Here is a 55,307-nt window from a genome sequence, read left to right as displayed (position 1 = left end):
CAGGTCGGCGCCCGCCGAGAGCACGGTCGTCGCCAGTCCGGCGACGATGGCCGCGACCAGCACCAGGTACATCACCTTGTCGTTGACCGTCGTGGCGCTGAACACCGGCCCGTTCGTCCGGCGCCGGTAGATCAGCAGCGCGATCCCCACGAGCGTGCAGACCCCGGCCACGATCCCCAGGGACAGCGCCATGACGTGGTACATGGTGTCGGACACCCCGACGGCCTCGGTCCAGGACTTCGGGACGGCGAGCCCCACGACGTGCCCGATGATCACCACGAGCAGCCCGAAGTGGAACAGCGGGCTCGCGATCCGCAGGATGCTCTTCTCGTACAGCTCCGAGGAGCGCGTGGTCCACCCGAACTTGTCGAACCGGTACCGCCACACGGTCCCGCCGATGAGCACGAGCAGCACCAGGTAGGGGAGCACCCCCCACAGGGCTTGGTCCAGCCAGGTCATCAGGGCGCTCCGGGGATGTGGGCCGCTGTCGCGGGCGGCGGGCCGGGCGCGGGCATGCCGAGGTCGTGCGGCCCGGGGGCGGGGACGGGTTCGAGGCCGACGTCCTCGGCCGGCGGGCCGACCCGAGCCAGGCGCTCGGCGGCCGCGCGCTCCCCCGCGCCCGCCGCCGGGAGGGTCGCGCACACCGCGTCGACGACCCCGGCGTACTCCGTCCCGTGCTCGTGCAGCGCCGCGCGCAGCAGCTCCAGGCCGGGCCGGAACGCCGCGAGCAGCGTCTGCCCCCACTCCGCGTCGCCGCGCGCGGTGAACTCCAGTACCACGGCGAGGTGGTCGGGCAGCTCCTCGGGGCCGATGGTCCAGCCGCACCCGCGGTAGACCTCCTTCACCCGGGCCAGTTCGTGCCCGCGGCGGCGGGTGTCGCCCGCGGTGTAGAAGGTCATGTGCAGGGCGCGGCGGCGCTTGGTGTCGAAGGTGCGCACGTAGTGCGCGCACAGGTCGAACCGCTCCCGGTCGGCGGCGTGCGCGGCGAACGCGAGCAGGCCGCGCCGCGCCGCGCCGTCGGGCAGCTCCGCGAGGGCGCCGCGGACCAGGGGGAGGCGGTCGTGGAACGCGTCGTCGGGGTAACCGAGCAGGATCGACGCGGCCTGCCGCAGCACGGCGTCCTCGCGCGCCCTGGCGCGCGCACCGGGGGTCCGGAGCCTCATCGCGCACCGCCCTCCGGCGCGCCGGCCCCGTCCGGCGGCCGGTCCGCCGCCGCGCCCCCGCCCCCGCTGCCGGACGGCGGGAACAGGCCGTCCGGTGTGCCGTTGCCGTCCCAGTTGAGCAGGTTGACCCGGCCCGCCAGGTGCCCGCCGCCGTCGCTGGTCTGGCGCTCGCGCAGCGCGTGGAACGTCTCGACGCTCGCCGGCGGCGGCTGCCCGGACGCCTCGCCGAACGGGATCGGCCCGCCCATGCCGCCCATCCCGGGGCCGCCGTCGGTGTCGAGACTGCACCCGACCTCCTCGATCACGCCGCGGTCGGCGTCGTCGACCCCGTACGCGGTGGGGATGACGTAGCGGTCCTCGTACTTGGCGAGCGCCAGGAGCCGATACATGTCCTCGATGTCGCGGCCGCGCATGCCGACCGCCGCCGCGATCGTCTCGTCGCGCTCCTCCCCCAGGTTGATCCGGCGCATGTAGGACCGCATCGCGGCGAGCCGCCGCAGCGAGGCGTTGACGGGGGCGACGTCGCCCGCGGTGAACAGCTCCGCGAGGTACTCGGCGGGGATCCGCAGCGACTCGATGGCGCCGAACAGGTTCCCGGCGTCCTCACCGTCGTGGCCGGTTCCGGTGAGCGCGTCGACCACCGGGGACAGCGGCGGGATGTACCAGACCATGGGCATCGTGCGGTACTCCGGGTGCAGCGGCAGGGCCACCTTGTGCCGCTTCGCCAGCGCGTACACCGGGGAGCGCCGCGCCGACTCCAGCCAGCGGTCCGGGATGCCGTCGCGGCGCGCGGCCGCGCGGACGTCGGGGTCCTCCGGGTCGAGGAAGACGCCGAGCTGCGCCTCGTACAGGTCGTGCTCGTCGGCGACCGCGGCGGCCTCGCTCACCCGGTCGACGTCGTAGAGGATGACGCCGAGGTAGCGCAGCCGCCCCACGCAGGTCTCCGAGCACACCGTCGGCATGCCGACCTCGACCCGGGGGTAGCACAGCGTGCACTTCTCGGCCTTGCCGGTCTTGTGGTTGAAGTACACCTTCTTGTACGGGCAGCCGGTGACGCACATCCGCCACCCCCGGCACTTCTCCTGGTCGACCAGCACGATGCCATCCTCGGCCCGCTTGTACATGGCCCCGCTCGGGCACGACGCGACGCACGACGGGTTGAGGCAGTGCTCGCAGATGCGCGGCAGGTAGAACATGAAGGTCTCCTCGAAGGAGAACCGCACCTTCTCGCCGAGCTTGCGCGCGATCGGGTCGCCCGACGCGATCTCCGGGCCGCCCGCGAGGTTGTCGTCCCAGTTGGCGCTCCACTCGACCTTCATCGGCTCGCCGGAGATGAGCGAGTAGGGCCGCGCCACCGGCATGTCGTCGCCCAACGGGGCGGTGATCAGGGACTCGTAGTCGTAGGTCCACGGCTCGTAGTAGTCGCGGATCGAGGGCATGACGGGGTTGGCGAAGATCGTGGCGAGCTTCTTCAGCCGGCCGCCGGCCCGCAGCTTCAGCTTGCCGCCCGCTGTGCGCCGCCACCCGCCCCGCCACTTGTCCTGGTCCTCGTACTGGCGCGGGTAGCCCTGCCCCGGCCGGGTCTCCACGTTGTTGAACCAGACGTACTCGACCCCGCTGCGGTTGGTCCACGCCTGCTTGCAGGTGACCGAGCAGGTGTGGCAGCCGATGCACTTGTCCAGGTTCATCACCATGGCGACCTGCGCCATGACCCTGCCGATGGGGCGGGCGCCGGGCGCCTGCGCCGCCTGCCCCGCTGCTGTCGCCATCTAGTAGGCCACCTCCTGCGACCGCCTGCGGACCACCGTGACCTCGTCGCGCTGGTTGCCGGTCGGCCCGATGTAGTTGAACGCGTAGGCGAACTGGGCGTAGCCGCCGATGAGGTGCGTGGGCTTGACCAGCAGCCGGGTCAGGGAGTTGTGGATGCCGCCGCGCCGCCCGGTCGCCTCGCTCTTGGGCACGTCGATGACCCGCTCCTGGGCGTGGTAGACGTACACCGTCCCGGCGGGCATCCGGTGCGACACGATCAGCCGTGCGACCACGACCCCGTTGCGGTTGACCGCCTCGACCCAGTCGTTGTCGCGCGCGCCGATGGCATCGGCGTCCGACGGGCTCATCCACACCGTCGGCCCGCCGCGCGAGAGCGTGAGCATCAGCAGGTTGTCCTGGTACTCGGAGTGGATGGACCACTTCGAGTGCGGGGTGAGATAGCGGACGGTCACCTCGCGCCGCCCGGTGGAGCCCAGCCGCGGCTCCCCGAACAGCCGGTGGATGTCCAGGGGCGGGCGGTACACCGGCAGGGACTCGCCGAACTCGTGCATCCAGTCGTGGTCGACGAAGAAGTGCTGGCGGCCCGTGAGGGTGTGCCAGGGCTTGTCGTGCTCCAGGTTGATGGTGAACGGGGAGTACCGGCGGTCCGGTGCCTCCTTGCCGGACCATTCCGGGCTGGGGCCGACGCTGGTGGGGCGGTCCTGCGTGTCGCGGAACACCACCCGCCGTTCGCGGCCGCCCTGGATCAGCTCGTCGAAGTCGGTGCCGGTGCGCGCGGCCAGGCGCTCGAAGCCCTGCGACGCCAGCCGCCCGTTGCTGGTGCCCGACAGCGCGAGGATCAGCTCGCACGCCTTGACGTCGGTGTCGATCTTGGGACGGCCGTCGGCCGGGCCGCCCTCGACCGTGCCGTTGCGCCGGCCCAGCCAGTCGACCTCCTTGTCGGGGGTGAACGACACCCCCTTGACCGGCAGCCCCAGCGACTCGGTGAGCGGCCCGAGCGCCGCCATCTTCGCCGCGACCGCCGTGTAGTCGCGCTCGACCACGACCAGGTTCGGCATCGTCGCGCCGGGGACCGGCACCTCCCCGGTCGCCTTCCAGTCCGGCGCCGTGCCCTTGGGCTGCGCCATCTCACCGGGGGTGTCGTGCTGGTGCGGGGCCGCGACCAGGTCGGCGACCGTCCCCAGGTGCTCGGCGGCGAGCTCGCTGAAGCGCGCCGCGATGGCGTGGAACGCGTCGAAGTCGGTGCGGGCCTGCCACGGCGGGTCGATGGCGGGGGTGAACGCGTGCACGAACGGGTGCATGTCCGTAGTCGACAGGTCGTGCTTCTCGTACCAGGTCGCCGCGGGCAGCACGATGTCGGACAGCAGCGTGGTGCTGGTCATCCGGAAGTCCATCGACAGCAGCAGGTCGAGCTTGCCCTCGGGCGCCTCCGCGCGCCACCGCACATCGGCCGGCCGGTGCTCCGGGCCGGCCTCGTCGCCGCGCACGTTGGAGTCCGTGCCGAGCAGGTGCCGCAGGAAGTACTCGTTGCCCTTCGCGGAGGAGCCGAACAGGTTCGCCCGCCACACGGTCAGCGCGCGCGGCCAGTTCTCCGGCGCGTCGGGGTCCTCCGCCGCGAACCGCAGGTCACCGGATGCCAACTGGTCGGCGACGTACTCGCCCGGCTCCCGCCCGGCCGCCCGCGCCTGCCGGACCAGATCGATCGGGTTCCGGTCGAAGGTGGGGTAGGACGGCAGCCAGCCCATGCGCGCCGAGGCCGCCACCATGTCGGCGGTGTGGCGCCCCGCGAGCGCGCCCGGCCCCACCGGGGACGACAGCGCGTCGGCGTCGTAGGTGTCGTAGCGCCACTGGTCGGTGTGCAGGTACCAGTAGGCGGTCCCCGCCATGAACCGCGGGGGGCGCGTCCAGTCCATGCCCGAGGCGTAGGCGGCCCACCCGGTCTGCGTCCGGCACTTCTCCTGGCCGACGTAGTGCGCCCAGCCGCCGCCGTTGACACCCTGGCAGCCGGTGAGGAGCAGCAGCGTGAAGAAGGCGCGGTACATGGTGTCGCCGTGGAACCACTGGTTCGTGCCCGCACCGAGGATGATCATCGCCCGGCCGCCCGTGGTGTCGGCGGTCGCCGCGAACTCCCGCGCGATGCGCACAGCGGTGGCGGCGGGCACCGAGGTGACGGCCTCCTGCCACGCGGGCGTGTACGGCTCGGCCGCGTCGTCGTAGCCCGACGGCCAGGCGCCCGGCAGGTCCGGCCGCGCCACCCCGTACTGCGCGAGGAGCAGGTCGTAGACGGTCGTGACGAGGCGCCCGCCCACCCGGCGCACCGGCACGCCGCGCCGCAGGGTGCGGCCGGCGCCGTTGTCAAGGTCGAAGCGGGGCAGCGCCACCTCCACCGCCTCCCCGCCGTCCTCGTACAGGCTCAGGCGCGGGCGGTGGCCTTCGAGGTCGAGGTTCCACCGGCCCTCGCCGTCGTCGCCCCAGCGCTGCCCCAGCGTCCCGTTGGGCGTGACGGCGGCGCCGGTCGCCTCGTCGAGGAAGACCGGCTTCCACTGGGCGTTGGCGGTCCCGGCGCCGGACGCGCCCACCGGCGACTCGTCCATCTGCTCGACCGTGAGGAACTTGTCCGGGACGTGGCGGCCGTTGCGCTCGGCCAGGGTGACGAGGAACGGCAGGTCGGTGTACTTGCGAACGTAGTCGTCGAAGCCCGGCGTGCGGTCGGCGACGAAGTGCTCCGTGAGGATCACGTGGCCCATGGCCATGGCGAGGGCGGCGTCCGTCCCCGGGTGCGGCGCCATCCACTCGTCGGCGAACTTGGTGGCGTCGTTGTAGTCCGGCGCGACGACGACCACCTTCTGGCCCCGGTAGCGGGCCTCGGTCATCCAGTGCGCGTCGGGGGTGCGGGTGACCGGGACGTTGGAGCCCCAGAGCATCAGGTAGGCGGCGTCCCACCAGTCGCCGGACTCGGGGACGTCGGTCTGGTCGCCGAACACGTGCGGGGACGCGATGGGCAGGTCGGCGTACCAGTCGTAGAACGACAGCATGGAGCCGCCGAGCAGGTTCACGAAGCGGGCGCCCACCCCGTGGGACACCTGCGACATCGCGGGGATCGGGGAGAACCCGGCGATGCGGTCGGGGCCGTACTCCTTGATGGTGTTGACGTGCGCCGCCGCGGCGATCTCGACCGCCTCGTCCCAGGTGATGCGGACCAGGCCGCCCTTGCCGCGCGCCCGCTGGTAGCGGCGCCGCTTGACCGGGTCGGTGGTGATCTCGCGCCACGCGGCGACCGGGTCGCCGAGCCGCCTCTTGGCGTCGCGGTACATCTCGATGAGCAGCCCGCGGCCGTACGGGTAGCGCACCCGGGTCGGGGAGTAGGTGTACCAGGAGAACGCGGCGCCGCGCGGGCAGCCGCGCGGCTCGTACTCGGGGCGGTCGGGGCCGACGGAGGGGTAGTCGGTCGCCTGGGTCTCCCAGGTGATGATTCCGTCTTTGACATAGACATTCCACGAGCACGAACCGGTGCAATTGACTCCGTGCGTGGATCGGACGACTTTATCGTGGCTCCACCGGTCGCGATAGAATACGTCTCCTTTGCGGCCGCCTTTCTTGAAGACGGCGCGGAGGTCGTCGGTCGCCTCGGAGCGGGTCAGATAAACGCCGGTGCGCAGCAGGATGTCCCCGGCTCCACCACTCTTACCAGCGGGTTCGACTTGACCGCCCATTGGTGCAACCGCCTCTTTCGCCACCATCGGAGACACGTCGGACAACCACGAGCCGCACATGGAAATCCCGATGCTAGTGGAACAGGGAAAGGCGGGTAATGCGCGGCGCCACGCCGTTGTCCGGCACGGAAGAATTGGCACCCCTGGTTTATCGTGAAACGCGTGACGGCAGCCGAGGGGGAGCACCGGGGATGAGCGGAAGCAGCGCCGTGGACACGCCGCGGGCCACCAGGAGCGGGTCCGCCGGGGCGAACCTCGCACTGGCGACCGCAGCGTTCGCGCTCACCTTCTGGGCGTGGAACCTGATCGGCCCGCTGTCGAAGACCTACAGCGAGGCGCTGCACCTGTCGCCAACGCAGACGTCGCTGATCGTCGCGTTCCCCGTGCTGGTCGGATCGCTGGGCCGGATCCCCGTCGGCGTCCTGACCGACCGGTACGGCGGCCGGACCATGTTCACGGTGGTCTGCTTCATCAGCATCGTGCCGACCCTGCTGGTCGGCCTCTCCGGCGGCTCGTTCGGGATGCTCCTGCTGTGGGGGTTCTTCCTGGGCGTGGCCGGCACCTCGTTCGCGATCGGCATCCCGTTCGTCAACTCCTGGCACGCGCGGGAACGGCGCGGCTTCGCCACCGGCGTGTTCGGCGCCGGAATGGGCGGCACCGCGCTGTCGGCGATCTGCACGCCGCGGCTGGTCGAACAACTCGGGCTCTTCGGCACCCACCTCGCCATGGGCGCGGCGCTGGCGGTGATGGGCGTCGTGATGTGGCTGTTCGCCCGCGACTCGCCGGACCGGCGGCCGAGCACCGAACCCGCGCTGCCGCGCATACGCGACGCGCTCCGGCTCGCGACCACATGGCAGATGTCGCTGCTGTACGCCATCGCGTTCGGCGGGTTCGTGGCGTTCTCCACCTACCTGCCGACGCTCCTGACCACCGCGTACGCGTTCGCGCAGAGCGAGGCCGGGCTGCGCACGGCCGGGTTCTCCCTCGCGGCGGTGGTCGCCCGCCCCGTCGGCGGGGCGCTCTCCGACCGCATCGGCCCGGTCAAGGTCTGCATGATCTCGTTCGTCGGCACCGCGCTGCTCGCGGCGGTACTCGCCTTCAAGCCGCCCGTGGAGGTCCCGGCCGGGATCTCGTTCGTGCTGATCGCCGTCGCGCTCGGACTGGGCACCGGCGGCGTGTTCGCGCTGGTCGCGAAGTTGGTCGAGCCGTCACGGGTCGGCACGGTGACCGGCCTGGTCGGCGCGGCCGGCGGGCTCGGCGGGTACTTCCCGCCCCTCGTCATGGGCGTGGTGTTCCAGGCCACCGGCGCGTACACCATCGGTTTCGTGCTGCTGGCGCTCACGGCGGCCGCCGTCGCGGTCTACACGGCCCGCGCGTTCGGCGGCGCCGCCGCACCGCGCTGACCTCCGCGGACGGGCCGTCCCGGCGGGCGGGAAAACCGGTTGCGCGCGTCCCCTGCGGCCGGTTTCAATGGCCGGGACCGCGCCATCGGCGCGGCTCCAGCCATCCGCTGCCGAAGGTTCCGCTGACGACAGTTCCGTTAACGAAAGTGGTGAGTTTGTGACCCGGCCGCCCTACGGGCCTCCCGCGACCTCCGGAGTACCCGGACACTGATCCGGCGGCGCCGCGCGCCGCCCCATCGGCGTCCGGTGTGTCCTCCTCCTGGGAGCGGTCGAGGCCCGTTGGCACGCGCAACCGGCCAGGACTTCCACTAGGAGCACCACTGTGTCTCGCCGACACCGACCCCGCCAGCGACGGCAGCACGAATCGTTCCGCTGCGTCCACTGCCACCTCGACGTCCCCGAACGGGCGCCCGGCACCGCGCACCGCAACCACTGCCCGAACTGCCTGTACAGCAAGCACGTCGACGCCGACGTGCCCGGCGACCGCGCCGCCGAGTGCCACGCCCGCATGGAGCCGATCTCCATCGCCGTGCGCGGCGCCGGCGAGTGGGTCATCATCCACCGGTGCACGCGCTGCGACGAGCTGAGCGCCAACCGGACAGCGGGCGACGACAACCCGCTGCCCCTGGTCCGCATGGCGGCACGGCCGCTGGCGCAACCGCCGTTCCCCCTGGAGCGGCTGGCTGCCCTCTGAGAAAAGCGGCGGCCCCGGACCCGAGGGTCCGGGGCCGCCGCTCGCGGTGGGGCGGTCAGCGGGCCTGCGCCGCGATCAGCTCGGCGATCTGGACGGTGTTCAGCGCCGCGCCCTTGCGCAGGTTGTCGCCGGAGCAGAACAGCGCGATGCCGTTCTCGACGGTCTCGTCGGCGCGGATGCGCCCGACGAAGGTGGGGTCCTGACCCGCGGCCTGGAGCGGGGTGGGGACGTCGGCCAGCTCCACACCCGGCGCGCCGGCCAGCAGCTCCCGCGCCCGCTCAGGGCTGAGCGGGTTCGCGAACCTGGCGTTGACCTGGAGCGAGTGCCCGGTGAACACCGGAACGCGCACGCAGGTGCCCGACACCTTGAGGTCGGGGATGCCGAGGATCTTGCGGCTCTCGTTGCGGAGCTTCTGCTCCTCGTCGGTCTCCTCGCTGCCGTCGCCGACGATCGAGCCCGCCATGGGCAGCACGTTGAACGCGATCGGCCGCACGTACTTCTCCGGCGCGGGGAACTCCACGGCGGAACCGTCGTGGGTCAGGGCGGTCGCGGTGTCGACGACCTTCTTCACCTGCCCGTCGAGTTCCTCGACACCGGCCAGCCCGCTGCCGGACACGGCTTGGTAGGTCGCGACGACCAGGGCGGTCAGCCCGGCCTCGGCGTGCAGGGGGCGCAGGACCGGCATGGCCGCCATGGTCGTGCAGTTGGGGTTGGCGATGATGCCCTTCGGGCGGACCCCGGCCGCCTCGGGGTTGACCTCCGACACCACCAGGGGGACATCGGGGTCGCCGCGCCAGGCCGACGAGTTGTCGATGACGACGGCGCCCGCGGCCGCGACCTTGGGGGCGAGCGCCTTGGAGGTGGCGCCGCCCGCGGAGAACAACACGATGTCGAGCCCGCTGTAGTCGGCCGTCTCGGCGTCCTCGACGGTGACCTCGGTGCCCTGCCACGGCAGCGTGCGTCCCGCCGAACGGGCCGACGCGAACAGCCGGAGGCGCTCCACCGGGAAGCCGCGCTCAGCGAGGATGTTCCGCATGACGGCACCGACCTGGCCCGTAGCTCCTACGATGCCGATCCTCATGTGACTCCAATTCCACTCAGCAGGGGGGCGGTGCCCGGGCCCCGCTGACTCTCCGCGCCTTTCGGCATGACCCCTCCAAAACTACCCGCACGGCCGAAGCCCGCCCGGCATCGGGCCCGTCAGTGCAGGTCGGCGGCTCGCACGAGCACCGCGGCCCGGTTCCCGACCCGGACCCGCCCCAGGGCCGGCACCCCGTCGGGGACCGCGACCCGGCGGGCCCGCGCCGCCACCGCGAGCACCGCGTGGCCGGGCAGCACCCCCGCGACCCCGGTGAGCAGGACCGCAACCGGGTCGCCGGCGGGGACCGCGCCGGCCCAGTGCGTGAGCGCGCCGTAGGGGACGTCGGTGAGCACGACGTCCACCGGCACCGCGGGCGCAACGGGCGCGAACACGTCGCCGGTCCGGGCCTCGTGCGCGAGGTCGCCGCCCGCCGCGGCGAGGCGGCCGGCCAGGCGCGCAGCGGAGTCGGCGGTCGCCGCGTAGGACGGCTTGCCGAACTCGGCCGCGCGGGCGCGCAGTTCCGCCTCGCGCGCCGCCAGCCCCGCGCCGGTCAGCAGCGCCAGGTTGCGTCCCGCCAGCGCCGCGGCGCCGGGGTCGACGTCCGTGGCCAGCACATGGGCGACGCGGTCGCGGTGCAGGAGGCCGACGACGGCCGCCAGGTACCCGCTGCCGCAGCACGGGTCCCACAACGCGGCGGGGCCGGTGCCGGGCAGCAGCGCCGCCGCACGCTGGAACAGCTCGCTCGCCAACCGGACCGGGAACCCGGGATGCCCCGGGGCCGAGTGCAGGACCTGGCCGCTCGCAAGGTCGCTGTGATCGATCCGTTCGATCGCGTGGCGGTAACTCATCTCGTCCCCTATTCTCACACCGCGCCCACTGCGACCGGCCGCGCGCCGCCGCCACCCCCGCGGGCGCGCCCGCCACACGAGGAGGCCCTGATGAAGGCGAACGGCACCGGCCCCGGGAGCATCTCCGACGACGGCAGCCCGGTCGAGTTCTACCTCGCGATGCCGGCCGAGAACGAGCCCGGGATCATCCACGGCGCGCTCGGCGGCAGCGGGTCCATCCTGGAGCTCGGCTCGGGGGCCGGCCGGGTCACCCACCCGCTCCTCGCGCTCGGGCACACCGTGACCGCCGTCGACGCCTCGCCCGACATGCTCGCGCACATCTCCGGCGCCGAGACCGTGTGCGCCCCGATCGGCGGGCTCGACCTGGGGCGCACCTTCGACGCCGTCGTCCTCGCGTCCCACCTGGTCAACGTGCCCGACCCCGAAGAGCGCCGCGGCCTGCTCGACACCTGCCGCCGCCACATCGGCGACGGCGGCCAGGTCCTGATCGAGCACAACCCCGCCTCGTTCTTCACCGCGCCGACCGAGACCGTCAGCCGGCGGGGGCCGCTCACCATCGCCCTGCGCGACATCTCCCGGCCGGACCACGACACCGTGAGCGCCACCATGCACTACACGATCGGCGACCGGCACTGGACCCAGTCGTTCACCACCCGCCGCTTCGACCCCGCCGAACTCGCCGACGCGGGACTGCGCCACGACCGGACCCTCACCGACGACGGCCGGTGGATCACGGCCCGCCCCGCCTGACCGGCCGACCCGACCGGCCGACCTGGCCGGCCGACCCGACCGGCACGACCGGTTCCGCCCAGGAGAACACCCATGGCAGCACCGACCACCGTCCGCACACAGCCCGCCTCCGTGCGCTCCGCGGGATCGGGGCTGCTCCTGCTCGCCGCCGTCGTGTGGCTGCTGCACCTCGCGGCCCCCGCCGACTGGACCCTGGTCGCGTTCCCGACCCTCGCCCTGGTCGGCACGGGCCTGCGGGTGGAGGCCGCGATCCGCGACGGCAACGACGCCCGGTCCCGACCGGCACCGGGCCAGGACCGGCCGTCCTGAACCCACCTGATCCCGGCCGGACGCTACGGGGCAGCGCACCGCCGCCCCGGCGGATGCGCGGCGGCCGCACGGGCACGCGGCCTTGCGCCCGCGGACCCCGGCGCGGTCACCGCACCCGGTCGACCCGGCCTTCGTCCCAGACCGGGTCGGGCGACTCGTAGACCGCGCCGTCGGCGCCGAACACCAGGTAGCGGTCGAAGGAGCGCGCGAACCAGCGGTCGTGCGTCACGGCGAGGACGGTCCCCTCGAACGACTCCAACGCGGTCTCCAGCGCCTCGGCCGACTCGACGTCCAGGTTGTCGGTGGGCTCGTCGAGCAGCAGCATGGTCGCCCCCGACAGCTCCAGCAGCAGGACCTGGAAGCGCGCCTGCTGCCCGCCCGAAAGCGACGCGAACCGCTGCTCGCGCTGGTGGACCAGCTCGTAGCGCTGCAACATCGGCGCCGACTTCTCCAGCGGGGTCGCGTGGTCCTCGGCGAGGATGCCGGTGAGGGTGCGCCCGTTCCACTCCGGGTGGTGGTGGGTCTGCGCGAAGTGCCCGGGCCGCACGCGCGCGCCGAGCTTCGCCACCCCGGTGTGCGCGACGGACGCCGGGTCGGCGAGCAGCCGCAGGAAATGCGACTTGCCCGACCCGTTCGAGCCCAGCACCGCGACCCGCTCGCCGTAGAACACCTCGGCCGAGAACGGCTTCATCAAGCCGGTGAGCTCAAGGTCCTTGCAGGTCAACGCCCGCAACCCGGTACGGCCGCCGTGCAGGCGCATGCTGATGCGCTGCTCCTTCGGCGGCTCGGGCGGCGGCCCGGCGTCCTCGAACTTGCGCAGCCGGGTGACGGCCGCCCGGTACCGACTGGCCATCTCGTCGCTGTTCGCGGCCTGCTGGCGCAGCGTCAGCATGAGCTTGCGCAGCTGCGCGTGCCGCTCGTCCCAGCGCCGCCGCTGCTCGGCGAACCGGGCGTGCCGGTCGCGGCGCACCTGGTGGTAGCTCTCGAAGCCGCCGCCGTGCACCCACGCGGAGTTGCCGGCCGCCATGCCGCCCTCGACCGTGACGAGGTGGCTGGCGGTGCGCGCCAGCAGCTCCCGGTCGTGGCTGATGAACAGCACGGTCTTCGCGGTCTCGCGCAGCCGCTCCTCCAGCCAGCGCTTGCCGGGGACGTCGAGGTAGTTGTCGGGCTCGTCGAGCAGCAGCACCTCATCGGGGCCGCGCAGCAGCGCTTCGAGCACGAGCCGCTTCTGCTCGCCGCCGGACAGCGTGCCCAACTCCCGGTACTGGCAGCGGGCGAACGGCACCCCGAGAGCGGCCGTGGTGCACACGTCCCACAGCACCTCGGCGTCGTAGCCCCCGGCGTCGCCCCAGTCGGCGAGGGCCTGGGCGTAGCGGAGCTGGACGCGCTCGTCGTCGCGCTCCATCATCTCCAGCTCGGCGGCGTCCAGCCCGAGCGCGGCCGAACGCAGGGCCGGCGGCGACACCGACACCAGCAGGTCCCGCACCGTCGACGCCGACGCCAGCGGGGCGCTCACCCCGTCGGCGTCGGCTTCGGCGCTCGCCTGGGAACCGATGAACTGCCGCATGACGCCGATACCGCCGCTGCGGGTCACCGCGCCTGCCGTCGCCGGGGCGTCGCCCGCGACGATCCGCAGCAGGGTGGTCTTCCCGCTGCCGTTCGCACCGATCAGCGCGGCCTTCATCCCCTCGCCGACGCGAAAGGACACGTCGTCGAGCAGCGTGCGGCCGTCGGGCAGCACGTAGCCCACCCCGGCGAGATCGATATGGCCCATGGGGACCCATGATCGCGGCTCCCCACCCGCGCGGTCCAGGAGTTTTCCGTCACCGCTGTCGAACCGGTGCGCGGCGCCGCATGCACAATGGTCGGCCATGGACGCACATCCGGAGATCCGCACGGCGCGCCCCGACGACTTCGCGCGCATCGCCGCCGTCATCGACGACTGGTGGGGCCGGCCCATGCAATCGGCGGTGCCCCGCCTGTTCCTCGACCACTTCCACCCGACCAGCCTCGCCGCCGACATCGCCGACACCGGCAACCGCGGGGACGGCGGGGGCGGCGGGGACGGCGGGGACGGCGGGGACGGCGGGGGCGGCGGGGGCGGCGGGGACGGTAGGGACGGCCTCGCCGGGTTCCTCATCGGCTTCCCCTCCCCCGCTCAGCCCGACGCCGCCTACATCCACTTCGTCGGGATCAGCCCGGACCACCGCAGGACCGGTCTCGGCGCGCGGTTCTACGAGCGGTTCTTCGCCATCGCCCGCGAGGCCGGCCGGAGCCGGGTGCGCGCCATCACCTCGCCGGTCAACACCCGGTCGGCGGCGTTCCACCGCGCCATGGGGTTCACCGAGTCGGGCCCCATCGCGGACTACGACGGCCCCGGCGCCGACCGCCTCCTCTTCGAGCGGACCCTCTGACCCGCGCCGTGTGACACGCCGCGCGTGACACGCGCCGCGCGATGCGCGGCGCGACGTGCGGCGAGCGCCAACCGGCCCGTCGGTCCGGTTGGCGGTGGGCCGGTGGCCGGTGGACTGGTGGACCCCTCCGCCCGCCCCGCCGAAGCGGGCACCCCGCCGGAACCGAAGCGCCGGTCACCTCGTCCGCCGCACTGCGCGATCGCCGCCGCGGGCACGCAGGTACACCGTCCGGCCGATGACGGGCAGCACCGCGGAGCACAGGGCGACCGGCACGACCGTGACCAGGAACCGACCGGAGGGGCACCACAGCCGCGGCGGCGGCGCCGGGTAGGAGCCGGGCTGCACCATCTCGCAACCGATGGCGAACGCGTCGACGACGATGAACGCCGCCGCGCCGCCGACCAGCATCCCGGCGAGGGCGAGACCCGCCTCGGTGTACCGGCGCCCGCGGACTACAGCGAACACGAGCAGGACGAGCCCGGCGGCGAGCAGCGCCGCGACGGGCACATCGGGCAGGAACCGGACCGCCGGGCAGTCCATGACCGGAGCGGGCGCGCGGCCGCCGCCGGGCGGCGCCCCCGGCGCACTGAGCATGCAGCCCAGCCCGAGGACCTGGATGCGCAGGCCCGCGATCGTGGCGGCGACCGCCCCCGCCCCCACGGCCCACACCCAGGCGCTGCCCCTCAGCCGCCGGCTCACAAGCGGTCTCCCAACGACGCGACACACCGGAATCCCCCTACGACGGCGACAAAGCCGTCGCCGTTCCCGCGAATGCGGCGCCCAACGTCCGACCGGATCGGACGCATTGCTCGCACCGGCCCCGGGTCGGCCCATCCGCCGGCGGTCGTGCAGCGGGCCGCCTTCGGCGGCCCGCTGCGGTTACAGTGCGCGTGAGGGGATCCGGGCAGGGGTCCGGGCGTCGAACGGATGGGAGCGGCCACGGTGTCGGGTGCGAACGGGGCGCCGGTGGAGCGCGGCGCCGGCGATGTGCGGCCGCTGCCGCCAGGGCCGCCGACCACGCGGGTCGACCGGTGGTTGTGGGCCGTGCGGCTCACCAAGACGCGCGCGGACGCCGCGCAGGCGTGCCGCGGCGGACATGTGCGCGTCAACGACCGGCCCGCGAAACCGGCGACGCCGGTGGGCGTCGGCGACGTCGTCAAAGCCCACCTGAACGGCACGACACGCATCGTCGACGTGGGGCACGTCATCGAGAAGCGGGTCGGCGCCCAGGTCGCGGTCCGCTGCTACGTCGACCGCACCCCCGCCCCTCCGCCCGAGGCCGCGATCCCCGTGGCGCGGCGCGAACGGGGCGCGGGCCGCCCCACAAAGCGCGACCGCAGACAACTCGACCGGTTCCGCGAACTCTGAGCGGGCGGCGTGCGCCGGTCCGATCCGACAGCGTCCCGCCCACGGCCCGATATGCGCGGCTCCACATACCGGGGTTCGTCGAGCAGGTGGCGTGCACGCCGGTCCGACCCGCCCGTGTTCCGCCGTCCCGCCCGCGGCCCGGTGTGCGGCTCCACGTATCGGGGTTCGTTGAACGGGCGGGCCGGGTGGCGATCACGCGGCGGCCTCTTCCCGGTCGCGTGCCGGGCGCGGGACGCGGCGCGGGTTGATCAGGATCAGCGTCGTGATCACGGCGAGGACGGACAGCGCGGCGGACGCGGTCAGGACGGCTCGGGTGCCGTCGGTGACGGCGTTCGGGTCGGGTCCGCCGTAGATCGTGTAGACGGCGCCGAGCGCCGCTGTGCCGACCCCGCCGCCGATGGACGCCAGCGTGGAGACGCTGCCCGCCACCATCCCCACGCGTTCGGGAGCTGTGACGTTGACCGCCACGGCCATGACGGGCGCGCCGGCGATCCCGCCGCCGGCTCCCCAGGCCAGCAGCGGGAGCAGGAGCGCCCACCACTGGGTGTCGGGGGTGACCAGCAGCGCCAGGGCGGTCAGCCCCGCGCCCTTGAGGGCGTAGCCGAGGCCGATCACCAGGCCGGGCGCCCAGTGGCTGAGCAGCTTGGAGCCGACCATGCCGGTGATCATCTGCGCCGCGAAGATCGGGGTCATCAGCAAGCCCGCGGCGGTCGGGCTCAGGCGCAGCGCCTCGGCGAAGTACAGCACGAGGTAGACGGTGCCGCCGATGGTCAGCACCCGGGAGAGGAACACCGCCAGCATCGCGCCGGTGAACGCGGGCCGGGTGAACATCCACAGTTCCAGGGTCGGTGACGGCACGCGGAGCTGGACGAGGAAGAACCCGGCCAAGGCCACTGCGGCGATGGCCAGCAGCGCGGTGTCCCGGCCGCTCCAGGGCGCATCGGGGCGGAGCATGAGCATGGTGGTGGTGCCGAGGCCGGCCATCAGCAGCAGGCTGCCGACCCAGTCCGGCCGGGCGTCGGAGGCGGCGCGCGGGAGCCGTGGGAGCACGCGTGCGGCCAGGATGTAGGCGGCGATGCCGAGGGGGACGTTGATCGCGAAAACCGCCCGCCACCCGAAGGCGTCGATGAGCAGTCCGCCGAAGGTCGGTGCGATCAGCCCGGCCGCGGTCGCGAACGACCCCCATGCGCCGATGGCGAGGTTGCGCGCCTCACCGGAGTACCGGCCCGACAGCAGCGGGATGCCGTTGACCATGATCACAGCCGCCCCGGCCCCTTGGACCGCACGGGCGGCGTTCAACCACCCCAGGCTCGGCGCGGCGGTCGCGGCCACCGACGCCAGTGTGAACACCGCGATTCCGGCCAGGAACAGCGGGCGCCGCCCCCATCGGTCCGAGAGGCTGCCCACGACCTGGGTAAGCGCTCCCATCGCGACCGTGTAGGTGACCACCACCGACTCAGCGGACGCCCCACCGGCGATGTCCGCGCTGATCGACGGCAGCCCGAGCGCGACGATCGTGATGTCGATGACCACCAGCCCGGTGGAGGCCATGACCAGCACCAGCACACCGCTGAACGGCGGCAGACGACGGGACTTTCCAGTGGCCATTCGGTCCTCGGATCCGCAGGTGACGAAGGGTTGCCTCACCAGCCTGCTGCCATCCCGACCCAAAAGTCAACGTGTGTGAAGTTTAAGCGTGGGCACATACGATGGGCCCATGGCCTCCACGTCCCGGTCCCGCCGCCGCCCCGCCACCCGCAAGGGCCGCCCGGTGCTCACCCGCGAGATCATCGCGGCCAAGGCGTTGGAGATGGCAGCGGAGCAGGGATTCCGCGCAATCACCATGCGCGCGCTGGCCGCCGGACTCGGGGTCACCGTGCGCGCGCTGTACAACTACGTCGAGGACCGCGGGCAGGTCGTCGAACTCACCGTCGAACTGATGCTCGACGCCTGGAACCCACCCCCGCTCGACCCCGACACCTGGGAGGACTCGGTCGCCGGATACGCCCGGTCGCTCCGCACCCTGTATCGGCGCTGGCCCCGCGCCCTGCTCGTCTCCATCGACGAAGACGCGCCCCCGGCGTCGATCCACCCCAACCGGCTGGTCAACGTCGACCGGTTCCTCGCGCTGCTGCGCGCCGTCGGCCTCAGCACCCCGGCGGCGCTCGAAGTCCACCGCCACCTGTCCCTGCTCGCACTGTCCTTCGCGCTGATGGTCGACCACCCCGCCGACCGCGCCGCGACCGCCGATCGCACCGCCACCGCCACCGCCGCCGCCGCCGCCGAGCGAACCGACACCGACGACCGCGCCGCGGCCACCGACCGACCGCTCGTCCCCGAGGCATGGCTCGACGCCCACGCCGACCTCGACATCCCCACCCTCCGCGAAGCCGCGCGGCTGCCGAGCCCCACACCCGACGAGCAGTTCGACACCCTGATCGCCGCCGTCACCGACCAGATCAGGGCCCGACGGGAGACCGCACCGAATCCATAGCCGCCCGAGCCGGGCCCGCTTCGGCGGTCGCGTCCTTGATCACCGCTTCGGGCCCGGCGTAGCCTCGCAGAATGGTGCAAAGCCAGGCGGGTGACGTGGACGGCTATCTGGCCGAACTCCCCGAAGCGCGAACGCCCGCCGTGACCCGGCTGCGGCAGTTGTGCCGCACAGAGCTCGCGGGCTTCACCGAGGTCATGGCCTACGGCATGCCCGCCTACGAGCGCGACGGCGTCGCCGAGATCGCGTTCGCCAGCCAGAAGCAGTACATCTCCTTCTATCTGATGCGAAGCGACGTCCGCGACGCGTTCGCCACCCGGCTGGCAGGACACGACATGGGCAAGGGCTGCCTGCGCTTCCGCAACCCCGCGACCATCGACTTCGACCTGATCCGCGACCTTCTCAGAGCAACAGCAGCCAACCCGGGAAAAATCTGCTGACACCACCGAGGCGCAGAACTTCAGCGCGTATTCAGCACAGCGGGCGCTGGGGAAGCTGGGGGATGCGCTCGGCTGACGCGGTTGCTGTCGCGTTGCCGTCAAAAAAGCCCGGGACCGTAGTGGTCTCGGGCTTCTTGGCTGTTCAGAGTGGGTGGCCAGGGGCGGGGTCGAACCGCCGACCTTCCGCTTTTCAGGCGGACGCTCGTACCGACTGAGCTACCTGGCCGCAGATACGTCGATTGACGTATGCGGGGGTATGTGCGGTCCTGACGGGATTTGAACCCGCGGCCTCCACCTTGACAGGGTGGCGAGCACTCCTAGCTGCTCCACAGGACCTGGTTATTCTGTTTGCGCCTCAGCGCTGCCCCTATGGTAGCGGGTTCCTCGCGCTGCTGCGTTCCTTATTCTGCCAGACCCCCGGCACTGCTTCGTACCGGAGAAAAGTACCCCCAACGGGGTTCGAACCCGTGTTACCGCCTTGAAAGGGCGGCGTCCTAGGCCACTAGACGATGGGGGCCTCGACCACGAAACAGCCGTCGTTCTCCCACGTGCCAGCCGTCGGGGACGGGTCAAGCATAGGGGAGATTCCGGCACATGCCAAAGCGATTGAACGGCGCTCCGTCCGGACATCGGCAGCGCAGCTCAGCGGCCCGCCGAGGGGGACGGCCGCGGCGAGCCCGCGGCCCCGCCCGCACCGCCGCTCGGGCCTCCGTTCGCTCCGCCACTGGCGCCCCCGTTCACTCCCCCAAGGGCACCCCCGCCTATCCCCCCGCTGGCGCCGCCGCTTGCTCCGCCGCTTGTTCCCCCGCTGGGGGCGGTCGGGGATGCCGGGGGTGTGGTTCCGTCGCCGGGGGCGAGGGGTTTGACGTCGCGGTCGGGCTCCTGTTCGATGTGCCGCTCGATCTGGGCCGATGTCAGGCCCATGCCCGCGAGGGTGATGTCGTCCCACGCCTGGAGCCGCTTGGTCTCGGCGTCGAAGTACAGCACCGACGCCTGGTAAGGGGTGGGTTCGTCGTCGTCGCCCATGCCGAGCAGGCCGGCCCCGCCGGTGGAGCCCTGCTCGAAGAACCGCGTGCCGGTCGGTTCGAGTTCGGTGCTGCGCCGGTGGCCGTGGCCCGAGAGCACCAGTGGCACCTCGCCGCTGAACGAGCGCGCCTGGGCCGGGTCGTGCAGCACGGCGACGTCCAGCGGGGGGTCGGCGCCGCTCACGGCCGCCGCCTGCTCGTCGCCGATGGCGGTGACCTGCTGCCGGGTGGGGTTGCCGCGCGCCTTGTCCGGGGTGAACCGGGGGTCGCCGGCGCCGTAGAAGCGGATCCCCTCGACCTCGCGGACGTCCTCGTCCAGCACGACCGCGTTGTCCTGGGACTCGACGGCGCGCTGGGTGCCCATGGAGTCGTGCGCGCCGCGCACCCACACATAGGGGACCTTCAGCGAGGAGATCTCGTCGGTGAACGCGTCCTCTGTGGCGCTGCCGCGGTCGGTGAGGTCGCCGGAGTCGACCACCACGTTCACCTGGAACTGGTCGGTGAGGGAGCGGATGACGTTCCACGCCGCGGGGTTCAGGTGGATGTCGGAGACGTGCAGCACGCGGATGGTGGAGTCGTCGTCCTCGTACACCGGCAGCGTGGAGGTGACCTCGTACAGCCGTGAGACGTTGCCGAGCAGCCCGGCGAGCTGCCTGCGGTACTCGGAGAACCGGTTGATCGCGCTCTCCGCGCTGCCGACGACCTGGGGGGCGCCGGCGAGCAGGCCGGTGTAGCGCGGTTCGGCGATGGCGTTGGGGTTGAACGTTGCGTACCCGGCGCCCCCGGCCGCGGCGAAGACGAGCAGGGCGGTGAGCCCGCTGTAGCAGGCGCGCCGCCAGTCGCGGAAGAGCAGCATCGCCGCGATCGCCGCGCCGAGGACGGTCGCGATGGCGGCCTGGACGAACAGCCGGATGACGCCGTTGCGGAGGTCGTCGCCGATGCCCGCCGCGATCTGGTCGATCGCGGCGGGGTTCTCGAACATCTCCTGCGCGGCCTCCAGGCGGATCTCCGAGACGGACGCCTCGAAGCGCAGCGGGGCGGCGTGCGTGTCGAAGCCGAGCTTGCCGAGCGGTGCGACGTTCAACACGGTCTCGCCGTGCCATGAGGGGCCGACGCTCAGGCGGACGTCGGCCGGGCCGACCGGGGTCATCACCTGCCCGCCCATGGCCAGCCCCAGCCAGCCGCCCAGCAGGGCCGCCGCGACGACGGAGGCGATGCGCCACCAGCGGCTGCGCAGAAACCGGCGCGCGCCGTCGCGCACCAGGCCGATGCCGGTGCGCAGACGTTCGGGGTCCGGTATCGCCCTCAACTGTGCGAGCACGGATCCATCATCGCGTGTTCTCATCTCGAAAGCCCTGTGTGGCGCGGGGTGTTCCCACTGCCGCACAATACGAGACGTGGTCGAACTGTCCCGCCGACGCTTCGAGGAACTCGTCTCCGACGCCCTCGACTCCATTCCCGACGAACTCACCTCCCTGATCGACAACGTGGTCATCACGGTGTGGGACGAGTCACCGTCCGACCCCGGGTTGCTGGGTCTGTACGACGGGATTCCCCTTACCGAGCGGGGCGACGGCTATGCCGGGGTGCTGCCCGATCAGGTTTTCATCTTCCAGCGGCCCATCTGCGCGATGTGCGCAACCGAGGACGAGGTGGTCGAAGAGGTCAGGATCACCGTGGTGCACGAGATCGCGCACTACTTCGGGATCGACGACGACCGGTTGCACGAACTGGGTTGGGGTTGACCGGGCGCCGCCCCAATTGATCACCGTCCGTAACCGCAGGTGCGGCGGGTCCCATCCGGCGCGGAGTGTCCGAATCGGCGTCCAGGACCGCCGGGGACGCCATTCACATAGCGCACCACCGGGTCTCAGCGGCAACGAAACATGCACTAATTGCGCCGAACGACTTGCGGAACCCACCCCTCATCCGGGACCGTATGTTATCGAACCACAACCGAGAGTGACCCGAACGCGATCCAGTATGGGAGTCCCGGGTGGGCAATCCGCGCACGGACAACCAGACGTTCGGCATTCCGCGGCAAGGCTCCGAGACCGGCGCGCCCGGCCCGCAGAACGCCTCGGCCGGGGCCTGCGGCAGCGACGACACCGGCCCGTCCGCCGCCGGCCCCGACGACGGCTCTGCCCCGGGCGCGCCGCCCACCTCGTCCGACCCTCCATCGCCCGCTCCGCCCGGGCACCCTCCCGAGCCCGACTGGCGCCGCAGCTACGGCGAGGTCATGCGCATCCGGGAGTTCCAGGCCCTGTGGCTCTCCCACGCGCTCTCGATGACCGGCAACTTCGTCCTGAGCATCGCGGTCACAGCACTCGTCTACCAGCAGACCTCGTCGGCGCTCGCCTCCGGCTTCACCATGGCGCTGACCTTCATTCCGCAGATCATCGGCGGGCCGCTGCTGTCCGGCCTGGCCGACCTGTTCCCGCGCCGGCGGGTCATCATCGTCAGCGAGATCACGCGCGCCGTGCTGGTGGCGTCCATCGGCATCCCGGGGCTGCCGTTGTGGGCGGTCTGGGTGCTGGTGTTCGCGTCGATCCTGCCCCTGGTGCCGTTCAGCGCGGCGCGCGCCGCGCTCATGGCCGAGATCGTCCAGGGCGACCGCTACATCGCCGGTTCCGCCATCATCAACCTGACCTCGCAGGCGGGGACCCTGGTGGGGCTCATCGTCGGCGGCGTCGTCGCCAGTGCCATCGGCTCGCACCTCGCGGTCATGTTCAACGGGCTGACCTTCCTGCTCGCCGCCGCGATCATCGCGGTCGGGATCAGGGCGCGCCCCGCGCCGCACCACACCGAGGCCGCGCGCCCCTCGCTGTGGACCATCACCCGCGACGGCACCCGGCTGGTCTTCAACGACCGCCGCCTGCGCACACTCGGCCTGTTCGCGTGGTTGGCCGGCTTCTACATGATCCCCTCGGGCATCGCCAACCCCATGGCGGCCGAGTCGGGCGGTGGCGCGGCCGCCGCCGGACTGATCATGGCCGGCCCCGCCATGGGCGCGATCGTGGGCGGCCTGGTCCTGACCCGGATGGTCAACCCCGATACCCGCATGCGCCTCATCGGGCCGCTGGCGGTGTTCTCATCGGTGCCGCTGCTGCTGTGGGTGGTGGAGCTGCCGCTGTGGCTGATGGTGGCGCTGCTGGCCGTCGGCGGCGCGGCGGCGTCGTACCAGTTCGTCGCGAACGCCGCGTTCGTCCTCTGCGTGCCGCCCGAGGGCCGCGGGCTCGCGTTCGGCCTGGTCGCCGCGGGGCTCCAGGCCGTTCAGGGCATCGGCATCGGCGTGTCGAGCCTGCTCACCGAGGTCGTCGGAATCCAGGCGGTGGTGGTCGCGGCGGGGCTGCTCGGCGTCGTCTGCGCGGTCGTGCTCACGGCCTCCTGGTTGCGGATCGCCCCGGAGGTCGCGAGCAGCGTGCGCGGTTCGGAGTCCCCTGCGGCGTGAGCCGCCACCCCCGCTACCGGTAGGTGCCGCGGCGCGCGCCGTCAACAGGTTCCGCCGCGCTCAGCTCGCCGCCGGCCCCCGAGGATCCCTGACAGGATTCCGCGGTCTCCCCGTTTGGCTCCCGGCTGCCCTGGAACAAATTCCGGGGAAGCCGGGAGACACTTCCTGACCTGGCCCTCAGTGTCCAGCTCACAGGTTCGACTGCTTCCCCTGGAAGTTGCGGATGATGTGCTCCAGCACGGAGCCCTCGGCGCCCTGTTCGGGCATCACCAGCCAGGCGATGATGTAGAGCAGGATGCCGCTGCCGCCCAGCAGCAGGAAGATGCCGAAGGCGAGGCGGACGAGGTTGGCGTCGACACCGACGAACTCGCCGATCCCGCCGCACACCCCGGCGAGGATGCGCTGGTTCTTGCTGCGTCGCAGGCTTTTCTTTCCCATGTTCTCGTTCATGTCCTCAGAATGCCCGGTCACCGGGCACTTTCCCATCCGGTAGTCCCCTGGCCGCCCCCTGAGTCGACCCTGAGCGCGCCGGGCGGCCCCGCGCGCCGCACACCGAGGCGGCCCCGAGACCGGCACCCCATTGCCCGGGTGACGCCGGTAGCGTGTGCGGTATGACCGCGCTGAGATCCCCGTTCGCGCTCGCGGGAATCGTCGTGCTGGTCGTGCTCGTCCTGCTCATCGGCACCGTCGTGCTGGCGCAGCGCAGCCTCGTCTTCCTCCCCGACACCGGCACGCCCGCCCCTGCGGGCCGCCTGGTCGAGGGCGCGTCCGACACCGCCTTCCGCACGGGCGACGGGCTCGAACTCGGCGCCATGCTCGTCCCTGCGCGGCCGGCGGCCGACACCGGGATGGCGGTGCTCGTGGCTCCCGGCAACGGCGGCAACCGGGCCGACCGCGCGGGCACCGCCCGGGCGCTCTCCGACGCCGGTTTCACCGTGCTGGCCTTCGACTACCGCGGCTACGGCGGCAACCCCGACAGCCCGTCCGAGGACGGGCTCGCCGAGGACGCCCGCTCGGCGCGGCGCCACCTCCTCGAAGAGACGGGACTGCGTCCCGACCGGCTGCTGTACTTCGGCGAGAGCCTGGGCACGGCCGTGGTCACCCGCCTCGCCGCCGAGCAGCCGCCCGCGGGGCTGCTGCTGCGGTCCCCGTTCCCGTCGCTGGCCGACCTCGCCCGCGTCCACTACCCCTACGTGCCGGGGGCGCTGCTGCGCGACCGCTTCGCGCTGGCCGAACACCTGGCCGAGGTCCGGGCCCCCGTCACCGTGGTCTACGGCGACGCCGACACGATCGTGCCGCCCCGGCTGAGCGAGCGCGTCGCGGCTGTCGACGGCCCCGACATCGAACGGGTGGTGATCAGCGGCGCAGGCCACAACGACCCGGTGATGTTCACCGGGGACGAGGTCGTCGGCTCCCTGCGCGCACTCGCCGAACGGGCCCGGTGACCCGCTGCGGCCCCGCGGGCGGCCGCCCACGGCCGCCGGATCCCGCCGGGACCGCCCGCCGCGGTGCGCCCGCGTGGCACGCTGGTGACCGCGTCGGCGCCGTGGGTACGACTGCCGCAGCGGCGGCCGCGGCACGGGGTCCGCGGTCGGCCGACACCCGTAAGGAGATGTGCGTGGAACTGAGCGATGACGGTGGTGCCGCGCGGGTCGACGCGGACCGGTTGCGGCAGGTGCTCGGCGCGCCCCAGCTCGACTGGCTGGTCCAGCGGATCCGGCAGCGCATGGAGTCCGGTCGGCCGCTCACCGGGCCGGTGTCGGTGCCCGACGCCACCGAGGAGCAGTGGGCGGCGGTGCGCCACCTGCTCGGCCGCTCTCCCCGGTCGGGGCGCTCCCTGACGGTGAACCTCGTCGCCGTGGACGAGGTCCTGCGGCGCTCCGGGGTGAGCCCCGCAGGGCTCGGCCCCGCCGTCGAGGCGCTCACCGGCCCGGTGCCGACGCCCGGCGGGGGCGAGGACGCGCTGGCGCGGGCCTGGCACGACGCCTACACCCCGCTGTCCACAGCCTGTGCACAACGCCCCGACCTCGCCGAGTGGTTCGACCGGCTCGTGGTCTCGGGCCTGGTCCGCCGCGTGGCGGGCGACGTCGAGAGCGCGGCGCCGCTGCTGCGCATGCTCGCGGCCGTGGTCGCCGAGCTGCCGTCCAACGGCGAACCGGTCCGGGCGTTCGCCGAGCGGGTGTGCGGCGACCCCGGCGCCCTCGACGACGACCGGGCCCTCACCACCCTCACGCTCGGCGCGGTGCGCGCGCTCACCGACGTCGGCATTGGCAGCGGCAGCCAGTGGAAACGCGAGGTGTGGGCCTCGGCGGGGCTGCTCAAGGACGACCTCGACAGCACCGTCGTCACGCTCGGCCTGCCCGGCGACACCGAGACCGCAACGGGGCGGGCGCTGCGCGCCCTCACGGCCGCCGGCCAGCCGGCGGTGCTGACCCTGCGCCAACTCGTCCGCGACGCCCCCCTCCCGCTGCCGGCCGGTACGCCGGTCCACGTGTGCCAGAACACGGCCGTCCTCGCCGCGGCGGCCGACCGCCTCGGCGCGCGCAGCCGCCCGTTGGTGTGCGCCCAGGGCCAGCCGGGCGCCGCGGCGATGACCCTGCTCCGGCACCTCCTCGGCGGCGGCGCCGAGCTGCGCTACCACGGCGACTTCGACTGGGCCGGCATCCGCATCGCCAACGTGCTGCACCGCCGCCTGCCGTGGTCCCCGTGGCGCTACGCCGCCGCCGACTACCGGCAGGCCATCACCGCGGTGAACAGCGGACGGTTGAACGGCAACGCCGTCACCGCCGACTGGGACCGCGCGCTGACCGACTCCATGGCCCTCACCGGATACGGAATCGGCGAGGAGCAACTGCTCGACGGCCTGCTCGCCGACCTCCGGACGGACTGACCCCGGCCCCCCGCCCGCCCGCCCGCGGAGGCACCCGCAGATGCACCCGCAGGCAGCGGAGCGCCGGACCGCGCCGTCCGCGGTCTGGCGGGAACCGGGGCCGAGGCGCATCGTGGGACCCATGGCAATCCACTCCCTCGCGGACGACCGCCCCGTCGACCCCGCCGACATCACGCACTTCGCCGAGCACGGCTTCGTCAAGCTGCCGGGCGCCCTCAGCCCCGCCGCCGTCGCGGCCTGCGAACCGGAGATCACCGGCACGGTCATCGAACTCAACACCCAGCACCTGCCCCTTGCCGAACGCGACACCTACGGAAAGGCGTTCCTCCAGGTCGAGAACTTGTGGCGGCACAGCGAGTCCGTCGCCGCGCTCGTCCACTCCCGCCGCCTGGCGCGCATCGCCGCCGAACTGCTCGGCGTCGACGGCGTCCGCCTCTACCACGACCAGGCGCTGTACAAGGAGTCCGGCGGCGGGATCACGCCATGGCATGCCGACCAGCAGTACTGGCCGCTCGGCTCCGACCGCGCCGTCACCGCCTGGATCCCTCTCCAGGAGACCCCCGACGACATGGGCCCGCTCGCGTTCGCCGCAGGCAGCCACCGCCACGACCTCGGCCGCGACCTGCCCATCAGCGACGAGTCGGAGCGGGCCGTGCAGGCGGCCCTCGCGGAGCAGGGTTTCCCCGTTGTGGCCGACCCCTACGCGCTGGGCGAGGTCAGCTTCCACCTCGGGTGGACGTTCCACCACGCCGCCGCCAACGACTCGGGCACGGCCCGCCGGGTCATGACCGTCATCTACATCGACGCCGACATGCGCGTCGCCGAGCCCCGCAACGACTTCCAGCGCGCCGACCTGGCGGCGTGGCTGCCCGGCACCCGGCCGGGCGAGGTGCCCGACACCCCGCTGAACCCGGTCCTGTACCGCGCCGAGCGGTAGGCGGGTCGGGACGTGAATGGGCTGGACTGTAAGCGTGTCGGGTCGTGAACGGGCCGGGACGACCGGCGCCCCAGTCGCGGCCGCCGGGTCGCCGACCGAGCCCCGTCCGACGTACCGGTCACCGGCCGAGGGTTGTCCGCCGCCGCTCCAGGAAGGCGCGCTCGGCCTCGTTGCCGGCGCGGGCGATCGCCGCGTCGTAGGCCGCCGCTGCCTCGGAGTTGCGGCCCAGCCTGCGGAGCAGGTCGGCGCGGACGGCGTGGAACAGGTGGTGCCGACCGAGGTCGATCCCGTCGACGAGGGCGAGCCCCGCCGCGGCCCCCTCGACCTCCGCCACCGCGACCGCGCGGTTCAGCGCGACGACGGGTGTGGGCGTGAACGCGGCGAGCTGGTCGTACAGCCGCAGGATCTGCGACCAGTCCGTCTCGGCGGCGGTCGGCGCGTCGCTGTGGACGGCGTTGATCGCCGCCTGGATCTGGTACGGGCCGGGACGGCCGCGGCGGAGGCACCGCCGCACGAGGTCCTGGCCCTCGGCGGTGCGGTCGCGATCCCACATGCGGCGGTCCTGCTCGGCCAGCGGCACCAGCCCGCCGCCGTCCGTCGTGCGGGCGGCCCTGCGCGCCTCGATGAGCAGCATGAGCGCGAGCAGGCCCAGGACCTCCGGTTCGTCGGGCATCAGTTCGGCGAGGAGCCGCCCGAGGCGGACGGCCTCCGCGCAGAGGTCGTCGCGGACGAGCCGGTCGCCCGAACTCGCCGTGTACCCCTCGTTGAAGACGAGGTACACGACCGCCAGCACGGCGCGGAGCCGGTCGGGCAGGTCGGCCTCCTCGGGGACCCGGTAGGGGATCCGCGCGTCGCGGATCTTGCCCTTCGCGCGGACCAGGCGCTGCGCCATGGTCGCCTCGGGCACCAGGAAAGCGCGGGCGATCTCCGCCGTGCTGAGCCCGCCGAGGAGCCGGAGTGTCAGCGCCACCCGGGACGCGGGGGCGAGCGCGGGGTGGCAGCACGTGAAGATCAGGCGCAGCCGGTCGTCGCGCACGGGGCCCTCCTCTGGGGGATCGCCGCCCTCTGGGGGATCGCCGCGGGTGTGCAGCAGGGCGGCGCGCGCGTGCCGGTCCGCGCGGGACGCCTCGCGGCGCAGCCGGTCGACGGTCCGGTTCCCCGCCGTGGTGATGATCCACCCGGCGGGGCGCGGCGGGATCCCCGTTGCGGGCCACCGCTCGGCGGCGGTGGCGAACGCGTCCTGGACCGCCTCCTCGGCGACGTCGATGTCGCCGAATCGGCGGACCAGGACGGCCACGGCGCGGCCGTACTCCGCGCGGAAGACGCGTTCGACCTCCGCTGCGGATGCGGGTTCCGAGGTCACCCGCAGGAGCCGAACTCCATCGGCCGGACCTCGATCGGCAGCGTGGTCGCCCGGGCCAGCTTGCGCCCCCATGCGAGCGCGGCGTCGAGGTCGGCCGCCCGGATGACCGTGAACCCGCCGATGTGCTCCTTGCCCTCGACGAACGGGCCGTCCGTCGTGAGCACCTCGCCGTCCTTCGCGGTCAGCACGGTGGCCGTGCTCGGCGGGAACAGGCCCCCGGCGAACACCCAGGCCCCGGCCTCCCGCAGCTCGGTGTTCACCGCCTCGATGTCGCGCATGATCGGGGCGAGGAAGTCGGCGGACGGTGCGGGCCCGTCGGGCTGGTAGATGCTCAGCAGGTACTGCTGCATGACTGCGCCTCCTCGGTGCGGCCGGCCTGGTGCCGGCCTCTTACCCCCTATACGAACGGGCACCGCCCGGATCGACACCGCGACACGTCCGAATCTCCCACTGGTTTTCCCGCGCGCCCCCACGAAACCCGTCACCACCGCAGAACCGTCCCCTGCGGCGAGTCGTCCAAGGCGGCGGGACGCTCAATGCGGCGGACGCTCCGGACGGTGGGACGCCCGACGCGGCGGACGCGGATTGCGGCGGATGCCCGAGACGACAGAACGCACCGAGACGTGGGAGTGCCGCGCCCCCGGAGGGGATGGGAGGGAGTCTCCGGGGGCGCGGCTGGGAGGGGCTGCCTGGGAGGTGTGGAGGGGCCGCCCCTTGGTTCAACGGGTCAGGACGCGATGCCGCACGCCTCCTGCCAGGCGTCGGGGCCCAGTGCGCGGTTCTGCACGTGGGCGTAGGCGGCGTGGATGTTGAGCAGGTGCCGCTCCGGCGCCGCGGCGTCCCACGCCTTCAGCTCGCCGCGCTGCCAGGCGTCGGCCGCCGCGGCGCGCGGGGACGTGCAGGCGGTCGACCCGGCGCGGGCGATCCGCTCCACGACGTCCAGGTAGACCAGGCGGGAGCGCAGCGCGCGGCGCGCCTGCTCGCCGGTGTGGACGGTCCCGTAGGCGCCGATTGCGGTGCGCACGGGCAGGCCCGCCAGGGTCCGCAGCGCGGTGCGGGCCGTGCCCAGTCCCAGGTGGCCGAGCAGCGGGGCGCCTGGGGCCAGCAGCTGACCGGCGGCCAGCAGTCCGCTGTGCTCGTCCCAGACCACCGCAACGGGGTCGCTGCCGAGCCGGTAGGCGCAGCCGGCCCCGGGAAGCGGATGCCCCGGTCCGGCATCGTCGGCGGTGACGCGCGCGGTGTGCTCCGGCACCCGCTCGCCGAGTCCCTGGTCGGGACCGGTCCAGACCACTGCGGCCAGACGTCCGCTGCCGCTGGCCCGCGACGCCTGGGCGAGCGCCTCCTCGCCGTCGTCGGCACCCATCCCCGCGTCGACGAGGACGATGCCGGCCCGGGTGCTGAGCGCCACACCGCCCGGGCTGCGCTTGTCGCCCGCGGGCAGGAGTACCGGACCAAGGGCCGACGTCCCCAGAGGCTGCGCGAGGATGTCGGCGGCGGTCATGGTCGGGTGCCTCCCGGTCCGTGGTGAAGGGTGCGGCGCGTCACGCCATGCATCCACACCACCACGGGCCGACAGCATTTGTCATTGCCGCAATTCGCAAGGTAAAATTCCGACGGTTTTCATTGACTTTCAACTACATTTGTGCATCCGCGTTCTCAGGGGTGCGGTGGCACAGATCGATGATGTCGAGCAGGCCCCGCAGCGCGGGCCGCTGGTCGTCGCGGCGCACCGTCACACCGATCCGGCACGGCCGCCCGGACAGCGGCACCCACCGCACGTGCCGGGTCTGCCAGGGGTCCTGGCCGACCATTCCGTGCAGCGACAGGCGGCGGGTCGTCGCCACCGCCGTGCTCACGTGGCCGGGGTCGGTGATCACGGTGTCGCGGGGTGCCTCCGCAATGGGCAGGTCGTCCGACCAGTCGGCGAGCCGGCCGCGCGCATCGGCCGCCAGGAACGGGGCGTCGGCGACGTCCTCGGGGTTGAGCAGGTCGGCGTCCGCGAACTCGCTGCTCGCGTGCGCCACGATCGCGCGCGACCAGGTCGAGGTCGTCAGGCACTCCAACTCGGGCTCCTCGGCCCCGGTGAGCTGAACAATGGCGAGGTCGACCTCGCCGAGCAGCACGGCGGTGTCGTGGTTCTGGGTCGAGATCGGCGTGTAGGAGAGCTGGACGCCGGGCCACCGCTGCGCCCAGGTCGAGCGGACGGGCTCCCACATCTCGCCCAAGCCGACGCCGAGCACCCCGATTCGCAGCACCGACGCGCCCGGTTCGACCCCGGCCCCGGCGCTGGGCAGGGACTCCAGGGCATCCAGTGTGCGGCGCAGGTGCGCCAGCACATGGCGCCCGCGGGCGGTGATCTCCACCTCGCGACCCGGTCCGCGATCGAAGATCGGTGCACCCACGGTGTTCTCCAGACTCTTGACGCTTCTACTGATAACGGACGGGGAGGTGTACAGCTCCTGGGCAGCACGGCCGAAGTGCATCTGCTCGGCCACCGCAAGGGTGTGGGCCAAAGTGCGGGGATCGATGAACGTCACACGCGCCTCCATTTCCAACGATGGACGAACCGTAAGCGACACCGCAGCCATGATCGACAAATCGAGCGCAAAGGCTGTGAAACTGTCGCCTTCCGGCAACCCCCGCACCACGGTGCACACCGGACCACGCCCCCCGCGCGGCCACCGCCGTCACCAGCACCTCGGCACACCCCTCCCGACCCGTGGACTACACGCGGGGACCGATCCCGGCCCACGGCCGGCGGGCGGGGCGCGGACCCGGACATCGTCCCCGTCGGGTGCGCTGTGCTCAGGTGCCCGCCAATGTGCGTGTCAGCGCCCCTGGTGGAAGACGGTGTGGAGGTGGCACTCTCGGACTTCACCAGGTGCTCACTGTGACAACAGCCGCCAACCTTCGTTCACAGGCGGTGACGCGCCGGATCGGCATGACCCGGGACCCGGCCGATGACCTCGACGACCTCACGGCGCCCGAAGGTCCGCTCCGACCGAACGTGCTGTACCGGATCGCCAGTAGTTGCGAGTTGACGGTCTCGGCTTGATCACGTGGTCAAGCCGCGGGTGCTGGGGCGCCCGTCCCACCGGATCCCCTTTGCACTGCGGATGCGAGCGCGTTCCCCACGCCGGGCGGCGAGAACGTCGGGAGGCGGGCGTTGGCGTTGCGCGGGCGCAGGCAGTGGTGCAGGGCCCGGGTCCGCGCGGGGTGGCGGTGGTGGTCGGCGGGAGGAGCCTGCGATGGACACTCCCGAGGCACTGGCGTGCGCGCTCCTCCACCGCGGCCGGCAACAGCACGGAGGCGATGCTTGCCCAGCGGGTTGCGGAAGAGGTCCCGAGGTGTTCAGTCCTGCCGGTCCCGACCCCCGCCCCATGCCGCCTTCGCCGCTCGAAGCCGCCACTTCACGGCCTCGATGTACTTGCCCCGCCCCTCCAGCAGGAACGCGAGGTTGACCATGGCGCGGGTGTTCCCGCCCTCGGCGATAGCACGCCGGTACAACGCTTCGGCCTCCCCCCGCTCACCCTGACCCTTCAGCAGGAAACCGAGGTTGGTCATGGCGTCGGTGCCGCCGACCTCGGCAATGACGCGCCGGTACCACGTCTCGGCCTCCCCCCCGCTCACCCCGCCCCGCCAGCAGGACACCGAGGTTGTACATAGCGGTCGTGTTCCCGCCCTCGGTGATGGCGCGCCGATACAACTCCTCGGCCGCACCCACCTCACCCCGCTCGTCCAGCAGGGCACCGAGGTTGACCATGGCGGTCGTGCTCGCGCCCTCGGTGATGGCGCGCCGATACAACTCCTCGGCCGCACCCACCTCACCCCGCTCGTCCAGCAGGACACCGAGGTTGACCATGGCGTCGGCGTTCCCGCCCTCGATAGCGCGCCGGTAAAGTGTCTCGGCCGCACCCACCTCCCCCCGATCACGCAGCAGGACACCGAGGCCGATCACGGCCCTGGTGTTCCCGCTCTCGATAGCGCGCCGGTAAAGTGTCTCGGCCGCACCCTCCTCCCCCCGCCCCGCCAGCAGGACACCGAGGCAATACATGGCATAGGTTTCGCCACCCTCGACGGCGCGCCGGAACCAGGATTCGGCCTCATGTTCCTCACCCCGTCCCGCCAGTAGGAGACCGAGGTTGGTCATGGCGCAGGTGTTCCCGTCCTCGGTGATGGCGCGCCGGTAGAGCGCCTCGGCCTCACCCTCTTCTCCCCGATCACGCAGCAGGACACCGAGGTTGATCATGGCGCAGGTGTTCCCGTCCTCGGTGATGGCGCGCCGGTACAACTCCTCGGCCTCACCCTCCTCCCCCTGATCACGCAGCAGGACACCGAGGCTGTTCATGGCGTCGGTGTCGCCGCCTTCGACGGCGCAGCGCAGTCGGGCCTCCTCGTCGTCTTCGGCAGCGGTGGTAGGTCCTTCGTGAGGAGGGGGTGTGGTGCGGCCGGTGAGGAGCATGTCCAGGACCTGGCGTGCGGTGGGACGGTGGGCGGGGTCCTTGGCCGTGCAGGTCAGGACGATGCCCAGCAGGGGGTCGGCGAGGTCCCCGGTCTGCGGCGGCCCGGTGAGGACCTGGTGGATGCGGGCGGCCTGGGTGGGGCCGGGGAACGCCTCCGCGCCGGTCGCGGCGTGGATCATGACCGCGCCCCAGGCGAACAGGTCCGCGGCCGGGCCCAGCGCGGTGCCCTCGACCTGTTCCGGGGCCATGTAGCCCAGGGTTCCGATGCGGGTGGCCGAGGCGGTGCCGGCGTCCAGGGCGCGGGCGATGCCGAAGTCGATCACCCGCGCCCCGTCGGGCCCGAGCAGGATGTTGGCGGGTTTGAGGTCGCGGTGCACCACCCCGGCGGCGTGGATGGCGGCCAGGGCGGTGATGGTCTGCACCGCCAGGCGGTCCAGGTCCCCGCCGGTGCGGGGGCCGTGTTCGCGCACCGCCTGGGCCAGGGTCGGGCCGTCGATGTACTCGGTGGCGATCCAGGGCCGCTCGCCCTCGGCGTCGGCGTCCAGGATCGCGGCGAGGCAGAACCCCTGCACCGTGCGGGCAGTGGCCAGCTCCTGGACGAAGTAGCGGCGCACTTGGGCGTCGTTGGCCAGGTGGGGGTGCAGCAGCTTCACCGCCGCCCGCCGACCCGCAGCGTCCTCGCCCAGGTGGACCGTGCCGAACCCGCCCGCGCCCAACTCCCGCACCAGGCGGAACCCGCCCACCCGCTGCCCCGCTTCTGCCATCGCGACCCTGTCTGTTGCCCGATCTTGGGCACAAACCTAGCCAGAAGCGACCTCTCGAACGCCATCGGCGCCTCTGAGGACTCATGTCATGCGGTGAATCGGCGATGGCAAGTCAGCGTGCAGGCGATCCCGACGAAGGCCCGGAAGTGTGCACCTGAGCGTTCAGCACGGCGATCCAGGCGGCAGCATCCGGCGAGCCGTGCCATGAAGATGATCGCGGCCGGCAGCTCGAGGTCGGATGACTCCAATGGCTGGGGAGCCGTCGCCGGCTCGTCCGGGGTCGTGGGGCTGGATCCCGCCTGTGACCAATCGGCTCCCCGGAACAGCCCAGGGCGGCGAGGAAAAGTCCGCAGCGGCGGCGCGGACGGGGACGTGCGGGGGGCGATCCGGCCCGGTTTCGCGGGGGTGTGAGCCCTCGGTGAGCCTTGGGCATCAAAAAAGCCCTTTCCCTGCGGGTTATATTCGCAGGTCAGGGCTGATTTTGATCATGGAGCGGATGACGGGAATCGAACCCGCGCTATCAGCTTGGGAAGACAACCAGAACGATCCGGCCTGAACTGTGGTTCTCTGACCTGCATCGATACTCGACGATTGCCGCCGATTCCCCGTGATTCCCCGGCATTGACCGCCCCGTATGGCACGTGTGTGGCACGGATTGCCGATCGGCAAAGCATTGGCAGTGATGCGCAAGGCCCAACCGCACGCCGTTCGCACGCAGACCGATCCCGCGCGGGTTCTGGCGCGATCGGTCTTCAGCCGCGCACGTCCTTGATCGCGCCAGGTTCCGTGCGGGCTCCGGGGGTCCAGGGGGCGCGGAGCCCCCTGGTACCACCAGACCTGAACCCAAGGCGAACTCCCCGGCAGGCCGGCCAATCGACCGAGACCAACCGAAGCGTGGTGGCTGGGGCTCAGGACCGGGCGCCAGCCCGCAGCCTGAGCCCCAGCCACCACGCCCGCGACGGCGCGAAGCGCCGTCGCCTTGATCTCATATAGCGAAAATCGGCAAAAATATTTCAACCGAAAGCAAGATGATAGGAGTCTATGTCAAAATGTTTCAACCTAAACCAAGAGGGTGTGCATGGCTGAACAGGTGACGAATCCGAGAGTTATGACTCGGTCCGTCAAGGCACTGGCGGCATCACCATTAATTATTCTGATAGCGTCAGCGGCACGATTAATATTCATATCGAACTACGACACCACAGTAGCGACCTCCATAGCCGCAGCAGGGGGTGTCACAGGAACTCTCGTCGGTACGATTGTCCCCCTCCTCCCCCCATACCTCCCTGTCTTTACGCTAATTCTGGCCTTGTTTCGGCGCTGGGTTTCATTTTGGATATTTCTAGGGGCGACGGCAATCCTCTCACCCGCTTACGCCTCTACAACTGAAGGTTCTAGAGAAGCAGGTAAACAACTTGTCATACTGTGGCGCGATATCTATCTACTCTGGAACTCACAAGGTTTAGATGATTACAGATGGTACTTCACATCCACCTTTTCCAGCGCTACAACGGCTGCACCACTTCTCTACTTTGTTTTATGGTCGATTCTTTCTTTCTTTTTCGCCTACCACGCTCCAAAATTCAATTCCGAGACTGCCGCAATTCGCTTCTTTCTTGCAATACCTCGCCTTCTCGTTGGTATCGTAGTTGCTTATTTTGCAACGTTTTCCGTTTTTTTCGTGCAGCATGTTTTTCGAGTCCCATTCAATGAGGAACATCTGTCCGAAGTGATTCGAGCACCCTGGGTTCCAGCGGAGGAACTAGAACTTAAGTCTGGCGAAACCAGAGTTGGTTACACTATCTCCAACAGGGACGGATGGTTCCTCGTACTGAATGAGTCAGACCGCACCATCGAGTACATAAAGTCAGGCAACGTAAAAAGTAGAAATATTTGCCATCCCGAGGTCAGTTCACCAGAGTTTTCCCCTCCTCTTTTGTCGCTGAAGGACGCAAAAAAGCCTGAGGTAGCCACATGCAGGAATCCAACTTAGAAGTGACTTGATTACCCCCCTAGACGATGGTTATGATTCCTGCTCAAGGTGTATAGCCCTCTAGACGGTGGTGGTTGCGGTGCAACGGTGGTCTCGAGCGTTCCCCGGGTTGCTGCGGGAGGTGTCCTCAGCGCGGGCGTTCGTCGCGCAGGTGTTGGCCGACCGCTCGGTGGCGGACGTGGCGGTGCAGGTGGTCAGCGAGCTGGCCGCGAATGCGGTGCTGCACTCGCGTAGCGATGCGCGTATCCCGTCCTATGTCGTGGCGGTGGAGTGCGATTTTGACCGGGTGCTGATCTCGGTGATGGATGAAGGTTCCAGTGTCCGCGTCCCTCACCAGGTCGCCACCGAGGTGGACGCAGATCGCGAGCATGGCCGGGGGTTGTTCATCGTCTCCGCGCTGTCCAAGGCGTGGGGTGCCGATGAGGTGACGCACGGGCGTGTGGTGTGGGCTGAGCTGGTTGACGACTCGGCTCCATGAGCGGGCCGAAGATGCCGCGCCGTCGGCGTCGTTTGAAGGCGGTGAGTGCGGAGACCGGCGAGGCACTACCCGACGCATTGTCTAGGGTCCTAGACTCATTACGAGTCGACGGAAGAGGACCGATGCCGGGCCAGTTCGAGAAGATCGCGCAGATCGAGGACCCGTTCCTGCTGCTGCGCACGGCCACCGAACGCCTGGCCGAAGCACAGCAGGAAGTGACCGAGCTGGCGCGGCTGCGCCGCCGCCTGATCCAGGAACTCCACGCCCAAGGTTTGTCGTACGCCCAGATCGCGGAGAAGGCCGGGTTGAGCCGGGGGCGTATCCACCAGATCCGCCACACCGGCCCCGCCCCGGAAGGCGCGTTCTTCGGTACCGGCACCGTCACCGTGGCGACCCCGCTGCGCCACGACCCGCAGAAGAACCGGCCGATGCTGTCCTTCGATGACCTGGCCACCGGACAGGGGGTGCAGGAACTCGTCCGGTCCTTCGAGCTGGACGTGGTCGAGGATCACGTGAGCGTCGATGGGCGCATCGACCTCAACCGTCCCAACCTCGTGGTGATCTGCGGCCCGGCGATGTCGGACGCCATGCGCACCGCCTATGCCACCGATCCGGTGTTGCAGTGGGAGAACCCCGAACCACTCTGGTGGCAGCTGCGCGACACCCGCACCGGCACCGCCTACACCTCCGGCAGCGACGCCGAGCCGTGGCGCCCGCATGATGTGGCCTACCTCGGGCGGCTCCCCCGCCCGGACGGCAAGGGCACCTTCCTTGCCCTGGCCGGGATCCACACCCCCGGCTCGCGCGGGGTCGTGCACCTGCTGAACCGCGACCTGTCCAGCCTGTGGGGCCAGGTGGGCACGCACCCCTTCTCGACCCTGGTGGACACCGAGTACGACCCCGAGACCAAGGAACCGGTGGCCACCAAGCTGCTGACCCCGCTGTACCGCCACGACGAAGCCTGACCCGCTGTGCCGTTCCACGCAGCGACCTCCCCCGGCGACCCGGACCGGGACAACGAGGACTTCACCGCGTTCACCACCGATGCCGCCGTCCTCCTCGACGGGGCCGGCACCCCGTCCGGAATCGAGTCCGGGTGCGTTCACGGGGTCGCCTGGTTCACTCGCCGCCTGGGCGGTCTCCTCCTCTCCCACCTGGCCCCGGGCGTTTCACTGGCCGATGCCCTGGCCGAGTCGATCGAGGCGACCGCCGCACTGCATGCCGACACCTGCGACCTGACCAACCAGGACGGCCCTTCGGCCACCGTGGTCATTGTGCGGTTCGTCGGCGATCGGCTCGACTACCTCGTGCTGTCGGATTCCGTTCTCCTCATCGACCGCCGGTACGGCGGAGCCGAAGCCGTCACCGATACCCGGTTGGACGACCTCAAGGCCGAACTCCGAGACACACCGCTGACCTCGGCCCCGGGTACACCCGGATACGACCGTGAACGCGCGAAACGTCGCGACGAGATCCGGGCCTATCGCAACGTGCCCGGCGGGTTCTGGACCGCGGGGGCCGATCCCGGTGCGGCCCGCGAAGCCATCACCGCGACCACGCCCCTGGACGGCATCACCGGGCTGGCCATGCTCAGCGACGGCGCCAGCCGCCCCGCCGACCTCTTCGGCCGCTACACCTGGCGCGCAATCATGGACGTCCTCGCCAAGAACGGCCCTGAGGGTCTGATCCGCCTGGTCCGCACCTTTGAGGACGAGGACCCTGAACAGGTGGAGTATCCGCGCGGGAAGGACCACGACGACGCCACCGCCGTCTACTGGCACACCGACTGAACACCCCTCTAGACAATGGCGCGGATCGAGTGCTACCTTTCTGTCGATACCCCTAGACAGTCAACGGATTGCGGACGCTCGCAACTGTCTAGGGGGCTACACGAAAGGTTGAAGTCATGGCGATTCAGGGTGCGATCCCGGTCGAGTTCTCCACGGTCTTCCCCGCCGGGGCCTACGCGCTGGGTGTGGAAGCCATCACCGACTTCGAGACGAAGAAGCCCCAGCTCGACAAGGACACCGGGCAGCCGCTGTGGGCGGTAGACGTGATCGACGCCGACCCGGAAGCGCGCGGCAAGGCCAAGAGCGTGAAGGTCAAGGTCTCGGCGGATGTGTGCCCGACGCTGCCCGATGAGGTGCCGAACCTGCCGTTTAGGCCGGTGGAGTTCGAGTCCATGGCGGTCGTGGCCTACGTGGACGACAACGGCCGTCGTCCTCGCGTGGCCTACTCCCTGCGCGCCAAGGGCGTCAAGGCTCCCGGCGCCGGTTCTGGCCGCCGCTCGGCCCCTACCGCTGCGAAGGAACCCGCCGCCTCCTGAGCACACGCAAGCGGGGCGGTGATGTGCGCCAACACCTCACCGCCCCCGAACCCCCGTCGAACATTCCGGCCTGCCAGCCAAAGAACACGAACGAGGTGTGCCCAGATTATGTCCCTCGACGAACCGCGCCCTCTTGCCCGTGAGATCTCCGCGTTCCTGACCACCCTGCGCCATCGGACCGAGAACCGCACGCTCGGCGTCCCCCCGGCATCCGGGGATGCCGATGTGCTGGCGTGGAAGTCCTCGCTCCTCGACCGGATCGCCGCGCAGACCGACGACCCCGAAACCCACCAGGTCGCCGCCAACGCCCGAACTCAGCTTGATGCCGCGCGTTCCGCCGAAACCCGTGGGGGTGGACTCTGATGTTCGGCAACGCAGGCTCCGATGTCACCCAGGTCCAGACCTCCACCCGCGTCCCTGCTGAGGCGTTCCGGTTCCGCACGCCCACGATCGAGACGCCGGGCATCTTCGTCGTCATCCGCTGGGTGTACCGGCTCGTGCGCCTGGTCGTCCTGGCCCCGTTCCGATTCCCGGTCTCGGTCGGCCTCATCGTCTCCTCGGCGGTGATCGGGCACACCTTCGGCGCCCTGGTGCTCGCCATCATGTGGTCGGTGGCCGACCTCGGTCTACTCGTGTGGTGGCGGCGCTGGCCGTCCTCGTTCCGCCGCCTGGTCGCTTTGCGGGTGCTGGCCGCGTGGCGGTGGCTCGCCAACTACCAGCGGCACTGGCAACCCGTCCTCGTCGTCGCCGGTCTGGCCGAGTCCTACCAGGAACGCCAATACCTGCCCCGGATCCGCTCGGTCCGCTGCACCGACTGGGCCGACCGGGTGCGCGTGAAGCTCGTTCCGGGCACCAAGCCCGAGGATTTCCAGGTCCGGGTGGATCAGCTCGCGCACGGCTTCGCCGCCCCCTCCTGCCGCGTTCACGTCAACGGTGCTCGGGATGTCACCTTGGAGTTCCCGCGTCGCGACACCCTCGCCGAACCCCTCGACGCGCTGCCCGTCGAATCCCCGGTGGATCTGCGCGCGGTGCCCATGGGGCTGTGTGAAGGCGGGGACCCGTGGACGCTCCGGTTGCACGGGACTCACGTCCTGACCGTGGGGGTGACCGGGGCGGGCAAGGGGTCGGTGATCTGGTCGGCGATCCGCGCCCTGACCCCGGCGGTTACTGACGGGTCGGTGCAGGTGTGGGCGATCGATCCCAAGCGCATGGAACTCTCCTACGGCCGACCGCTGTTCGCGCACTACGCCGACTCGGGCGAATCCGCAGTGGACCTGCTCGAACAGGCCGTGTCCCGCATGCAGGAGAGGGCGACCCGCTACGCCGGGAAGCAGCGCACCCACGTGCCATCAGCAGCGGACCCGTTCATCGTCGTGGTGGTCGATGAAGTCGCGTTTCTGACCGCCTACCACCCGGACCGGGATGTGCGCCGCCGCGCCGAGAACGCGATTGCGACGCTGACCAGTCAAGGCCGCTCGGTCGGCGTCTCCGTACTGGCTGCACTCCAGGATCCGCGCAAGGAGGTGATGAACCTGCGCAACCTCTTCCCCGACAAGATCGCGCTGCGGTTGGACGAAGCTTCACAGGTGGACATGGTCCTCGGCGAAGGGGCCCGCGAACGGGGCGCGAACGCCCACCTCATCGACCCCCACCTTCCCGGCGTCGGCTTCGTGAAGCTGGAAGGATCCCCCGTCCCGGTCCGGGTGCGGGCCGCCTTCGTCTCCGATGACGACATCACCGCCATGGCTCACGAGGGGCGGGGGGACTGATGCCCACTCCGACCGGCAAGAGCACCCGCGCCGAACGCCTGGCCCAACCCCTGGCACGTGAGGTCGCCGAGACCATCGCCGCCGACAAGGGGGTGTGCATCCGGCCGGTGTCCCTGCGGCGCACGGACCTGGGCACCGGGCGTACCGAGATCATCGACGTGCCGTGCGGGAGCACCCTGGAATCGCGCTGCCCAGCGTGCGCGAAACGCAAGCGCTCCATCCGGCGCACGCAGTGCGAAGAGGGCTGGCACCTCACCGACGAGCCGACCGTGGCCCCGGATGAGCCGTCCGAGGTGCAGCGCTCGTGGGTGGAACAGCGAGCCATCATCACCGCCGAACGCGATGCGCTGGCCGCCTCCGGCTGTGCCGGCCCCGACGACCTCGCTGCGCTGGACACCGCGATTGCGGACCTGGACGAGGAGATCACCGCCTCGGGCCTGCGCGGCAAGGCGGCTCCCTCCCCAGCTTCGGAGCCCAAGCTGCGGCGGACCCGCTCGACCCGCCGCCGCCAAGACGCACCCGACCTGCCCAAACGCCCCATGACCCGGAAGACGGTCGGCCAGACCTACGAAGACCCCAACTCGGGCAAGACCTTCCGGCCCTCCCTGTTCCTCACACTCACACTCGACTCCTACGGGCGGGTGCGCTCCGACGGCACACCGGTCGACCCCTCGACGTATGACTACCGGCGGGCTGCCCGCGATGCGCTGCACTTCTCCAAGCTCATCGACCGGTTCGTGCAGAACCTGCGCCGCGTCGCCGGATACGACATCCAGTACTTCGCCGCCGTCGAACCCCAACGCCGCTTGGCCCCGCACCTGCATATGGCCACCCGGGGCACGCTGCCGCGCGCGGAGCTGCGCCAGATCGCCGCCGCGACCTACCACCAGGTGTGGTGGCCTCCGGCCGATCGGGTGGTCTACGACGGGGCGAACCTCCCCGCCTGGGACGCCGACACCGGGGTCTACGCCGACCCGGCCACGGGCGAGGTCCTGCCTACCTGGGATCAGGCGTTGGACGACCTCGACGCCGACCCGGATGCCGAACCTCTGCATGTGGTCCGCTTCGGCCGCCAAGTGGATGCGAAAGGGGTGCTGGCGGGGTCGGAGGATGCCGACCGGTGCGTCCGGTATCTGGCCAAGTACCTGACCAAGGACATCGCCGACTGTCACGCGGTCGAGTCCTCGGCGCAGGAACGGCACGTGGAACGGCTCGTTGAGGCACTGCGGTTCGAACCCTGCTCACCCCGGTGCGCCAACTGGCTCCGCTACGGCGTCCAGCCCCAAGACGCCAAGGAAGGGATGCGGCCCGGGTTCTGCCGCTCCAAGGCCCACCGCCGCGAACACCTCGGCTATGCCGGGCGCCGCGTCCTGGTCTCGCGCAAGTGGTCCGGCAAAACGGTGGCCGACCACAAGGCCGACCGCCTCACCTGGGTACTTCAAACCCTCGGCATCGACCCCGCCAACCCCGAACCCGACACCGATGCCGCATCCCCTGTGGCCATTGCTAGCACCGATACCGCATGGGAGCTGGCACGCCCCACCGATCCCGACGTCCCACCCCGCGAACACCGCCTCTTGCGCGCGGTCGGCGAAGCACTCAAGAGAAGAACCCAACTCGACACGGCACGACAGACCCACCAACCTTCGGCAACCGGTAAGGCGGCGTGATGGCCTCGAATAGAACCCCCGTCGATGGTCGGCTTCTGACCGTGGCAGAGGTGGCCGAACGGCTGAACACGAGCGTGCGTTACCCGCGTCGGCTGATCGAAGAGCGGCGCATCGCCTTCGTGAAGATCGGTCGGCACGTACGTGTACCGGAATCGTCCCTCAACGCCTTCATCGCCTCCGGTGTTGTCGAGCCGGTGACGCTGCGCATGAAGGGGGCCGCGTGATGGCGGGCAACAAGGAGCGGGCATTCGGCAACATCCGCGTGCTGCCGTCCGGGCGCTATCAGGCGCGCTATCGGGGTCCCGATGGACGGCTCCGCGAAGCTCCCACCACGTTCCCGACGAAGAAGGCGGCACAGCGCTGGCTCACGCTCAAAGAGGCAGAGATCGCGCAGGGCGACTGGTTCGACCCGGACGCCGGGGTCATGCTCTTCCGTGAGTACGCGGACGAATGGATGGAACAGCGCGACCTGTCGCCGAAGACCCGGCAGACGTACGAGGTCTTGTTGCGGCTGCACCTGTACCCGACGTTCGCGAACGAGCTGCTGCGCGACATCCGCGAGGCCGACGTCCGGCGCTGGCGCGCGTCCCGCCGCAAGGCCAAGGTCTCGGCAAACATGATCGCCAAGGCGTACCGGCTCATGCGGGCGATCCTGAACACCGCCGTCCGGGACAAGATGATCAGGGAGAACCCCTGTCAGATCGAGGGTGCCGGCCAGGAGTTCAGCGAGGAACGCCCGGTGCTCTCGGTACCCGAGGTGTTCAAGCTGGCCGACGCGATCAAGCCGCGGTACCGGGCGCTCGTTCTGCTCGCGACGTTCGGCAGTCTGCGTTGGGGCGAGTTGGCGGGTCTCCGGCGCGCGCACCTCGACCTCGACGCGCGCACGGTGGCCGTCCGCGAAACCGTCTACGACGTGGGCGAGCTGATCAAGGGCACCCCCAAGTCCAAGGCGGGATACCGAAAGGTCGCGCTTCCGTCGCTGATCATCGATGATCTGAAGCGACACCTCGCCGAGTACTCCCAGGGCGGGCCGCACGGCTTCGTCTTCGTCGGGGTCAAGGGCAACCAGCTCCGGCGGGCGAACTTCACGAAGTACTGGGCCGACGCGTGCAAGGCGGTGGGGCTCCAAGGGGTCCACCTGCACGACCTTCGGCACACCGGGAACACCTTCGCCGCCGAAGCCGGGGCGTCGCTCCGGGAGCTGATGAACCGCATGGGCCACTCCAGCACGCGGGCCGCGTTGATCTACCTGCACGCTCGGGACGATCGGGCTCGCGAACTGGCGGACCTCCTCGGTGAACGGGCGTCCGAGGAACTTCGGCGCTCGCGCGAGACACCGGACGACGCATCCGAGAACGGGGACGACGACGGCGACGACCCGCCGCCCATGGCCGTCCGGCGCGGGTAGTCACGGTCCGTGGCTGTGGCACGTGTATGGCACGGCGCCTGGTCACAACCCCGGAAACGACGAAGGCCCAGGTTCGGGATTTACTCCCTGACCTGGGCCTTTGTGCTGTGGAGCGGATGACGGGAATCGAACCCGCGCACTACGCCCGACTGACCTGCGCAAACACGCTATGACCTGGGGCTGCAATCCGGGTTCTGCCGAGTTGCACTGGATTGCACCGCCTTTATCCGGATCGGTGAGCCCTGGAGGGCTCACCGAGCGACGTGCGACGCCCGCCCGACGAGTCTTCTTTCGGCACAGACCGCACAGTAAGCGGTCCCTGACTAGGTCGATCGGGCCGTATTGCTGCTCCTCGTAGGAGCGATGAGGACGCACGACCCACCCTGCGTTCACAGCCTCGAGGGGATGCACTCGTTTGCACATGCTCGCCCGCCGTCAAGTGCAGGCGGGCCCGAAGCCCTCAGTGGACTGACACCGCCAGCACCCTATGTAGAGTTGGCACCATGCACGATGTGAAGATCACCATCACCGTGGCTAAGGTCCTGAAAGCATTCCTTGAAGACGCATCAGCCCCGCGCTACGGCTTCGACCTCATGCGCGATACGCAACTTGCCAGCGGCACCCTATACCCGATACTCGCCCGCCTTGAGAAAGCAGAGTGGCTCACCAGCGAGTTTGAGGACATCGACGAGGAAGCCGAGGGGCGACCGGCCAGGCGCTTCTATACGATCACCGCCAACGGTGCTTCATCGGCCCGTATCGGCCTTGCCGAACTCCACGCACAGATATGGCCTGGCGCCCGGAGGTTCCGACTCGGCCACCAGGAAGGCACCGCATGATTGCCGTGGTCGGTGCAATTGTCGGCGCCCTGGCGCTAACGATCCTCTCGGACATGATCAGCAAGGAAGCCCGGACGCGGCTTGACCAAATCCCCCAGGCCCTGGTCAAGCTCGCGGCACGACGCCTCCCTGCGAACGTCCGCCGCGACGACGAGCGCGCATGGCTCGCCGACCTCCACGAATTCCTCCACGGCGACGCCGCAACCCCCATAACCCGCCTCACCAAAGGGACCTACTTCGCCGCCTGCCTCTTCTGGGGCGCCCATCAAATCACAGAAATAGAAAAGAACACTCCAGGCACACGAGCAACACCAGCAGAAATTGAATCGAATAGAATCAAACACATTCTAATAATTGATGAATTGGCTCACATTGCAAACCAAATAGTCGATTTGGAAAACCAACCACCAACCATATTCGGTTCCGACGACATAACGCCTGACACCAGGACGAATCAGGTGGTGCGGCGCCAACCGGAACTCCCCAAAGAATGAATATTTCATAATTCCGATGACTCCACAGAGAAGCACCAGAAGATATTGCCAACCCATTATTTTATGATGTATAGCATCCGGATATTCGAGGAATGGATTTCGGAAACTTCATGCGCCGCGGGTTGCTAACCATTGCACCGTGGTGGTGACATTGGTGGTGGTGCGCACGACGCCGACGGTCGCTAAGTGGGGCGTGACCTCGGCGGCGTGGACATCGGCGACCGTGGTGCCGGTGGTTAGTGCGGTGCAGAACACGTACGTTGGCCCGGCGCCGGCCAGTGGCCCGTAGGTGATGGGTGCGGTTTGGAGGGTGCCTGAGGCGCCGGAGGCGTGGACGACGTCGACGGTGTCCATTGCCATCGACCCGCTGGCCAGCGCCCCGGTGACCGCGAGGTCGCCGCGAACCTGGGCGGACGGTGCTTCGCCAATGGATCCGACAATGAGGTAGGTAGTTCAGACAGGCAGGAGCACCACCCGGCCGCCGGGGGGCGACCAGTAGGGAGGCAGCACCGGGTATCCCTTGCCGGTGAATGTCGATTTGCCCTCGGGTTGGCTCCTCGTAGGAACGCTGCCGGGTCGAATGCGGGGTCGATCGTGGCCAGGCGTAGCCTGCGAGCCGCCGAGGAGTTCTTCTCCTTGGTATGGGTGTAGGCGGCAATTGTCTGGAGAAACCGCAGCGAGTCGGTGCTCATGCCCGTGCCCCAGGTTCGGGCACTGGCAGTGGGTAATCGCCGTCGTCGAACACCCCGACCAGGTCGTTGACCGGGTTGTCGCAGGGTCCGCACACCACCCAGTAGAGGCCGTTCGCGTTCTCGTGCAGCACCACCTCGGCACGGACGTCTTCAGCCGTACAACCGGGGGTGGTGCAGGTCGCCAGCGCGTTGACGCTTGGCCTGGCGGTCAGGTCTTCGGGAAACTCCTGCTCGGCGCGTGGCTTGGCGGCTTCGTCCGTCAGCCTGTGCGGAGGGACGGGTCTGTCTGCGGGCGCGGGAATCCCGAGGACGGGACGTTGGCCCGGGTGACCGGGAAGGCCGAGCTATTCAGGCGCCGGTCACGTTCGACCGTGGCGCCCGGCACTGTCTGCACAAGTCGGGTTTGAACTGGCGGGCACTGGCGTTGTTGAGCGCGCGCCACCCGTCGATCCGGGCGGCCGCCCGCGCGTCGGAGGCCGTACGGGTCACCCCGTGCTCGTGGGTGTGCCGGCGCCCGCATTCGGAGCACACCAGCGCATAGACCCACCCGAGGCCGTCTCGGGACCGGTGCGTCGCCACGGAACTCCTCCATCCTTGAATCGAACTGGCGTTCTATTGTTGCACCGTGGCCAGTGGAGACAGGAGGGACACCGAGCGGGTGGAGCACACCTGGGCGTCCGACCCCGCGCTCGTGCGCCACCGCGAGGTCTGGGTCCGCCTCGATGGGCGCTGGCGTGCCAGGGTCCTCACCACGCAGCGCCGCACCCGCGCCGGGGAGTGGCAGGTCCACATCACCCGCATCGACACCGGCACCGCGGGCATCTACCGCTACGACCCCGCGACCATCACGCGGCGCCCACCGGACGCGATCCCGGTGGACCGCCGCCGCGCCCCGCCGATGACCGTCCCGCCGCGCCACCCCGCCTGCTGGGTGCGCTACCGGGCCCAATGGGCGCCCGCCGCCGTCCTCGCATGGGGGCGGACGCCGGTGGGATGGGTGGTCCTCACCCATGTCAATGCGCCGGATGCGGTGTGGCCGGTGCGTGTGGCCTGGCATTACGACCCGCGCAGCATCCGGCCCAACCGCGGCAGGCCGCCGCCGGGCGGTGGTGGTGCACCGTGACCGGTCTCGGCCGCAGTAGAAGGAAACGCGCCCGCGAGTCGCGACGCGCCTGGTCGAACTGGTGAACACAGAGGACGAGCCCTGGCGCGGGTTGCCCGTCACCGATCGGCGGTGCCCACCCGCGAGGGGATCCCGCGCGGCACGGTGCCCCCGGCGCCGGTCCGGTGCGCAGGCGCGGGCGCGCTCCCTCGGCGCGCCAACCCACAGTTAGGGGGTCGGCGCGGGGCGGACGGGCCTCGTCGCGGCGATCGCGGTCAACGGCGTCGACGTTCGGGGGCACGACCGCATCGCCTCCACCGGCGGGACGGGCCGGGGGATTCGGTGTGCTTGTCCACAGGCGCGGCATCCGGGTGGCGCACACCCGGGCCCTCGGGCGAGTCTGGATCCGGGCCGGCAGTTCGCGGCCAGGACCCCGCACGGGGTACAACCACGCTGTGCCCGGCAGCACGCCTGCCGGGCACAGCACATTACCTGCGCGCCATCGGACCCTCGGTGCAGGCTTAGGGGCCGAGATCGGTCAGAACGCGGCCCGCTTCGCCCGGCACCGCCACGACGCGACGCTGGGTATCGGCGGGGCCACGGGCGCACAGCGGTCCGGCCTGTGGCACCGGGACCGGGCCGCTCACCCACTCGGGGTGAGCCGCCCCGCCGCGGGATTGTTGTCTGAACGACCGCCAGCCGGGCACGGGTCGCCCTGTCCGGCGCCCCGCTGGTGGTCGGAGCTGGCTCGATGGTTCGCCCCCGTGTTGTCTGCTGTCGGCCCGGGTCTGGCCGCCCCGTGGAGGCGACAGCGGCTCCGGGGCGACCGTGCCTCAGACGAGTCGCAGGACCGGTCGGGTGTCGGCCACTCCCAGCAAGTCGAGGACGCGCTGCGGTTTCCACGCGAGTTCGGCCGCCAACCGTCGAAGGCTCGTCCCGGTCGTGGACGTGGCCAGGTCGAATGCCTGGCGCAGCATCACGGGCTGCTCGCCGGGGTAGCCGCTGACCGGCTCGGGGCGAAACCCCGGGGTGACCGAGAGCCGGTGCAGGCGCTGGTAAGCGCGGCTCGCGGTGGCATCGGAGATCCGGTCGAGTTCGCGGCACCGGTAGATCAGCGATTTCACCGACACCCCCCAGGTGCGCTGGAGTCCCGCCAGCCGGGTGAAGTCCATCCGGCGCGGCAGCAGGTCGGCGATGCTGGCGCGGGGGGTGAGGAACTCCGCGGCGAAGGCGTCGGCCTCGCGCTCCTGGCGGTGGTCGCCGGGGGCGATGTCGGCGTGCAGGATGAGGTGGCCGAGTTCGTGGGCGGCGGTGAAGCGGTGCCGGTAGACGTCGTCGGCGCGGTTGGCGGTGAGCACGACCAGGGGGCGCGGCAGCCGGCAGGTGGAGAACGCGTCCACGCTCGGCGCGGTCGGGTCGGCCTCGGCCGGGGCGATCACGACGATGCCGTGGGCCTCCATCCGCCGTACCAGGTGGGTGACCGGTCCGGTGCCCAGGCTCCAGTGCCTGCGCAGCGCCGCGGCGGCCGCGGCCGGGTCGGTGGGCAGGTCGGTGCCGGGGTGGATCTCGCCGCCGCTGAACCCGGGCAGGTCGACCGGGGGCAGTTGGACGTGCTTCTCCAGGGCGTAGGTCAGCTCCCAGATCTGGCCGACGTAGCTGGCGGCGCGGTCGCGGTGGAAGCTGCGGGTCGAGCGCAGGCTCCGGAAGTAGGCCATGGAGGCGTCCAGCTTGCCGTGCGGGCGCCCGGCCAGGAAGAACACGATCGGCACGTCGAAGAGGTCGGCCAGTTTCGGGATGAGGTCGGCGCGGGGCCGGGTGCTTCCGGTCTCGTACTGGCCCACGGCGGCCGGGCTCACGCCGATGTGCTCGGCGACCTCCTTCTTGGTCAGGGTCGTGAGCTGGCGCGCTTGGGTCAGCCGCGCCGGATCGAAGGCATCGGCGACCGCGCGCGGTGTGGAGGCGGCGGGGTGCGTGCCGGGAAGGTGTGGGTGGTCAGTCCTGGTCATCGTCCTGGGACTTCGGTTCCATCGGTTCGATCTCGGACACGGGCGGAACTTCGAGCTGCCGATCGCCGTCGCGGCGCGGGGAAAGCGCGACCTCGGGCAGGTCTCCGGCATCGAAGCGGTCCCCGACTGTTCCCGCGGGGGCCGCATCCCGCAGCGCCTCACGCACGATGGTGTCAGCGGGTCGGACCGGCAGTTGCTCGGGGACACTCTTCCATTCCAGGGCACCGGTGTCATCGAGCAAGGCCGCCTCTCCCCACCACGCCTGTAGGAGGCCGGAGAGGTTCATGGTGTAGGGCACGAGCACGAGCCGGGTGTTTTCCGGCAGGCTGGCCAGCGACGGGCTCCGCTCGACCTCCGGCTCGGCTTCGAACGCTTCGAAGGGGTCCTGGACCCACTGCGCCGGGAGGGCGAAGGTGAAGAGTTCCTTGACGATGCCCGACATCGTGCGCTTGGGCCACGCGGAGTTCGGCGCGGTCTGCGCGGCCGCTCCGTCGCAGTAGGGCAGGAACAGGGCGTCGCCGACCACGACCAGTTCATAGAAGGCCCGGTCCGGGCGCACGGTGAACGTGTCGGGCAGCCCCAGGGCCATGACCTTCTCGGTGAGGCGCTCGTGCTGGTTGGTCATCCGCGCCTGTCCGGAAGCGAATCTCGTCTTCGAGCGCGCGCTGCCCTGGGTGTTCAGTACGGCGTCCTGCATGTCGCTGAGCCCGTCGCCCAGCGCTCTGGCCAGAGCGGCGGCGTTCTCGCCGAAGCGCGCGGTACTCCACTCAGCGGGGGGTATCTTCACGGCCGCACACTCCCAGGGACCACAAGCACTTCACCGACGCTCACTATCATACGCATCACACTTCATCAGCGAGCATGACTCTTGCATTCGGGCTTTCGCGGTGTGGAGGGAAGTCAAGGCGGGGCGCGGGCCGGTGGGCCGCCGGGGCGCGGTTTTGTCGGTACCGGCTCCTAAGGTCACCTCCAAGCAGATGGGCGGCGGAGGGCACCGCGATGCGGGCGGGAGGTGAGCGGGATGGCGACGGTACTGCGCGCCTTCAAGTTCGCGCTCGACCCGACTGCGGACCAGCGCACTAAGCTGAAGCGGTACGCGGGAGCCGCACGAAGGGGCTACAACTTCGCGCTGGGGATGAAGATCCAGGCCCACCAGCAGTGGCGCGAGCGCGTCGACGCACTCGTGGCCGAGAGGATGGAGGAGTCGGAGGCCCGCCGGCACTGCGGTATCGCGATCCCGCGCAAGCCCGCGGTGTACAAGGAGTTCATCGCCACGCGGGGCGACGACCGGACGGGCGAGGACGGAATCGCCCCCTGGCATCACCAGATCCCGAGCTACTGCTTCCAGTCGGCGTTCAACGATGCTGACCAGGCGTGGAAGAACTGGTTGGACTCGCTCACCGGCAAGCGCGCCGGCCGCCGCGTGGGCTACCCCCGGTTCAAGTCCAAGCACCGTTCCCGGGATTCCTTCCGGCTGCACAACAAGAAGGGCGCCACGCCCATGCTGCGGCTGGAGGGCTACCGCCGGCTGAATCTGCACACGAAGTTGGGATCGGTGCGGCTGCACGACTCCGGCAAGCGGATGCACCGCCTAGTCGCCTCGGGTGCGGCCGTGGTGAAGTCGGTGACGGTCTCGCGCGGGGGGTCGCGCTGGTACGCCAGCGTGCTGTGCGAGGTGGAGACCGATCTGCCCGCGCCCACGCGGCGCCAGCGCCGCAACGGCCGCGTCGGCGTCGACCTGGGGACCCATCACCTCGCGGCCCTGTCGAAGCCGGTCGAGGGCGCGGTACTGATCGATAACCCGCGCCATGTGCGCGCCGCTGCTAAACGCCTGGCCAAAGCCCAGCGGGCACTGGCGCGAACGGAGAAGGGCTCGGCGCGGCGGAAGAAGGCCGCGGTCCGGGTGGGGCGCTTGTACCACGCGGTCGCCTTGAAGCGCGCGACGACCCTGCACGCCCTGTCCAAGCGGCTCGTGACCACGTTTGCGTGTGTGGCGGTGGAGGATCTGAATGTCGGCGGGATGACCCGGTCGGCGCGCGGAACGGTCGAGGCCCCGGGGTCCAACGTGGCGGCCAAGGCCGGGCTGAACCGCTCCCTTCTGGACGCGGCCCTGGCCGAGTTGCGGCGCCAGCTCGATTACAAGACTTCCTGGTACGGGTCCCGGTTGGCGGTTGTCGACCGCTGGTTCCCCTCCAGCAAGACCTGCTCGGCATGCGGATGGCGACACCCAAGCCAAACGCTCGCTGATCGGGTGTTCGTCTGCGCGGAGTGCGGGATGCGGGTCGACCGCGATCTCAATGCCGCGCGTAATATTGCCGCTCACGCGGAACCGGTGCCGGGACCCGGCACGGTCGCCCCTGGTAGGGGGGAGACCATAAACGCCCGCGGAGGTCGTGGAAGTCCTGCTGCCCTTCGGGGCAGCAGGCGGCGACCGGTGAACCGGGAAGACGCCGGCCTGATCGGGCCGGCGCCACCTCGGCGGAGTAATCCGCCGACGTCCTCAGCACGTAGGCCACAAGACGATAACGGCTCCGAGTAGTCGCAGGTCGGGCAGTGTGCGGCCCACGTGCGCGCGGGACGACCCCTGCTCGACAAGCGGTTCGAGGACCTGTTCGAGTGCGGCCCACGTGCGCGCGGGACGACCGATTGCGCACCTCTTGGGCACCCGGTTTCCGTGCTCTCGGGGCCGTGCGAGGTTCAGCGGAGCTTGCGGAACCTATTGCCCGGCACCTCGGAGCCGATGAGATCGCCGCGATTCAGCAGCACCCGTACGCCGACCGCGGCCAGCCGATCGTCGGCAAGCTCGTTGATCGGAGACGGCAGCCGCATGTCCATCGGAGGTTCCTTCGAGCCACGCATGAGTGGGATTCCGTCGGTCGCTTCCACCCCGCACCGATGTCCCGGTTCAGAGGTGCGGACGGGAGGATAGCCCGTGCCGTCGCCGCCGGTCTACTGGGGTGCTTGCAAAGGGTGAACCCCGGCGAGCTGATCGGGCAGGCCAGCTCGCCGGGGGCCGGTGGCGGAGGAGGCGTCTGGGGCGCCATCCCGACGCGCCCTGGTGTCGTGCCCAGCCCGGCCGACCGGGCGGTTCACCCCCGCATGCGCGGGGCCTGTCCGGGAGGGGGCGGTCCTGACCGCTGGCGCGGGCCCATCCCCGCGTGCGCGGGGAGCACGGTCCTGCGGTTGTGCGCGGGAGCCACGAGAGGGCTTCATCCCCGAACTGTCGGGGAGCATGCTGCGACCCTACGCCGACCGCGGCTCGCCCACGACCGGTTCGCTTACCGGAGCCTTCGCATCGTCCACCTCCTCCTGCGATTCCCGGCGGGCCAGGGCCCGCGCGCGGTGCTGCGGGACCCCGACCGACCGCGCCACATCCGGCCACGTCACACCCTGCGACCTCAGCTTGCGCACCGCAGCGGTTTGCGCGTGCGCTGCTGCGGACCGCGTTTGCGCCACGGCGTCCAGCTCGGCCGAGACCGGGACCACCTCGACGGTGATCTCTTCGGGCGCCGTGTCGAGCGCCAGGGCCGCAGCGTCGGCGACCAGCCCGGCGATCTCGGTCAGGGTGCGCCCGTGCGTGTGCACTCCGAGGTCGGAGGCGGTGGCGTACCACCGGCGGCCCTGTCGGTGCGCCGTGCACACCACCGCGCGCTCGTGCGGCGTCTCGACTCCCTGGCCCGTCATGCGGCCGCCCTCAGGTGGCTGATGACCTGTTCGGCGGTGGCGTCGTCAAGGGCGCCGCGCCGCACCACGAACTGGTGCGGGCCTACCCCGTAGACGACGTGGCGGTCGTTGGAGCGGATGACCTGCACGCCCATGCCCTGCGCGGAGGCGGCGTCGCGGACCCGCGCCATGCCGTCCCGGCGGCTCGCGCGCATCTGCGCGGTGATCGTCTGGGCCTCCGCCCATTCCTCGATGGTGAGGACCGCGGGGTGGGTGGGGTGCGGCGACCAGATCCACTCCTCGATCGGGCGCAGACGGGTGCCGCGTGCGGTCTTGCGCCCCCACACCTGGTGCCCGGTGAGCTTGGGGTTGGCCAGCAGCCCGGCCACCCTCTGGTGGGTCCACTGGGTGTCGATGGGGTGGGCGCCCGGGTCGGACGCGAACAGGTTCACGATCTCGGCGTCTGCGGCGCGCTCGGCGCGCCGCAGACGGGACATCTCCACCATGGTGTCGAACCGGCGCGGGTCCGGGTGCAGGGCCAGGCGCCGCTTGGGGCGGCGCAGGAACCGGTCGGCGCGGACCGGGGCGTCGGGGTCGATGCGGGTGATGTAGGGGTAGGGCGGGGTGCCGTGGTTGTAGCCCTGCACGGCGTGCTGGATCTGCCCGCGCTCCGACATCTCCCCCATGGTGACCTTGAAAACTTCGGCCTCGACCTGGCCGCCCCGCCGCATCCGCAGGTGCCCGGAACTCAACCGCCCTCGACTGGATTCGATCGTGGGTTCGTTGGCGTAGACGAGCTCGGCGCCCGCCTCGGCCAGGAGGTCCTCGACGGTGAGCACCGCGAGCATGTCGCGGGCGCACCGGTCGCTGCGCTCGCAGAGGACCCGGGTGATGTGCCCGGCCCGGGCAGCCTCAAGAAGCTCGGTCAAGCCTCCGTCGCGGGGCAGCGGGACCCCGAGCTGCCGGTAGAACGCTTCGTCTCCCAGAGAGCGCTTGTCCAGTCCGAGGTATCCGGACTCGACGTCCCAATAGTGCCCGGCGAAGGCCTCACCGTCGTCGAGCCGGGGGCGGCATGTCGCGGCCTGACCGGGGATGGAGCTGCACGGGTCCTGGTTGTCCTTGGTGCTGACGCGGCCGAGGAACACCGTGATGTGGGGGGTGCGCACGTCGGTGCGGGCGAACCCGGGCAGCGAGGTGAGGTCGATCGGCGGGGGGAAGCCGGACGGCATGGGGCGTTAGCTTTCCTTGGGAGGGCGCCCGCGTCGCCGGCGGTTGCGCCACCACGGGTCGAACTCGCTCGGCAGCCACCTCAGGTTCCTGACCGCGCCCGGGTTGACCGGTTGCGGGGGCGGCTCGTTCCGGTCGGGCTCCTCGCTGTGGCGGGCCGCGGCGGTGTCGAGGGCGCGTTTGACGGTCGATTCGGAGACGCCGTGCCGACGCGCGAGCTCCGCGCGGGTCTCGGGCCACCCGCCCTTGGGAACGGAGGTGCTCATGCCGCTTATCGTGGCATGACCACTCGCCCGAGCGCGGGTGGCGCTCAGGGTGGGGAGACGGCGCGGGCGCCGGCGGCGATGGGGTCCCTAGTGCCTTGCGATGCGGTGTACCACTCCTTTCCTTCGATCGCGGTCGGTGTCTCGGACGGGCGCGTGCCCGGGCCCCGGCTCTACGTGCTCGCGGTGGGGGTCCCGGTTGCGGTGTCTGTGCTCTGGCCGCTGGAGGCGATGCCCGCTGCGCCGGGGCCGGTGGCGCGGTGCACGGCGGCACCGCGGCCGGTGCGGGCCGGGGCCCGTTCGCGGAGCCGCTGCGCCTCGAACCAGCGGTGCAGGCGAGCGGCTCTGTGCTCGCGCACCTGATCGGCGCGCCCTGCCCTGGGGGTGGCGGGTGCGCCGACGAGCGCCGAGGTCGTGCTGCGGTGCATCGGGACTCTCCTATGGGTGGGCCCGCCCTCGGGTGGGCGTGTGGCGTGGTGTCGCCAGTGTGCCCGACCACCCCTTTAATTCGCAAGTTAACTTGCGAATTAAAGGGGTGGTCGGGTCTGCGCGATACGCCCGGCCGCGGACACGTGGGCGGCCCCCGCCCATCTGGGCTCGCGTCCGGTGGGCGGGGCGCCTCCGATGCCGCAGGCACCGCAGGGCGCCGTCCCCGGCGCGTACGCCGGGGACGGCGCCGATTCACGTCAGGTTCGGCACGCCGTGCCGGGGATGCCGCTCACTCGCGGACGGATGCGGTGCGTGCGGCCACGGTGCCGACCACCTTGTCGTGCAGGGTCTGGCCGCGGGTGCGTTGCAGAGGTGCGGCTCTGGGCCGTACATGGCGTACCCAACCGTCGGGGGAAGCGCTGGATCGTGCCGGGGCGGGAGCGCACGGAGCCCGGTCCGGGCGGCATCGGCGGTGGGCCCGCGGCCGACGTGCCCCCCGGGCAGCGGACCGGGGCGCCGGCCCGGACCGTGCAAGGAGCCCGCGGTACCGCGGCGCGGGTGCTAGTCGATGGCGACGCCCTTCATGGCGGGCAGGCGGTCGCCGGTGACGTCCACGGTCGTGACGTTCTCCGGCACGATCATCAGGTTGGTGAACTCACCGGTGGACTCCCCGGGTCGGAGGTAGCTGTCGATGTCGCTGCACGCGCAGGCGAGCAGGGCGTCGGACTCGCCCTTGGGCACATAGCCGGCGGTGCCGTACTCGCGTTCGGTGGCGGGGTCGCGCAGGGACAGGCCCGAGGGCGGTGTGAGCATGTAGGTCCAGGGGTCGGCGGTGTCGACGGGGGTCCAGTCGCCGATCTCCTCGGAATCGTCGTTGGTCACGGTGTAGGTGAGCATGACGACCTCACCGGCCAGGCGCCGCAGGCCCGTGAGCCGCACGGTGGCCTTCTCGTCCTCGGCGGTCTTCGCGCTGAACTCCGTGGCGGGCGCGCCCGTCGCACCCGATCCGGCGCCCGGTGAGGGGGCCGAGTCGGGCTTGGCGTCCTGGGGGATGGTGACGGTGACCCTGCGGTTGCGCAGGCGGCCCTCCTCGGTGTCGTTGGAGGCGATGGGCTCGGCCGCACCGTGTCCGGTCGCGGTGAAGTCGACCTCGGCGTCGATCAGGTCCTCCAGCGCGGTGCGCACCGCTTCGGCGCGCTTGTCCGAGAGGGGCTTGTTGACGGCGTCGTCGCCGGTGCTGTCGGTGTGTCCGGCGATGTCGACCTTGGTGACTCCGTAACTCTCGATCTCGGCGGCGGCCTCGGCGAGGATGTCGTCGGCCTTGCCGGTCAGGGTGGACTCGTCGGTGTCGAATAGGACGTCGGCGTTCAGGTTGATGTTGGTGCCCGCGGCGTTCTCGACGATGTCGTCCTCGGGTGAGGTGGTGTGGCCGGTGAGGTCCCACGGGTGCGGTTTCGCGCCGTTGTCCAGGGCGGTGTCGGGGTCTTCGACGCCGAGCGCGTCCAGGTCGGGTGTGCCGGGGCTGATGGGCACGTCGATGAAGAGGCCGGACATCGCGGTGTAGAGGGTGGCGTGGCTCGCCTCGGCCGCGGGGGCGGGCATCGCCGCGGC

54 protein-coding genes and 3 tRNA genes (1 of these 57 running past the window's edge) are annotated in these 55,307 nt (G+C 71.0%); 28 read left to right on the top strand and 29 right to left on the bottom strand.

Annotated elements, in window-relative coordinates; translation table 11 throughout:
- The 4 genes in view from narI to CLV63_RS28930 are tightly spaced (each overlapping or abutting the next) and all read right to left on the bottom strand, a layout consistent with a single transcriptional unit that may run on beyond the window.
- On the bottom strand, window positions 1–459 hold the 5' portion of the coding sequence (gene narI, locus CLV63_RS28945) for a respiratory nitrate reductase subunit gamma (RefSeq protein WP_106586419.1). It extends 279 nt beyond the left edge of the window; only the first 459 of its 738 coding nucleotides appear in the window; the start codon lies at window positions 457–459; its stop codon lies off the left edge, out of view.
- The gene (gene narJ, locus CLV63_RS28940; RefSeq protein WP_106586418.1) at window positions 459–1,163 is read right to left on the bottom strand and encodes a nitrate reductase molybdenum cofactor assembly chaperone; all 705 of its coding nucleotides are present in this window, start codon (window positions 1,161–1,163) and stop codon (window positions 459–461) included. The genes narI and narJ overlap by 1 nt, the downstream gene beginning before the upstream one ends.
- Window positions 1,160–2,932 carry a nitrate reductase subunit beta gene (gene narH, locus CLV63_RS28935; protein WP_245929158.1) on the bottom strand — a complete coding sequence of 591 codons (1,773 nt, stop codon included), beginning with the start codon at window positions 2,930–2,932 and terminating at the stop codon, window positions 1,160–1,162. Before narH ends, narJ begins: the two co-directional genes overlap by 4 nt.
- On the bottom strand, window positions 2,933–6,646 hold the full coding sequence (locus CLV63_RS28930; RefSeq protein ID WP_106586417.1) for a nitrate reductase subunit alpha: 3,714 nt from the start codon (window positions 6,644–6,646) through the stop codon (window positions 2,933–2,935).
- Between the two features lie 191 nt (window positions 6,647–6,837).
- Between CLV63_RS28930 and CLV63_RS28925 the strand changes: the two genes are divergently transcribed.
- Both CLV63_RS28925 and CLV63_RS28920 read left to right on the top strand, forming a co-directional pair.
- Window positions 6,838–8,049, top strand: a complete 1,212-nt coding sequence (locus CLV63_RS28925) for an MFS transporter (protein ID WP_106586416.1) — start codon at window positions 6,838–6,840, stop codon at window positions 8,047–8,049.
- Window positions 8,050–8,371: 322 nt separating this feature from the next.
- Window positions 8,372–8,743, top strand: a complete 372-nt coding sequence (locus CLV63_RS28920; RefSeq protein WP_106586415.1) for an RNHCP domain-containing protein — start codon at window positions 8,372–8,374, stop codon at window positions 8,741–8,743.
- A 55-nt stretch (window positions 8,744–8,798) separates the two neighbouring features.
- On the opposite strand, the gene CLV63_RS28915 is transcribed toward CLV63_RS28920, so the two are convergent.
- Together CLV63_RS28915 and CLV63_RS28910 are read right to left on the bottom strand one after the other, a co-directional pair.
- Entirely contained in the window at window positions 8,799–9,824 is a 1,026-nt protein-coding gene (locus CLV63_RS28915; RefSeq protein ID WP_106586414.1) for an aspartate-semialdehyde dehydrogenase, read from the bottom strand.
- Window positions 9,825–9,943: 119 nt separating this feature from the next.
- Complete coding sequence (locus tag CLV63_RS28910) at window positions 9,944–10,672, bottom strand: rRNA methyltransferase (RefSeq protein ID WP_106586413.1); 729 nt, start codon at window positions 10,670–10,672, stop codon at window positions 9,944–9,946.
- 90 nt (window positions 10,673–10,762) lie between these two features.
- Here CLV63_RS28910 and CLV63_RS28905 point away from each other — a divergent pair, with 90 nt between their 5' ends.
- Window positions 10,763–11,422: a class I SAM-dependent methyltransferase gene (locus CLV63_RS28905; RefSeq protein ID WP_106586412.1), complete on the top strand. Its 660-nt coding sequence runs from the start codon at window positions 10,763–10,765 to the stop codon at window positions 11,420–11,422.
- 72 nt (window positions 11,423–11,494) lie between these two features.
- On the top strand, window positions 11,495–11,731 hold the full coding sequence (locus CLV63_RS28900; protein ID WP_106586411.1) for a hypothetical protein: 237 nt from the start codon (window positions 11,495–11,497) through the stop codon (window positions 11,729–11,731).
- Between the two features lie 106 nt (window positions 11,732–11,837).
- Here the strand turns inward: CLV63_RS28900 and CLV63_RS28895 are convergent, their stop codons facing one another.
- Window positions 11,838–13,505, bottom strand: a complete 1,668-nt coding sequence (locus tag CLV63_RS28895) for an ABC-F family ATP-binding cassette domain-containing protein (RefSeq protein ID WP_106586410.1) — start codon at window positions 13,503–13,505, stop codon at window positions 11,838–11,840.
- Between the two features lie 97 nt (window positions 13,506–13,602).
- Here CLV63_RS28895 and CLV63_RS28890 point away from each other — a divergent pair, with 97 nt between their 5' ends.
- Entirely contained in the window at window positions 13,603–14,145 is a 543-nt protein-coding gene (locus tag CLV63_RS28890; protein WP_106586409.1) for a GNAT family N-acetyltransferase, read from the top strand.
- A gap of 174 nt (window positions 14,146–14,319) precedes the next feature.
- Here the strand turns inward: CLV63_RS28890 and CLV63_RS28885 are convergent, their stop codons facing one another.
- Entirely contained in the window at window positions 14,320–14,844 is a 525-nt protein-coding gene (locus CLV63_RS28885) for a hypothetical protein (RefSeq protein ID WP_106586408.1), read from the bottom strand.
- Window positions 14,845–15,087: 243 nt separating this feature from the next.
- Here CLV63_RS28885 and CLV63_RS28880 point away from each other — a divergent pair, with 243 nt between their 5' ends.
- Entirely contained in the window at window positions 15,088–15,513 is a 426-nt protein-coding gene (locus tag CLV63_RS28880) for an RNA-binding S4 domain-containing protein (RefSeq protein WP_245929154.1), read from the top strand.
- 192 nt (window positions 15,514–15,705) lie between these two features.
- Here the strand turns inward: CLV63_RS28880 and CLV63_RS28875 are convergent, their stop codons facing one another.
- Window positions 15,706–17,121: an MFS transporter gene (locus CLV63_RS28875; RefSeq protein WP_106586406.1), complete on the bottom strand. Its 1,416-nt coding sequence runs from the start codon at window positions 17,119–17,121 to the stop codon at window positions 15,706–15,708.
- 109 nt (window positions 17,122–17,230) lie between these two features.
- On the opposite strand from CLV63_RS28875, the gene CLV63_RS28870 reads away from it, so the two are divergent.
- On the top strand, window positions 17,231–18,007 hold the full coding sequence (locus CLV63_RS28870; protein WP_106586405.1) for a TetR/AcrR family transcriptional regulator: 777 nt from the start codon (window positions 17,231–17,233) through the stop codon (window positions 18,005–18,007).
- Between the two features lie 71 nt (window positions 18,008–18,078).
- Window positions 18,079–18,444 carry an iron chaperone gene (locus tag CLV63_RS28865; RefSeq protein WP_106586404.1) on the top strand — a complete coding sequence of 122 codons (366 nt, stop codon included), beginning with the start codon at window positions 18,079–18,081 and terminating at the stop codon, window positions 18,442–18,444.
- 152 nt (window positions 18,445–18,596) lie between these two features.
- Here CLV63_RS28865 and CLV63_RS28860 read toward each other — a convergent pair.
- The 4 genes from CLV63_RS28860 to CLV63_RS28845 all read right to left on the bottom strand — a co-directional run bounded on the left by CLV63_RS28860 (window position 18,597) and on the right by CLV63_RS28845 (window position 20,814).
- Window positions 18,597–18,670, bottom strand: a tRNA-Phe gene (locus CLV63_RS28860).
- Between the two features lie 35 nt (window positions 18,671–18,705).
- Window positions 18,706–18,780 (bottom strand) — tRNA-Asp (locus tag CLV63_RS28855).
- 108 nt (window positions 18,781–18,888) lie between these two features.
- Window positions 18,889–18,961, bottom strand: a tRNA-Glu gene (locus CLV63_RS28850).
- Between the two features lie 125 nt (window positions 18,962–19,086).
- Window positions 19,087–20,814: a metallophosphoesterase family protein gene (locus CLV63_RS28845; protein ID WP_106586403.1), complete on the bottom strand. Its 1,728-nt coding sequence runs from the start codon at window positions 20,812–20,814 to the stop codon at window positions 19,087–19,089.
- A gap of 52 nt (window positions 20,815–20,866) precedes the next feature.
- Here CLV63_RS28845 and CLV63_RS28840 point away from each other — a divergent pair, with 52 nt between their 5' ends.
- Both CLV63_RS28840 and CLV63_RS28835 read left to right on the top strand, forming a co-directional pair.
- Complete coding sequence (locus CLV63_RS28840; RefSeq protein WP_106586402.1) at window positions 20,867–21,214, top strand: metallopeptidase family protein; 348 nt, start codon at window positions 20,867–20,869, stop codon at window positions 21,212–21,214.
- A gap of 251 nt (window positions 21,215–21,465) precedes the next feature.
- A complete protein-coding gene (locus CLV63_RS28835) occupies window positions 21,466–22,920 on the top strand; it encodes an MFS transporter (RefSeq protein ID WP_245929152.1) in 1,455 nt (484 codons plus the stop codon).
- Window positions 22,921–23,109: 189 nt separating this feature from the next.
- Here CLV63_RS28835 and CLV63_RS28830 read toward each other — a convergent pair whose 3' ends face one another.
- Window positions 23,110–23,370 (bottom strand): PspC domain-containing protein, encoded by a 261-nt coding sequence (locus tag CLV63_RS28830; protein ID WP_106586401.1) that lies wholly within the window; start codon window positions 23,368–23,370, stop codon window positions 23,110–23,112.
- Window positions 23,371–23,531: 161 nt separating this feature from the next.
- On the opposite strand from CLV63_RS28830, the gene CLV63_RS28825 reads away from it, so the two are divergent.
- The 3 genes from CLV63_RS28825 to CLV63_RS28815 all read left to right on the top strand — a co-directional run bounded on the left by CLV63_RS28825 (window position 23,532) and on the right by CLV63_RS28815 (window position 26,747).
- Complete coding sequence (locus CLV63_RS28825) at window positions 23,532–24,365, top strand: alpha/beta hydrolase (RefSeq protein WP_106586400.1); 834 nt, start codon at window positions 23,532–23,534, stop codon at window positions 24,363–24,365.
- Between the two features lie 173 nt (window positions 24,366–24,538).
- A complete protein-coding gene (locus tag CLV63_RS28820) occupies window positions 24,539–25,810 on the top strand; it encodes a TIGR02679 family protein (RefSeq protein WP_211301523.1) in 1,272 nt (423 codons plus the stop codon).
- A 121-nt stretch (window positions 25,811–25,931) separates the two neighbouring features.
- Window positions 25,932–26,747, top strand: a complete 816-nt coding sequence (locus CLV63_RS28815) for a phytanoyl-CoA dioxygenase family protein (protein ID WP_106586440.1) — start codon at window positions 25,932–25,934, stop codon at window positions 26,745–26,747.
- A gap of 118 nt (window positions 26,748–26,865) precedes the next feature.
- On the opposite strand, the gene CLV63_RS28810 is transcribed toward CLV63_RS28815, so the two are convergent.
- The 4 genes from CLV63_RS28810 to CLV63_RS28795 all read right to left on the bottom strand — a co-directional run bounded on the left by CLV63_RS28810 (window position 26,866) and on the right by CLV63_RS28795 (window position 30,647).
- The gene (locus tag CLV63_RS28810) at window positions 26,866–28,110 is read right to left on the bottom strand and encodes an RNA polymerase sigma factor (RefSeq protein ID WP_245929150.1); all 1,245 of its coding nucleotides are present in this window, start codon (window positions 28,108–28,110) and stop codon (window positions 26,866–26,868) included.
- Window positions 28,107–28,460, bottom strand: coding sequence for a YciI family protein (locus tag CLV63_RS28805; protein WP_106586397.1), 354 nt, complete (start codon window positions 28,458–28,460; stop codon window positions 28,107–28,109). Before CLV63_RS28805 ends, CLV63_RS28810 begins: the two co-directional genes overlap by 4 nt.
- Before the next feature lie 377 nt (window positions 28,461–28,837).
- Window positions 28,838–29,611: a hypothetical protein gene (locus CLV63_RS28800; RefSeq protein WP_106586396.1), complete on the bottom strand. Its 774-nt coding sequence runs from the start codon at window positions 29,609–29,611 to the stop codon at window positions 28,838–28,840.
- Window positions 29,612–29,744: 133 nt separating this feature from the next.
- A complete protein-coding gene (locus CLV63_RS28795) occupies window positions 29,745–30,647 on the bottom strand; it encodes a LysR family transcriptional regulator (RefSeq protein ID WP_170134366.1) in 903 nt (300 codons plus the stop codon).
- Window positions 30,648–31,000: 353 nt separating this feature from the next.
- Here CLV63_RS28795 and CLV63_RS28790 point away from each other — a divergent pair, with 353 nt between their 5' ends.
- Window positions 31,001–31,165, top strand: coding sequence for a hypothetical protein (locus tag CLV63_RS28790; RefSeq protein ID WP_245929148.1), 165 nt, complete (start codon window positions 31,001–31,003; stop codon window positions 31,163–31,165).
- Window positions 31,166–31,461: 296 nt separating this feature from the next.
- Here CLV63_RS28790 and CLV63_RS28780 read toward each other — a convergent pair whose 3' ends face one another.
- Entirely contained in the window at window positions 31,462–31,674 is a 213-nt protein-coding gene (locus CLV63_RS28780; RefSeq protein ID WP_106586394.1) for a tetratricopeptide repeat protein, read from the bottom strand.
- Window positions 31,637–33,337, bottom strand: coding sequence for a tetratricopeptide repeat protein (locus tag CLV63_RS28775; protein ID WP_106586393.1), 1,701 nt, complete (start codon window positions 33,335–33,337; stop codon window positions 31,637–31,639). The genes CLV63_RS28780 and CLV63_RS28775 overlap by 38 nt, the downstream gene beginning before the upstream one ends.
- Before the next feature lie 1,078 nt (window positions 33,338–34,415).
- Between CLV63_RS28775 and CLV63_RS33335 the strand changes: the two genes are divergently transcribed.
- The 12 genes from CLV63_RS33335 (at window position 34,416) to CLV63_RS33330 (ending at window position 44,314) form a co-directional block, all read left to right on the top strand.
- Complete coding sequence (locus CLV63_RS33335) at window positions 34,416–35,330, top strand: hypothetical protein (RefSeq protein WP_146165691.1); 915 nt, start codon at window positions 34,416–34,418, stop codon at window positions 35,328–35,330.
- Between the two features lie 109 nt (window positions 35,331–35,439).
- On the top strand, window positions 35,440–35,808 hold the full coding sequence (locus tag CLV63_RS28765; RefSeq protein ID WP_170134365.1) for an ATP-binding protein: 369 nt from the start codon (window positions 35,440–35,442) through the stop codon (window positions 35,806–35,808).
- A gap of 122 nt (window positions 35,809–35,930) precedes the next feature.
- Window positions 35,931–36,773 (top strand): sigma-70 family RNA polymerase sigma factor, encoded by an 843-nt coding sequence (locus CLV63_RS28760; RefSeq protein ID WP_106586390.1) that lies wholly within the window; start codon window positions 35,931–35,933, stop codon window positions 36,771–36,773.
- 6 nt (window positions 36,774–36,779) lie between these two features.
- Window positions 36,780–37,598 carry a protein phosphatase 2C domain-containing protein gene (locus CLV63_RS28755; protein ID WP_106586389.1) on the top strand — a complete coding sequence of 273 codons (819 nt, stop codon included), beginning with the start codon at window positions 36,780–36,782 and terminating at the stop codon, window positions 37,596–37,598.
- 116 nt (window positions 37,599–37,714) lie between these two features.
- The gene (locus tag CLV63_RS28750; protein ID WP_106586388.1) at window positions 37,715–38,134 is read left to right on the top strand and encodes a plasmid replication, integration and excision activator; all 420 of its coding nucleotides are present in this window, start codon (window positions 37,715–37,717) and stop codon (window positions 38,132–38,134) included.
- A 108-nt stretch (window positions 38,135–38,242) separates the two neighbouring features.
- Window positions 38,243–38,497 carry a hypothetical protein gene (locus CLV63_RS28745; protein WP_106586387.1) on the top strand — a complete coding sequence of 85 codons (255 nt, stop codon included), beginning with the start codon at window positions 38,243–38,245 and terminating at the stop codon, window positions 38,495–38,497.
- The gene (locus CLV63_RS28740) at window positions 38,497–39,903 is read left to right on the top strand and encodes an FtsK/SpoIIIE domain-containing protein (RefSeq protein ID WP_106586386.1); all 1,407 of its coding nucleotides are present in this window, start codon (window positions 38,497–38,499) and stop codon (window positions 39,901–39,903) included. The genes CLV63_RS28745 and CLV63_RS28740 overlap by 1 nt, the downstream gene beginning before the upstream one ends.
- Window positions 39,903–41,573, top strand: coding sequence for a replication initiator (locus CLV63_RS28735; RefSeq protein ID WP_106586385.1), 1,671 nt, complete (start codon window positions 39,903–39,905; stop codon window positions 41,571–41,573). Before CLV63_RS28740 ends, CLV63_RS28735 begins: the two co-directional genes overlap by 1 nt.
- On the top strand, window positions 41,573–41,797 hold the full coding sequence (locus CLV63_RS28730; RefSeq protein ID WP_106586439.1) for a helix-turn-helix domain-containing protein: 225 nt from the start codon (window positions 41,573–41,575) through the stop codon (window positions 41,795–41,797). The genes CLV63_RS28735 and CLV63_RS28730 overlap by 1 nt, the downstream gene beginning before the upstream one ends.
- Window positions 41,797–42,981 (top strand): tyrosine-type recombinase/integrase, encoded by a 1,185-nt coding sequence (locus tag CLV63_RS28725; RefSeq protein ID WP_106586384.1) that lies wholly within the window; start codon window positions 41,797–41,799, stop codon window positions 42,979–42,981. The genes CLV63_RS28730 and CLV63_RS28725 overlap by 1 nt, the downstream gene beginning before the upstream one ends.
- Before the next feature lie 503 nt (window positions 42,982–43,484).
- Window positions 43,485–43,820: a PadR family transcriptional regulator gene (locus CLV63_RS28720; protein WP_211301522.1), complete on the top strand. Its 336-nt coding sequence runs from the start codon at window positions 43,485–43,487 to the stop codon at window positions 43,818–43,820.
- Window positions 43,817–44,314, top strand: a complete 498-nt coding sequence (locus tag CLV63_RS33330) for a hypothetical protein (RefSeq protein WP_146165690.1) — start codon at window positions 43,817–43,819, stop codon at window positions 44,312–44,314. The genes CLV63_RS28720 and CLV63_RS33330 overlap by 4 nt, the downstream gene beginning before the upstream one ends.
- A 108-nt stretch (window positions 44,315–44,422) precedes the next feature.
- On the opposite strand, the gene CLV63_RS28715 is transcribed toward CLV63_RS33330, so the two are convergent.
- Window positions 44,423–44,668 carry a hypothetical protein gene (locus tag CLV63_RS28715; protein ID WP_106586383.1) on the bottom strand — a complete coding sequence of 82 codons (246 nt, stop codon included), beginning with the start codon at window positions 44,666–44,668 and terminating at the stop codon, window positions 44,423–44,425.
- Between the two features lie 963 nt (window positions 44,669–45,631).
- Between CLV63_RS28715 and CLV63_RS28705 the strand changes: the two genes are divergently transcribed.
- Window positions 45,632–46,129 carry a hypothetical protein gene (locus tag CLV63_RS28705; RefSeq protein WP_146165689.1) on the top strand — a complete coding sequence of 166 codons (498 nt, stop codon included), beginning with the start codon at window positions 45,632–45,634 and terminating at the stop codon, window positions 46,127–46,129.
- 812 nt (window positions 46,130–46,941) lie between these two features.
- Here the strand turns inward: CLV63_RS28705 and CLV63_RS28700 are convergent.
- Together CLV63_RS28700 and CLV63_RS28695 are read right to left on the bottom strand one after the other, a co-directional pair.
- Window positions 46,942–48,114 (bottom strand): helix-turn-helix domain-containing protein, encoded by a 1,173-nt coding sequence (locus CLV63_RS28700; protein WP_106586380.1) that lies wholly within the window; start codon window positions 48,112–48,114, stop codon window positions 46,942–46,944.
- Window positions 48,101–48,901 (bottom strand): hypothetical protein, encoded by an 801-nt coding sequence (locus CLV63_RS28695; protein WP_106586379.1) that lies wholly within the window; start codon window positions 48,899–48,901, stop codon window positions 48,101–48,103. The genes CLV63_RS28700 and CLV63_RS28695 overlap by 14 nt, the downstream gene beginning before the upstream one ends.
- Before the next feature lie 234 nt (window positions 48,902–49,135).
- Here CLV63_RS28695 and CLV63_RS28690 point away from each other — a divergent pair, with 234 nt between their 5' ends.
- Window positions 49,136–50,653: an RNA-guided endonuclease InsQ/TnpB family protein gene (locus tag CLV63_RS28690; protein ID WP_211301521.1), complete on the top strand. Its 1,518-nt coding sequence runs from the start codon at window positions 49,136–49,138 to the stop codon at window positions 50,651–50,653.
- Between the two features lie 158 nt (window positions 50,654–50,811).
- Here the strand turns inward: CLV63_RS28690 and CLV63_RS33830 are convergent, their stop codons facing one another.
- The 6 genes from CLV63_RS33830 to CLV63_RS28660 all read right to left on the bottom strand — a co-directional run.
- The gene (locus tag CLV63_RS33830; RefSeq protein ID WP_170134364.1) at window positions 50,812–50,949 is read right to left on the bottom strand and encodes a hypothetical protein; all 138 of its coding nucleotides are present in this window, start codon (window positions 50,947–50,949) and stop codon (window positions 50,812–50,814) included.
- Between the two features lie 408 nt (window positions 50,950–51,357).
- On the bottom strand, window positions 51,358–51,798 hold the full coding sequence (locus CLV63_RS28680; protein ID WP_106586378.1) for a hypothetical protein: 441 nt from the start codon (window positions 51,796–51,798) through the stop codon (window positions 51,358–51,360).
- Window positions 51,795–53,006 carry a recombinase family protein gene (locus CLV63_RS28675; protein WP_106586377.1) on the bottom strand — a complete coding sequence of 404 codons (1,212 nt, stop codon included), beginning with the start codon at window positions 53,004–53,006 and terminating at the stop codon, window positions 51,795–51,797. Before CLV63_RS28675 ends, CLV63_RS28680 begins: the two co-directional genes overlap by 4 nt.
- Window positions 53,007–53,012: 6 nt before the next feature.
- Complete coding sequence (locus CLV63_RS28670; RefSeq protein ID WP_106586376.1) at window positions 53,013–53,270, bottom strand: hypothetical protein; 258 nt, start codon at window positions 53,268–53,270, stop codon at window positions 53,013–53,015.
- A 170-nt stretch (window positions 53,271–53,440) separates the two neighbouring features.
- Window positions 53,441–53,695 carry a hypothetical protein gene (locus CLV63_RS28665; protein WP_106586375.1) on the bottom strand — a complete coding sequence of 85 codons (255 nt, stop codon included), beginning with the start codon at window positions 53,693–53,695 and terminating at the stop codon, window positions 53,441–53,443.
- A 562-nt stretch (window positions 53,696–54,257) separates the two neighbouring features.
- On the bottom strand, window positions 54,258–55,307 hold a 1,050-nt coding region (locus tag CLV63_RS28660; RefSeq protein ID WP_106586374.1), incomplete at its 5' end, for an OmpA family protein.

It is taken from the genome of Murinocardiopsis flavida (assembly GCF_003014485.1).
Lineage (GTDB): Bacteria > Actinomycetota > Actinomycetes > Streptosporangiales > Streptosporangiaceae > Murinocardiopsis > Murinocardiopsis flavida.
This window is presented reverse-complemented; position numbering and strand designations above follow the sequence as displayed.

Excerpts from the sequence above, each read along its gene's own strand:
- CLV63_RS28815 (WP_106586440.1), top strand. The coding sequence starts at position 25,932 with ATGGCAATCCACTCCCTCGCGGACGACCGCCCCGTCGACCCCGCCGAC.
- CLV63_RS28930 (WP_106586417.1), bottom strand. The coding sequence starts at position 6,646 with ATGGGCGGTCAAGTCGAACCCGCTGGTAAGAGTGGTGGAGCCGGGGAC.
- CLV63_RS28715 (WP_106586383.1), bottom strand. The coding sequence starts at position 44,668 with ATGGACACCGTCGACGTCGTCCACGCCTCCGGCGCCTCAGGCACCCTC.
- CLV63_RS28750 (WP_106586388.1), top strand. The coding sequence starts at position 37,715 with ATGGCGATTCAGGGTGCGATCCCGGTCGAGTTCTCCACGGTCTTCCCC.
- CLV63_RS28740 (WP_106586386.1), top strand. The coding sequence starts at position 38,497 with ATGTTCGGCAACGCAGGCTCCGATGTCACCCAGGTCCAGACCTCCACC.
- CLV63_RS28690 (WP_211301521.1), top strand. The coding sequence starts at position 49,136 with ATGGCGACGGTACTGCGCGCCTTCAAGTTCGCGCTCGACCCGACTGCG.
- CLV63_RS28670 (WP_106586376.1), bottom strand. The coding sequence starts at position 53,270 with ATGAGCACCTCCGTTCCCAAGGGCGGGTGGCCCGAGACCCGCGCGGAG.
- CLV63_RS28910 (WP_106586413.1), bottom strand. The coding sequence starts at position 10,672 with ATGAGTTACCGCCACGCGATCGAACGGATCGATCACAGCGACCTTGCG.
- CLV63_RS28800 (WP_106586396.1), bottom strand. The coding sequence starts at position 29,611 with ATGACCGCCGCCGACATCCTCGCGCAGCCTCTGGGGACGTCGGCCCTT.
- CLV63_RS28900 (WP_106586411.1), top strand. The coding sequence starts at position 11,495 with ATGGCAGCACCGACCACCGTCCGCACACAGCCCGCCTCCGTGCGCTCC.
- CLV63_RS28895 (WP_106586410.1), bottom strand. The coding sequence starts at position 13,505 with ATGGGCCATATCGATCTCGCCGGGGTGGGCTACGTGCTGCCCGACGGC.
- CLV63_RS28845 (WP_106586403.1), bottom strand. The coding sequence starts at position 20,814 with ATGAGAACACGCGATGATGGATCCGTGCTCGCACAGTTGAGGGCGATA.
- CLV63_RS28745 (WP_106586387.1), top strand. The coding sequence starts at position 38,243 with ATGTCCCTCGACGAACCGCGCCCTCTTGCCCGTGAGATCTCCGCGTTC.
- CLV63_RS28735 (WP_106586385.1), top strand. The coding sequence starts at position 39,903 with ATGCCCACTCCGACCGGCAAGAGCACCCGCGCCGAACGCCTGGCCCAA.
- CLV63_RS28865 (WP_106586404.1), top strand. The coding sequence starts at position 18,079 with ATGGTGCAAAGCCAGGCGGGTGACGTGGACGGCTATCTGGCCGAACTC.
- CLV63_RS28805 (WP_106586397.1), bottom strand. The coding sequence starts at position 28,460 with ATGCAGCAGTACCTGCTGAGCATCTACCAGCCCGACGGGCCCGCACCG.
- CLV63_RS28665 (WP_106586375.1), bottom strand. The coding sequence starts at position 53,695 with ATGCACCGCAGCACGACCTCGGCGCTCGTCGGCGCACCCGCCACCCCC.
- CLV63_RS28890 (WP_106586409.1), top strand. The coding sequence starts at position 13,603 with ATGGACGCACATCCGGAGATCCGCACGGCGCGCCCCGACGACTTCGCG.
- CLV63_RS28830 (WP_106586401.1), bottom strand. The coding sequence starts at position 23,370 with ATGAACGAGAACATGGGAAAGAAAAGCCTGCGACGCAGCAAGAACCAG.
- CLV63_RS28825 (WP_106586400.1), top strand. The coding sequence starts at position 23,532 with ATGACCGCGCTGAGATCCCCGTTCGCGCTCGCGGGAATCGTCGTGCTG.
- CLV63_RS28925 (WP_106586416.1), top strand. The coding sequence starts at position 6,838 with ATGAGCGGAAGCAGCGCCGTGGACACGCCGCGGGCCACCAGGAGCGGG.
- CLV63_RS28675 (WP_106586377.1), bottom strand. The coding sequence starts at position 53,006 with ATGCCGTCCGGCTTCCCCCCGCCGATCGACCTCACCTCGCTGCCCGGG.
- CLV63_RS28870 (WP_106586405.1), top strand. The coding sequence starts at position 17,231 with ATGGCCTCCACGTCCCGGTCCCGCCGCCGCCCCGCCACCCGCAAGGGC.
- CLV63_RS28875 (WP_106586406.1), bottom strand. The coding sequence starts at position 17,121 with ATGGCCACTGGAAAGTCCCGTCGTCTGCCGCCGTTCAGCGGTGTGCTG.
- CLV63_RS33330 (WP_146165690.1), top strand. The coding sequence starts at position 43,817 with ATGATTGCCGTGGTCGGTGCAATTGTCGGCGCCCTGGCGCTAACGATC.
- CLV63_RS33335 (WP_146165691.1), top strand. The coding sequence starts at position 34,416 with ATGGCTGAACAGGTGACGAATCCGAGAGTTATGACTCGGTCCGTCAAG.
- CLV63_RS28780 (WP_106586394.1), bottom strand. The coding sequence starts at position 31,674 with ATGACCAACCTCGGTTTCCTGCTGAAGGGTCAGGGTGAGCGGGGGGAG.
- CLV63_RS33830 (WP_170134364.1), bottom strand. The coding sequence starts at position 50,949 with ATGGACATGCGGCTGCCGTCTCCGATCAACGAGCTTGCCGACGATCGG.
- CLV63_RS28700 (WP_106586380.1), bottom strand. The coding sequence starts at position 48,114 with ATGACCAGGACTGACCACCCACACCTTCCCGGCACGCACCCCGCCGCC.
- CLV63_RS28680 (WP_106586378.1), bottom strand. The coding sequence starts at position 51,798 with ATGACGGGCCAGGGAGTCGAGACGCCGCACGAGCGCGCGGTGGTGTGC.
- CLV63_RS28725 (WP_106586384.1), top strand. The coding sequence starts at position 41,797 with ATGGCGGGCAACAAGGAGCGGGCATTCGGCAACATCCGCGTGCTGCCG.
- narJ (WP_106586418.1), bottom strand. The coding sequence starts at position 1,163 with ATGAGGCTCCGGACCCCCGGTGCGCGCGCCAGGGCGCGCGAGGACGCC.
- narH (WP_245929158.1), bottom strand. The coding sequence starts at position 2,932 with ATGGCGACAGCAGCGGGGCAGGCGGCGCAGGCGCCCGGCGCCCGCCCC.
- CLV63_RS28760 (WP_106586390.1), top strand. The coding sequence starts at position 35,931 with ATGCCGGGCCAGTTCGAGAAGATCGCGCAGATCGAGGACCCGTTCCTG.
- CLV63_RS28720 (WP_211301522.1), top strand. The coding sequence starts at position 43,485 with ATGCACGATGTGAAGATCACCATCACCGTGGCTAAGGTCCTGAAAGCA.
- CLV63_RS28775 (WP_106586393.1), bottom strand. The coding sequence starts at position 33,337 with ATGGCAGAAGCGGGGCAGCGGGTGGGCGGGTTCCGCCTGGTGCGGGAG.
- CLV63_RS28730 (WP_106586439.1), top strand. The coding sequence starts at position 41,573 with ATGGCCTCGAATAGAACCCCCGTCGATGGTCGGCTTCTGACCGTGGCA.
- CLV63_RS28915 (WP_106586414.1), bottom strand. The coding sequence starts at position 9,824 with ATGAGGATCGGCATCGTAGGAGCTACGGGCCAGGTCGGTGCCGTCATG.
- CLV63_RS28905 (WP_106586412.1), top strand. The coding sequence starts at position 10,763 with ATGAAGGCGAACGGCACCGGCCCCGGGAGCATCTCCGACGACGGCAGC.